The sequence below is a fragment of the Photobacterium sp. SP02 genome (genome assembly GCF_038519165.1).
In the GTDB taxonomy this organism is placed as follows: Bacteria; Pseudomonadota; Gammaproteobacteria; order Enterobacterales; family Vibrionaceae; genus Photobacterium; species Photobacterium halotolerans.
Genome location: NZ_JASJOJ010000021.1, coordinates 1 through 57,671, shown reverse-complemented (window position 1 = coordinate 57,671; position 57,671 = coordinate 1). Strand labels below are relative to the sequence as shown.

52 protein-coding genes and 1 pseudogene (1 of these 53 running past the window's edge) are annotated in these 57,671 nt (G+C 50.0%); 28 read left to right on the top strand and 25 right to left on the bottom strand.

Annotated features, from left to right (window positions below):
- The 7 genes from P0Y67_RS11245 to tssG form a co-directional block, all read left to right on the top strand.
- Positions 1 to 1,816, top strand: partial view of a serine/threonine protein kinase gene (locus P0Y67_RS11245; RefSeq protein WP_342391939.1) — the 3' portion only. The gene continues 143 nt to the left of window position 1, outside the view; 1,816 of the gene's 1,959 nt are visible here — the last part of the coding sequence; the start codon falls outside the window, past its left edge; its stop codon occupies positions 1,814 to 1,816.
- Positions 1,813 to 3,357, top strand: a complete 1,545-nt coding sequence (gene tssA, locus P0Y67_RS11240; protein WP_342391938.1) for a type VI secretion system protein TssA — start codon at positions 1,813 to 1,815, stop codon at positions 3,355 to 3,357. Before P0Y67_RS11245 ends, tssA begins: the two co-directional genes overlap by 4 nt.
- Positions 3,358 to 3,383: 26 nt before the next feature.
- Positions 3,384 to 3,881: a type VI secretion system contractile sheath small subunit gene (gene tssB, locus P0Y67_RS11235; RefSeq protein ID WP_237795868.1), complete on the top strand. Its 498-nt coding sequence runs from the start codon at positions 3,384 to 3,386 to the stop codon at positions 3,879 to 3,881.
- An 11-nt stretch (positions 3,882 to 3,892) separates the two neighbouring features.
- Positions 3,893 to 5,371, top strand: coding sequence for a type VI secretion system contractile sheath large subunit (tssC, locus tag P0Y67_RS11230; protein ID WP_237795867.1), 1,479 nt, complete (start codon positions 3,893 to 3,895; stop codon positions 5,369 to 5,371).
- A gap of 68 nt (positions 5,372 to 5,439) precedes the next feature.
- Entirely contained in the window at positions 5,440 to 5,850 is a 411-nt protein-coding gene (tssE, locus tag P0Y67_RS11225; protein WP_192014474.1) for a type VI secretion system baseplate subunit TssE, read from the top strand.
- A gap of 11 nt (positions 5,851 to 5,861) precedes the next feature.
- Positions 5,862 to 7,610, top strand: a complete 1,749-nt coding sequence (gene tssF / locus P0Y67_RS11220) for a type VI secretion system baseplate subunit TssF (RefSeq protein ID WP_342391937.1) — start codon at positions 5,862 to 5,864, stop codon at positions 7,608 to 7,610.
- Complete coding sequence (tssG, locus tag P0Y67_RS11215; RefSeq protein ID WP_237795863.1) at positions 7,607 to 8,605, top strand: type VI secretion system baseplate subunit TssG; 999 nt, start codon at positions 7,607 to 7,609, stop codon at positions 8,603 to 8,605. Before tssF ends, tssG begins: the two co-directional genes overlap by 4 nt.
- A 99-nt stretch (positions 8,606 to 8,704) precedes the next feature.
- Here tssG and P0Y67_RS11210 read toward each other — a convergent pair whose 3' ends face one another.
- From P0Y67_RS11210 to P0Y67_RS11200, 3 genes are all read right to left on the bottom strand, one after another.
- Entirely contained in the window at positions 8,705 to 9,157 is a 453-nt protein-coding gene (locus P0Y67_RS11210; protein WP_370630713.1) for an Lrp/AsnC family transcriptional regulator, read from the bottom strand.
- A gap of 36 nt (positions 9,158 to 9,193) precedes the next feature.
- Entirely contained in the window at positions 9,194 to 12,433 is a 3,240-nt protein-coding gene (tssM, locus tag P0Y67_RS11205) for a type VI secretion system membrane subunit TssM (protein ID WP_342391936.1), read from the bottom strand.
- 180 nt (positions 12,434 to 12,613) lie between these two features.
- Complete coding sequence (locus P0Y67_RS11200) at positions 12,614 to 13,894, bottom strand: type VI secretion system ImpA family N-terminal domain-containing protein (protein WP_342391935.1); 1,281 nt, start codon at positions 13,892 to 13,894, stop codon at positions 12,614 to 12,616.
- Between the two features lie 737 nt (positions 13,895 to 14,631).
- Here P0Y67_RS11200 and P0Y67_RS11195 point away from each other — a divergent pair.
- From P0Y67_RS11195 to icmH, 5 genes are read left to right on the top strand one after another with little or no spacing between them, the layout of a single operon-like run.
- Positions 14,632 to 15,228, top strand: a complete 597-nt coding sequence (locus P0Y67_RS11195; protein ID WP_342391934.1) for a hypothetical protein — start codon at positions 14,632 to 14,634, stop codon at positions 15,226 to 15,228.
- 8 nt (positions 15,229 to 15,236) lie between these two features.
- Positions 15,237 to 16,586 (top strand): type VI secretion system-associated FHA domain protein, encoded by a 1,350-nt coding sequence (locus P0Y67_RS11190; RefSeq protein ID WP_342391933.1) that lies wholly within the window; start codon positions 15,237 to 15,239, stop codon positions 16,584 to 16,586.
- Positions 16,579 to 17,082 carry a type VI secretion system lipoprotein TssJ gene (gene tssJ / locus P0Y67_RS11185; protein ID WP_237795856.1) on the top strand — a complete coding sequence of 168 codons (504 nt, stop codon included), beginning with the start codon at positions 16,579 to 16,581 and terminating at the stop codon, positions 17,080 to 17,082. Before P0Y67_RS11190 ends, tssJ begins: the two co-directional genes overlap by 8 nt.
- 9 nt (positions 17,083 to 17,091) lie before the next feature.
- On the top strand, positions 17,092 to 18,417 hold the full coding sequence (tssK, locus tag P0Y67_RS11180) for a type VI secretion system baseplate subunit TssK (RefSeq protein WP_192014458.1): 1,326 nt from the start codon (positions 17,092 to 17,094) through the stop codon (positions 18,415 to 18,417).
- Positions 18,414 to 19,196, top strand: coding sequence for a type IVB secretion system protein IcmH/DotU (gene icmH, locus P0Y67_RS11175; protein ID WP_342391932.1), 783 nt, complete (start codon positions 18,414 to 18,416; stop codon positions 19,194 to 19,196). The genes tssK and icmH overlap by 4 nt, the downstream gene beginning before the upstream one ends.
- A gap of 125 nt (positions 19,197 to 19,321) precedes the next feature.
- On the opposite strand, the gene P0Y67_RS11170 is transcribed toward icmH, so the two are convergent.
- The 3 genes from P0Y67_RS11170 to P0Y67_RS11160 all read right to left on the bottom strand — a co-directional run bounded on the left by P0Y67_RS11170 (position 19,322) and on the right by P0Y67_RS11160 (position 21,080).
- The gene (locus P0Y67_RS11170) at positions 19,322 to 19,846 is read right to left on the bottom strand and encodes a DUF2937 family protein (RefSeq protein WP_342391931.1); all 525 of its coding nucleotides are present in this window, start codon (positions 19,844 to 19,846) and stop codon (positions 19,322 to 19,324) included.
- Between the two features lie 135 nt (positions 19,847 to 19,981).
- Positions 19,982 to 20,443, bottom strand: a complete 462-nt coding sequence (locus P0Y67_RS11165; RefSeq protein ID WP_342391930.1) for a GNAT family N-acetyltransferase — start codon at positions 20,441 to 20,443, stop codon at positions 19,982 to 19,984.
- 52 nt (positions 20,444 to 20,495) lie between these two features.
- The gene (locus P0Y67_RS11160) at positions 20,496 to 21,080 is read right to left on the bottom strand and encodes a nucleoside deaminase (RefSeq protein WP_342391929.1); all 585 of its coding nucleotides are present in this window, start codon (positions 21,078 to 21,080) and stop codon (positions 20,496 to 20,498) included.
- 965 nt (positions 21,081 to 22,045) lie between these two features.
- Between P0Y67_RS11160 and P0Y67_RS11155 the strand changes: the two genes are divergently transcribed.
- Both P0Y67_RS11155 and P0Y67_RS11150 read left to right on the top strand, forming a co-directional pair.
- Complete coding sequence (locus tag P0Y67_RS11155) at positions 22,046 to 23,035, top strand: trypsin-like serine peptidase (protein ID WP_342391928.1); 990 nt, start codon at positions 22,046 to 22,048, stop codon at positions 23,033 to 23,035.
- 22 nt (positions 23,036 to 23,057) lie between these two features.
- Complete coding sequence (locus P0Y67_RS11150; RefSeq protein WP_342391927.1) at positions 23,058 to 23,360, top strand: hypothetical protein; 303 nt, start codon at positions 23,058 to 23,060, stop codon at positions 23,358 to 23,360.
- 57 nt (positions 23,361 to 23,417) lie between these two features.
- On the opposite strand, the gene P0Y67_RS11145 is transcribed toward P0Y67_RS11150, so the two are convergent.
- The 6 genes from P0Y67_RS11145 to P0Y67_RS11120 all read right to left on the bottom strand — a co-directional run bounded on the left by P0Y67_RS11145 (position 23,418) and on the right by P0Y67_RS11120 (position 27,100).
- Positions 23,418 to 23,825 (bottom strand): GFA family protein, encoded by a 408-nt coding sequence (locus P0Y67_RS11145; RefSeq protein ID WP_342391926.1) that lies wholly within the window; start codon positions 23,823 to 23,825, stop codon positions 23,418 to 23,420.
- 49 nt (positions 23,826 to 23,874) lie between these two features.
- Positions 23,875 to 24,210, bottom strand: coding sequence for a hypothetical protein (locus P0Y67_RS11140; RefSeq protein ID WP_342391925.1), 336 nt, complete (start codon positions 24,208 to 24,210; stop codon positions 23,875 to 23,877).
- Positions 24,211 to 24,386: 176 nt separating this feature from the next.
- Positions 24,387 to 25,343: a helix-turn-helix domain-containing protein gene (locus tag P0Y67_RS11135; protein ID WP_342391924.1), complete on the bottom strand. Its 957-nt coding sequence runs from the start codon at positions 25,341 to 25,343 to the stop codon at positions 24,387 to 24,389.
- Between the two features lie 86 nt (positions 25,344 to 25,429).
- A complete protein-coding gene (locus P0Y67_RS11130) occupies positions 25,430 to 26,206 on the bottom strand; it encodes an MBL fold metallo-hydrolase (protein ID WP_342391923.1) in 777 nt (258 codons plus the stop codon).
- Positions 26,207 to 26,341: 135 nt separating this feature from the next.
- Positions 26,342 to 26,683: a Fis family transcriptional regulator gene (locus P0Y67_RS11125; RefSeq protein WP_342391922.1), complete on the bottom strand. Its 342-nt coding sequence runs from the start codon at positions 26,681 to 26,683 to the stop codon at positions 26,342 to 26,344.
- 108 nt (positions 26,684 to 26,791) lie between these two features.
- Entirely contained in the window at positions 26,792 to 27,100 is a 309-nt protein-coding gene (locus P0Y67_RS11120; protein ID WP_342391921.1) for a DUF1330 domain-containing protein, read from the bottom strand.
- A 294-nt stretch (positions 27,101 to 27,394) separates the two neighbouring features.
- Here P0Y67_RS11120 and P0Y67_RS11115 point away from each other — a divergent pair, with 294 nt between their 5' ends.
- Together P0Y67_RS11115 and P0Y67_RS11110 are read left to right on the top strand one after the other, a co-directional pair.
- Positions 27,395 to 28,270, top strand: a complete 876-nt coding sequence (locus P0Y67_RS11115; RefSeq protein ID WP_342391920.1) for a patatin-like phospholipase family protein — start codon at positions 27,395 to 27,397, stop codon at positions 28,268 to 28,270.
- Positions 28,271 to 28,396: 126 nt separating this feature from the next.
- Positions 28,397 to 29,224: a sulfurtransferase gene (locus P0Y67_RS11110; protein WP_342391919.1), complete on the top strand. Its 828-nt coding sequence runs from the start codon at positions 28,397 to 28,399 to the stop codon at positions 29,222 to 29,224.
- 29 nt (positions 29,225 to 29,253) lie between these two features.
- Here the strand turns inward: P0Y67_RS11110 and arsJ are convergent, their stop codons facing one another.
- The 8 genes from arsJ to P0Y67_RS11070 form a co-directional block, all read right to left on the bottom strand.
- On the bottom strand, positions 29,254 to 30,489 hold the full coding sequence (gene arsJ / locus P0Y67_RS11105; protein WP_342391918.1) for an organoarsenical effux MFS transporter ArsJ: 1,236 nt from the start codon (positions 30,487 to 30,489) through the stop codon (positions 29,254 to 29,256).
- 96 nt (positions 30,490 to 30,585) lie between these two features.
- A complete protein-coding gene (locus tag P0Y67_RS11100) occupies positions 30,586 to 31,080 on the bottom strand; it encodes a cyclin-dependent kinase inhibitor 3 family protein (protein WP_342391917.1) in 495 nt (164 codons plus the stop codon).
- 13 nt (positions 31,081 to 31,093) lie between these two features.
- A complete protein-coding gene (locus P0Y67_RS11095) occupies positions 31,094 to 32,095 on the bottom strand; it encodes an ArsJ-associated glyceraldehyde-3-phosphate dehydrogenase (protein WP_342391916.1) in 1,002 nt (333 codons plus the stop codon).
- Positions 32,096 to 32,112: 17 nt separating this feature from the next.
- A complete protein-coding gene (locus P0Y67_RS11090; protein ID WP_342391915.1) occupies positions 32,113 to 32,454 on the bottom strand; it encodes an ArsR/SmtB family transcription factor in 342 nt (113 codons plus the stop codon).
- 241 nt (positions 32,455 to 32,695) lie between these two features.
- A complete protein-coding gene (locus P0Y67_RS11085) occupies positions 32,696 to 35,020 on the bottom strand; it encodes a beta strand repeat-containing protein (RefSeq protein WP_342391914.1) in 2,325 nt (774 codons plus the stop codon).
- Positions 35,017 to 36,057 (bottom strand): OmpA family protein, encoded by a 1,041-nt coding sequence (locus P0Y67_RS11080; protein ID WP_342391913.1) that lies wholly within the window; start codon positions 36,055 to 36,057, stop codon positions 35,017 to 35,019. Before P0Y67_RS11080 ends, P0Y67_RS11085 begins: the two co-directional genes overlap by 4 nt.
- Positions 36,058 to 36,366: 309 nt before the next feature.
- Entirely contained in the window at positions 36,367 to 36,915 is a 549-nt protein-coding gene (locus P0Y67_RS11075) for a copper chaperone PCu(A)C (RefSeq protein WP_342391912.1), read from the bottom strand.
- Between the two features lie 35 nt (positions 36,916 to 36,950).
- Positions 36,951 to 37,388, bottom strand: coding sequence for a hypothetical protein (locus P0Y67_RS11070; protein WP_342391911.1), 438 nt, complete (start codon positions 37,386 to 37,388; stop codon positions 36,951 to 36,953).
- A gap of 203 nt (positions 37,389 to 37,591) precedes the next feature.
- Here P0Y67_RS11070 and P0Y67_RS11065 point away from each other — a divergent pair.
- Positions 37,592 to 38,467, top strand: a pseudogene (locus P0Y67_RS11065) (D-2-hydroxyacid dehydrogenase family protein); the annotation flags it as partial.
- 141 nt (positions 38,468 to 38,608) lie between these two features.
- A complete protein-coding gene (locus P0Y67_RS11060; RefSeq protein ID WP_027251873.1) occupies positions 38,609 to 39,361 on the top strand; it encodes an SDR family oxidoreductase in 753 nt (250 codons plus the stop codon).
- A 55-nt stretch (positions 39,362 to 39,416) separates the two neighbouring features.
- Here P0Y67_RS11060 and P0Y67_RS11055 read toward each other — a convergent pair whose 3' ends face one another.
- Together P0Y67_RS11055 and P0Y67_RS11050 are read right to left on the bottom strand one after the other, a co-directional pair.
- A complete protein-coding gene (locus P0Y67_RS11055; protein ID WP_192014409.1) occupies positions 39,417 to 40,127 on the bottom strand; it encodes a response regulator in 711 nt (236 codons plus the stop codon).
- A complete protein-coding gene (locus tag P0Y67_RS11050; RefSeq protein ID WP_342391910.1) occupies positions 40,124 to 41,785 on the bottom strand; it encodes a sensor histidine kinase in 1,662 nt (553 codons plus the stop codon). Before P0Y67_RS11050 ends, P0Y67_RS11055 begins: the two co-directional genes overlap by 4 nt.
- A 268-nt stretch (positions 41,786 to 42,053) precedes the next feature.
- On the opposite strand from P0Y67_RS11050, the gene P0Y67_RS11045 reads away from it, so the two are divergent.
- The 3 genes from P0Y67_RS11045 to P0Y67_RS11035 all read left to right on the top strand — a co-directional run bounded on the left by P0Y67_RS11045 (position 42,054) and on the right by P0Y67_RS11035 (position 45,145).
- The gene (locus P0Y67_RS11045) at positions 42,054 to 43,034 is read left to right on the top strand and encodes a tripartite tricarboxylate transporter substrate binding protein (protein ID WP_342391909.1); all 981 of its coding nucleotides are present in this window, start codon (positions 42,054 to 42,056) and stop codon (positions 43,032 to 43,034) included.
- Positions 43,035 to 43,139: 105 nt separating this feature from the next.
- A complete protein-coding gene (locus P0Y67_RS11040; protein ID WP_342391908.1) occupies positions 43,140 to 43,613 on the top strand; it encodes a tripartite tricarboxylate transporter TctB family protein in 474 nt (157 codons plus the stop codon).
- A gap of 2 nt (positions 43,614 to 43,615) precedes the next feature.
- Positions 43,616 to 45,145 carry a tripartite tricarboxylate transporter permease gene (locus P0Y67_RS11035; RefSeq protein WP_342391907.1) on the top strand — a complete coding sequence of 510 codons (1,530 nt, stop codon included), beginning with the start codon at positions 43,616 to 43,618 and terminating at the stop codon, positions 45,143 to 45,145.
- A gap of 113 nt (positions 45,146 to 45,258) precedes the next feature.
- On the opposite strand, the gene P0Y67_RS11030 is transcribed toward P0Y67_RS11035, so the two are convergent.
- On the bottom strand, positions 45,259 to 46,275 hold the full coding sequence (locus P0Y67_RS11030) for an AraC family transcriptional regulator (RefSeq protein ID WP_342391906.1): 1,017 nt from the start codon (positions 46,273 to 46,275) through the stop codon (positions 45,259 to 45,261).
- A 122-nt stretch (positions 46,276 to 46,397) separates the two neighbouring features.
- Between P0Y67_RS11030 and P0Y67_RS11025 the strand changes: the two genes are divergently transcribed.
- Complete coding sequence (locus P0Y67_RS11025) at positions 46,398 to 47,684, top strand: serine hydrolase domain-containing protein (RefSeq protein ID WP_342391905.1); 1,287 nt, start codon at positions 46,398 to 46,400, stop codon at positions 47,682 to 47,684.
- 140 nt (positions 47,685 to 47,824) lie between these two features.
- Here P0Y67_RS11025 and P0Y67_RS11020 read toward each other — a convergent pair whose 3' ends face one another.
- Both P0Y67_RS11020 and P0Y67_RS11015 read right to left on the bottom strand, forming a co-directional pair.
- Entirely contained in the window at positions 47,825 to 49,963 is a 2,139-nt protein-coding gene (locus P0Y67_RS11020) for a TonB-dependent siderophore receptor (RefSeq protein WP_342391904.1), read from the bottom strand.
- A 116-nt stretch (positions 49,964 to 50,079) separates the two neighbouring features.
- Complete coding sequence (locus P0Y67_RS11015) at positions 50,080 to 50,997, bottom strand: AraC family transcriptional regulator (protein WP_342391903.1); 918 nt, start codon at positions 50,995 to 50,997, stop codon at positions 50,080 to 50,082.
- Between the two features lie 289 nt (positions 50,998 to 51,286).
- On the opposite strand from P0Y67_RS11015, the gene P0Y67_RS11010 reads away from it, so the two are divergent.
- The 6 genes from P0Y67_RS11010 to P0Y67_RS10985 all read left to right on the top strand — a co-directional run.
- Positions 51,287 to 53,299: an alkaline phosphatase D family protein gene (locus P0Y67_RS11010; RefSeq protein WP_342391902.1), complete on the top strand. Its 2,013-nt coding sequence runs from the start codon at positions 51,287 to 51,289 to the stop codon at positions 53,297 to 53,299.
- 153 nt (positions 53,300 to 53,452) lie between these two features.
- Entirely contained in the window at positions 53,453 to 55,006 is a 1,554-nt protein-coding gene (locus P0Y67_RS11005; protein WP_342391901.1) for a long-chain-fatty-acid--CoA ligase, read from the top strand.
- A gap of 153 nt (positions 55,007 to 55,159) precedes the next feature.
- A complete protein-coding gene (locus P0Y67_RS11000) occupies positions 55,160 to 55,540 on the top strand; it encodes an STAS/SEC14 domain-containing protein (protein ID WP_337111406.1) in 381 nt (126 codons plus the stop codon).
- A gap of 133 nt (positions 55,541 to 55,673) precedes the next feature.
- Positions 55,674 to 56,399, top strand: a complete 726-nt coding sequence (locus P0Y67_RS10995) for a hypothetical protein (RefSeq protein WP_342391900.1) — start codon at positions 55,674 to 55,676, stop codon at positions 56,397 to 56,399.
- A gap of 123 nt (positions 56,400 to 56,522) precedes the next feature.
- Positions 56,523 to 57,401: a 6-carboxytetrahydropterin synthase gene (locus P0Y67_RS10990; protein WP_342391899.1), complete on the top strand. Its 879-nt coding sequence runs from the start codon at positions 56,523 to 56,525 to the stop codon at positions 57,399 to 57,401.
- A gap of 84 nt (positions 57,402 to 57,485) precedes the next feature.
- Positions 57,486 to 57,671 (top strand): hypothetical protein (locus tag P0Y67_RS10985; RefSeq protein WP_342391898.1); only part of this gene is annotated, 186 nt, incomplete at its 3' end.

The following is a 57,671-nucleotide window of genomic DNA, read 5'->3' as shown; positions in this document are numbered from 1 at the left end:
TCGTGGCACTGTGCTGTATAAATTAGCCGATAAAGATGAACCCAATAAAATCATTTGCTGTAAGTCGGTATTAGAGCGAGGCAATGAAGCCACCGAAAATGCATTGCTGAGCGAGGCAACAAAACTCGAAGTTTGTCAGCACCCCAATGTTGTGAAGTACATCAAAGTCGGGCATGAGTTTTCCACGCCTTATTTCTTCATGGAATGGGTGAGTGGGGAGAATCTGGCACAGAAAGTCAGCCGCCATAATCACGGAGGTTTTCGTGCCGACCACATTGCCTGGCTGATTTACCAGCTGGCCGGTGCGCTGGACTATGCGCACACACAAGGCGTGTGCCACCTTGATGTCAAACCCTCAAATGTGCTGATAGGCGCTGATGATGCCGTTCGTCTGGTGGATTTTGGCGCCGCACAATATACAGGTGAAACCAACACCTATGCGGAAGCCAGCCTGAATTACGCGTCACCAGACTATATCCGCACCGGAATCGGGCAGCCTGAAGATGATGTGTACTCCCTTGCTGTCATGGCGTATTGCCTGTTTCTCGGCGTAGCGGCAAGCCCGGAGATCGGGGTGGTGATAACCGGTCAGAAACGGCCTGTGGTCATTCCGCCACATGCCTGGAAAGCCATTAAAACAGTGATCGGTAAACCGCGCAGTCATGGTTTCTCACCGATTCACTTTGCTCAGATCCTGGGTCAGATTGACACAGATACGCCGCTGTCTAATGCCCCTATTTTTAACAATATGCGTAATGCCGATCTGGTATTAAGCAGAAGAAAACACGATCTGATACATGCCATTGATGGTTGGCGTTCGTTGGAGATTACCCTGATTGGCGCCACGTTAGTGCTGGTGGCGTTTCTGGTGCTCCGCCATGCTTATTTTTTTGCACTGGACAGCTATCAAACCAGTCAGCCGGCCAGTTTTGCTTATGACGGCAAGGTTTTTCAGCCTGATGATACCTCTTGGTATAGCTACCAGTTTCTGAATGAATTCACCTCAGAAACCCCTGAATTATCAAAGACAGCGGTATCTGTGGTTGAAGAGTATGACCGCAGAAAATCAGCGCAGGAGAAGCAGATTTATCAGCAGATGAGTCCGGTGTTTGAGCAGGAAAGAACAACCAATGCAGAACGCCGCGATCAATTGCAGGCTATAAAGAATGAATTAATTGTTATGCGCCGGTTGATGCAGGGCGGAAAAGACAGCGACAAAGTTCACATTGAGAAACAGTTGTCGAGTGCCCAGGCGAGAATTAATGCCCTGTTGCAAAACGCAAGTTTATACAGTGAAAACGCAGTGACACCAGAAGAAGCCTTGAATTTACTGGAGTTGGGCGATGTGGTGTTTGCCCGTAAAGCGTTTGAAGCGTCATGGAAAAAAGCAACGGCAAACGCATATTACTATTCTCACGAAGTCCGCTACCAGACTGTCACCAAAATTCTTTCCCGGGTGTCGCAGCTCATGGATAAAGCGCAATTTAAAGATGCAGCCGGCCTGATCGAAAGTGCTCAGCAGGTGTTTCCTGAAAGTAAGGACATCCGAAGCATGGGGGCCTTACTTTATGCACGCCGCGGTGAGTACATACTCCGTCAGTCTCTGCAGTCCGATCTGGTGGTAGAAAAAAATATTATTCAGCAGGCCTATCAGGATGTGAAAACCTTCGCGCCTGACAGGGTGGACAGCATAAAAGCCCAGCTTAAACAGGATATTGAAGCAAGCCATGCAACCCGCTTTAAAGCCGGGGCACTCAGTATCAATGCCAATAATGTTACCTCTGTTGTTTTGCCTGACTGGGAGTGGGATACATGAGTGAACTCAATACCCGATTAGATGAACTGTTGTCACCGATAGGTGCCGGGCTGCCGGTCGGTGAAGATGCCCGTTATGAACTTTGCTATGAGCTGATGGAAGCGGAAGTCAAAAAGTTCGGTTCATTATTTGGTGAAACGGTGGACTGGCAAGTCGTTGAGCGTCAGGCTGAAACTGTACTGTTACAGCACAGCAAAGATCTGAAAGCCATGGCTTATATAGCACGGGCTTGGGCAGAGCATTACGGCAGCGACGGGCTGAAAGCCGGACTCACTTTGCTGAAATCGGCGCTGGAACAGTATGGCAGTTCATTGTACCCGGCAAGAGCGCGTGGCCGGGATGGCGCGATAGAATGGCTGGATAATCAAATTGAGCTGATTGCAGCCAAATTCAGTAATCCTGTTCAGTCTGATCTGCAAGCCTGTGCGGCCTTGTGTCAGGACATCAGTTTTGCGATGGGCGAAGTCTTTGAAGGCTCAGAGGCGTCCTTGATCAATGCGCGCAATGCGTTGACCACCAGCAGCAATTCTCTCGGGGAGCTGCCTGCATCGCCGCAATCCGCAGTGGAAACAGAAAATGGCCGGATGGCAGACGGGCCGTCATATGTGGCTGAGCCCAAAGCGGTTGCAACCCCTGAACCTGTGTCTGCCTCTGCGGCGACCACGCCAAAAGTAACCCCGCCAGCTCCCCTTGCAAAGACAAGTGTACTGAGTGGCGAGGCGGATAAAAAATCCCTGGAGCAGATGGCAGAACATTTACTGCATCAGAGTCCTGAGATGGCGCTTGCCTACCAGGTTGGCCGATTTGTGACCTGGGTGGACATTGATGAATTGCCTCCTCACGATGCCGAAGGAAAAACGCCGCTCAGACTGCCGGTGAACAAAGATACTTTGTCCGATTATGAGTCGGCACTGGTCAATCAGTCGGCTTCTGAACATTACCGCCGGCTTGAAAAAAGCCTGCGCAATACCCCGTTCTGGCTGACCGGTCAGCGCCTGATGCATGACATGCTCAAACAGCTGGGATTTAGCCAGGCTGCGGAGTCCGTGCGCGAAGAGACACGGCGTTTTACCAAACGGTTAGCCGGTATCGACACGCTGAAGTTTGACGATGACACCCCTTTTGCTGACGAGGCTACCCGCCAATGGCTGGCTGCACAGTCAGCCACTTCCGGCTCATCAGGCCATGAAGGGCTCGCTGAGCTGCTGGGTGACAGCGGGGATAACATTCTTGAAGGTGCTGAACTGGGACAGCTTTTGGTTTCAGCGTCTTCGTTACTGAATGACGCCCAATCAGGGCGTTCAAAATTTCTCTTGCATCTGCAATTGGCCAGGTTACTGCACCATAACGGGCTGCACAGTATTGCGCTGCCGCATCTGGAAGTGATCTGGCCAGAAAGAGAACGCATTAATTTGAGTTACTGGGAACCGACTCTGGATGCCGAACTGGAGCAGTTACTGTCTTTAACGCTGACTCAAATTTATTCACGGGAAGATGCGTTTCCCGCTAAGTACAGAGAATGGCTCGCGGCCGTTCATTAACATATAGCTGCTAAGAAGGACAAGTTATGTCTAAAGATGGTTCAGTCGCTCCTAAAGAGCGAATTAATATCCGATATGTTCCTGCGACAGGTGATGCTCAGGAAGAAGTCGAACTTCCCCTGAGCATGATGGTGATTGGTGATTTTACTGGTCGTGATGACGAGACCCCAATTGAAGACCGTGATCCGATCAACATTGATAAAGATAACTTTAATGACGTGCTGAGTGCCTATGCACCGAATGTCAAAGTCAACGTTGATAACCGTTTAAGCGGTGAAGAAGGCGCTCAGATGGGCGTTGATCTGACCTTTAAAAATATCAAAGACTTTTCACCGGAAGCCGTTGCCCGCCAGGTGCCTGAATTGAGCAGCCTGCTGGAGTTGCGTGAAGCTCTGGTCGCACTCAAAGGTCCTCTGGGTAACGTGCCGGCATTCCGCAAACGTATTGCGCAGGTGCTGCAGGATGATGAAGCGCGCAGCAAGCTGCTCAGCGAGCTGAGCATCAATTCTAATAACGAAGAATAAACAGGTGGCACATGACAACTGAAGCTATGACTCCGGAGCAGGATGCACAACTGGCTGAATCCGGTTCACTGTTAGACAGTATTTTGAACGAAACCCGGCTCAAGCCATCTGATGAAGGTTTTGATGTTGCAAAGCGTGGCGTTGAAGCATTTATTTCTGAACTGCTGAGCAAAAATGTATCTGATAAAGTTGATCAGTCGCTGGTCGATCTGATGATTTCTGAAATCGATCAGAAAATGTCGGCTCAAGTCGATGCCATTTTGCATGCGCCGGAAATTCAGGCCATTGAGTCTTCCTGGCGTGGACTGAAGTACCTGGTTGATCAGACTGATTTTCGCGAGAACATTCAGATCGAAGTCATTTCAGCGAAGAAGAATGAAGTGCTTGATGACTTTGATGATGCCCCGGAAGTGGTGAAATCTGGTCTGTACAAGCAAATCTATACCCGCGAATACGGTCAGTTTGGTGGTAAACCCGTGGGTGCGGTTATCTGTGACTTTAAGATGTCGTCAACCTCACCGGACATCAAACTGATGGAATATATGGCGAATGTGGGTGCGATGTCTCATGCTCCTTTCATTACCTCTGCGGGTCCACAGTTCTTTGGTGTCGACAGCTATGAAGAGCTGCCAAACCTGAAAGATTTGAAATCGGTGTTTGAAGGCCCTCAGTACACTAAATGGCGCGGTCTGCGTGAACATGAAGACTCCCGCTATCTGGGCCTGTGTACCACAGGTTTCATGCTGCGTGCGCCGTATTCTGTTGCAGATAACCCGATTAAGGCGTTTGACTACAACGAAACGGTATCAGGCAGCCATGATCATTATCTGTGGGGTAACTCTGCTTACGCTCTGGCTTCCCGTATTTCCGACTCTTTTGCCAATTTCCGCTGGTGTCCGAACATCATCGGTCCTCAAAGCGGCGGTACGGTGAACGATCTGCCGGTGCATAATTTTGAGTCGATGGGTCGCATTGAAACCAAAATTCCGACAGAAGTTCTGGTGTCTGACCGCCGTGAATTTGAACTGGCTGAAGAAGGTTTTATCGCACTGACGATGCGTAAAGGCTCAGACAACGCGGCATTCTTCTCAGCCAACTCTGTGCAGAAGCCAAAATTCTTTGGTAACTCGCCAGAAGGTAAAGCCGCTGAAACTAACTACAAGTTAGGGACTCAGCTGCCGTATATGTTCATTATCAACCGCCTGGCGCATTATCTGAAAGTGCTGCAGCGTGAGCAGATCGGATCGTGGAAAGAGCGTACTGATCTTGAAATTGAACTGAACAAGTGGATTCGTCAGTACGTCTCTGATCAGGAAAATCCGCCGGCAGAAGTACGTGGCCGTCGTCCGTTGCGTGCCGCAAGGGTTGAAGTATCAGATGTTGAAGGCGATCCGGGCTGGTACCGTGTGTCTCTTGCAGTGCGTCCGCACTTCAAGTACATGGGCGCCAGTTTTGAATTGTCTCTGGTCGGTAAACTGGATCAAAACTAAGTAAAGGCGAACGGCAGCTATTGTCAGGTCGAGTGACTCTGAGATGGTCTGCCGTTCGAAATCTGTCTATGGATAAAGGTTACCGATTACTCGAGCGCATTGAGATGGGCGAAGCAAAGAACAGCTATGATGCTGTGGAGTCGACACAGTTTCTGATTGAGTCGATTCATCATCATCTGGCAGATTTGCTCAATACCCATTCGGGCAATGCAATGATAGCCAAAGATTATGGCCTTCCTGATTTTAATGATGTTTTGGCCGATAAATCCAATATCGTCCGGGAAATCAGAAACAGTGTGAAAGCCACCATCGAAAAGTTTGAGCCAAGATTAGCCGGCGTCGTGGTGAGATATGTTCCCCACACCGATGATCCGCTCCAGCTCCGGTTTGCCGTTAATGGTGAAGTTTTTCATAACAATAAGAAAACCAGAATGAACATTGATCTGTCGGTTGGTGTAGACGGCAAGTTTTCAGTGTAGAGACGACGAACATGACTTATAGCAAGTATTTTCAGGATGAACTCTCGTTTCTTAAAGAAGCGGGTTCTGAGTTTTCGAAAAGCCACCCTCAGCTGACTAAGTTCCTGTCGGAAAGCAGCAATGATCCCGATGTGGAGCGCTTATTGGAAGGCTTTGCATTTCTGAACGGCAAATTACGTCAGAAGCTGGATGATGAGCTTCCTGAGCTGACCCAATCCCTGATATCTCTGTTGTGGCCGCATTATTTACGTTCTGTGCCTTCAATGTGCATTGCGCAGATGATCCCCTATGCCGGGAGTGTGTCGCAGAAAAGCACAGTGACGCGTGGCCATGAAATGGCCAGCGAAAAGGTCGATGAGACGCAGTGCCAGTTCCGCACCTGTTACGATGTCGATTTGTATCCACTGTCGATCAATTCCGTGACTCAGCAGAATACACGCTCGAACAGCCACCTGAATGTCACCTTATCAACCGACACGGGTGTAGAGTTATCACGTATTGGGTTAGATAAATTACGGTTTCATATTCACGGCGAATTGCATATTTCCCGCATTCTTTATCTGTGGCTGTTTCGCTATTTAGACAGTGTGGATGTCAAACTCGCGGGTGGAGGAAGCAAACGGTTACCTGCTTCTTGTATAAAGAAAGTGGGTTTTTCAGAAGATGAAGCTTTATTACCCTACGGGCCAAATTCCTTTTCCGGTTATCGATTAATCCAGGAATATTTTTCGATGCCGGACAAATTTATGTTCTTTGATGTCGATGGTCTGGAATGGCTCAAAGGTGTGCCCAGCCAGAGTACCATGAGCCTGGTGTTTAATTTTTCACGCTCTTTGCCGTCTGAAGTGACGATACGAGAAAAAAATTTGCGGCTGTTCTGCACACCAATCGCCAATGTGTTCGAACTGGATGCCGATCCGATCCGTTTGGATCATAAGCGCACTGAATACCGGGTTCGTCCGCAAACAACCCGGCAAAATAACTTCGAAGTGTATTCTGTTAATCAGGTCCGAGGCTGGAGTAATGAAAACCGCCGTCAGGTTGATTATTTGCCGTTTGAGTCGTTTGAGCATCAGTTAGGGATTGATAACAATCGCCATTACTACAATGTCAAAGTCTCGGAACATGTTTCAGGGAAGGGCTTGTCACACTATATTTCCTTTTTTGATCACAATGCCGGTGTCGCTAACCTTGAAACTGAAACCGTACTGATTAAGTTAACCTGCACGAACGGTAAACTGCCGCAACGGCTGGCTCCCGGCGACATTACATTTTCTACCCATAAGTCGCCTAACTATGCCAATTTCACCAATCTGACCAAGCCGACAGTTTCTGTCAGCCCGCAAATTGACAGCAGTCTGCACTGGCAGCTGATTGCCAATATGTCACTGAACTACTTGTCTTTAATTGATGCTGACGTTTTGAAAATGATGCTGAGTATTTACGACTTTCACTCTCGCAGTGACAGGCAGTCGCAGCGCGCGTCAGCAAACCGCTTAAACGGTATTAAAGCCATTCACATGAAGCCGATAGAACGTATCTTCCGTGGCTTACCGATCCGGGGTAACCAGATTGTACTGCAAATGGATTCATCCATGTTTGCCAATGAAGGAGATATGTACCTGCTGGTGTCTATCCTGAATGAGTTTTTCTCTTTGTATTCCAGCATTAACTCATTTTCTGAACTGGAAGTGATTGATGTGAAAACCGGCGAAGTGTACCGGTGGGATGGCAATCAGGGCAAACAGGCGGTGATATGATAGATAAGATCAATCAGTCCAGCCATGAGTATGCTTTTTTTCAGGCCGTTTATTTACTGGAGGCTGCTGAGAAAAAGAAAACATCCGTACAATTTGCCTCTGTAGGCCAGGCGAAAACACCGCAGCAGGAGTTTCTGCGGTTTCGCATTTCGCCTGAGTTGGGTTTTCCCCGCTCTGATATTTCGCAGTTTGAGTCTGTGCAATGGGATAACAGGGATGTTCCCAGCCTGACGGTGAATTTCGGTGGTCTGCACGGTACCGGTTCACCTTTACCCACGGCATATACAGAAAAGCTGGCCGGCCGGGAAGGCGAAGACAACCCGGTGAAAGATTTTTTCGATTTCTTTCATCACAGGTATCTCTCACACTTGTACCGGATATGGAAAAAATACCGATACCATGTCCGGTACGAATCCGGGGCGGTCGACCCGCTGTCCCGTAATCTGTTTAACCTGGTTGGTATTTCTTCTGACCTCAGCGAAGACAGTGATTTTAACTTCGACCGGGCAAAACTGCTGTCTTATATTGGTCAGTTATCTTCAAGAACGCGTTCTCCGAACCTGGTGTCAGGCATTGTGGCCCATTGCTTTAATCTGGCAAAAGTCAGTATTGAGCAGTGGGTACCCCGCCGGGTGAAAATTGCCCCTTCACAGCTGAACCGTTTAGGGCATGTGAACTGTGTGCTGGGCCAGGATTATCACTTGGGTGATCACCTCACCGATATTACAGGCAAATTTAATCTGGTCTTTCATGAATTGGATTATGAGCAATATTGTCACTTCCTGCCGGGTGAACAAGGTTACGGGTTACTCAAAGAGCTGATGCGTTTTGTATTGCGCGACCCTATGGCCTGGGATCTGAAACTGGAAGTGAAATCGGATGGATTACCAGCCAGCATTTTGGGCTCGAAGGAAGCGAACCGGCTGGGACAAGTCAGTTGGTTGGGTAACGTGCAAGGTGATAAACAGACAGTGGTGATCATCGGCGCTGTCTAGATGAGTACCTGGCACTCTGCTACCTGCAGTCTTGACTGCATGGCGGAGTGCCAGGAGGGCAAATGCCGAAATGAAGCGGCTAAGGGTGAAGCAGGCGCTTTAGCGGCAAATAGGGCTGTGGAATACGACTGTGGTATGCAGCTCCTTAATGCCGACAATGTTTTCTGCTTCATCACACAGTTCGTTCATCAGGTGTAATGAAGCTGCCTCCAGTAAAGTGATGATGTCAAATCCACCACCGACGACACTGATGGATTTAATCTCCGGAATTTCTCTCAGGCTGTCGCACACTTTTTTCTTCCAGCCATTTTCGCATTTGATCAGCAGGTAACAGCTGGTCATAGTTGCGCTTTTTTGGGTCCCGATTTTGGCCGTGTAACCTTCGATCACACCGGACTTCTCCATTCGCGTAATCCGCTCAGCGACGGCGGTTCTGGAAAGGCCCACATTGCGGGCCATATTTGCGATCGATTCACGTCCGTTAATCAGCAGGTTTGACAATATCTTCCTATCAATTCGGTCAATGCTGTTGCTGTGTAAAGTATTCATTATCATTATTCTCGACTTTGATTAACCTAAGCTACCAACTTATTGGATTTCTCTTGGAACAGAGAAGTTATACAGTTCTTGTAACAGGAACGGATTATTAGAGTTAGACGGTTTGATTTTTACCGTCATGTGTCGCCCTGAAACAAGAATGTCCGCGTTGAATCCACCATCCGATGTAGGTTCGAGTTGCGACTCATTTAACAGTCGGAAAATGGACCAAAAACCTTCCTTTGCTTTTCTGTGTTGCTCGCCGCTGGACGTGATGTCCTGAATGTTGACGTTCACGAAAAACTCGTTACTTTCCGGTGGCCACACAAACTGCTTACTCTTTGCCGGGCCATGGTAATAATCCAGGCTTTCACCACCGAAGTTCAGGCTGGCCCGTATGGCACTGGAATCCAGATCGATAAAGCGTGAACTGAAATCGATGTTGAACTTGTTCGATGTGGGATCGAAAAGCACATTCTTGATCATGGTGTAGTTCTTCATCTGGGTGATCATTTCTTGCGATAGCTGCAATGTTTCGCCATCAACACGTTTGGCCTGCCACAAATTCGTGTCATAGAAAGGCGAAAGCGTGTCATCAATGAAGCTGTCCAGGGTGCCTTGCGCAGCAAAAAACTCTTCGAAATCGGTCAGCGAAATCTCAGTTTCAGCATGCTTGGTGAACGGATATTTGTTCTGGCCAACCAGTTCAAACTTACTGTAAACATTACTGGTCCATAACTCCTGAATACCCAGTTGTGATTCAGCCAGCAAGACAGACCACGCCTGATGGGCGATTTCATTCAACCAGCTTTTTACAGGCTCGGGCGCTTTTTGAGCGACCTGCTTCAAGCGAACAATGGGATCAGCTGCGGTTTCACGCATTCTGGCTTTGGCGGCGATCAAGGCCGCTTGCTGTACATTTGGCGCATCGGTGATCTGCTTCAGATAGGCTCGCAGATTGCTGAGCGAACTGATCACCTGATCCCACGGAGCTTGTGAGTTTTCTGTTTCACTGGTTTGCAGGGTATTAATAACGGCAAAGGCTTTTTCGACCCTTTTCATCAACTCATAATCAGGCTCGATCACTTTCTCAGCCGAGTCTTTTAACAGATCTACCGCTTGATTGAGGCGCTCATCTTTCAGTGTCATCTGAGCCAGCGCACCAGCTTCTGGTGAATATTTGGTGTTGGTATACAACAGATTCAGTATGGTGCTTAACGGCGATGTCGGGCCTGACAGGGTGTCAATCGCATTGGTTATTTCAACTATGTTGTCATACTGCTTAAAGCGCAAATCGCTGATGGCTGTACGCCAGACATTGATATAGTCGTCAGTATATTTACGGCGCACTTTGGCCTGAAAGGCTTTAAGCTCTTCGTCCGATGGCAGAGTGTTATTGGATAAACCCAATACCCAGTTGTCGGCAATCAGATCGTGCGATAAAGACTCCGACAAAGGGCGATAGAAAGTGGTAAAGCCGGTGGCGGTATAAATTTTGTTGATGTTCAGTTCATTAAGATTGCTTTTTTCATTATCAAAAATTTCACCAAAATTGAAACCTATCGCTCTTGGAATACTGAGCTGGCCGAGATCGGCATCTCTGCCACTGTTGAGAATCTGGCTGTAGGCAATATCCACTTTGGATTGGGACAGCAGGTCCCGCCTTGTAGTACGAACCAGATCCCAGTTGATCTCAATGGGCGGGAAGTTGGTTTTGAAGTACACCGCCAGATATTGAGGTATGTTGGCGTATGCACCTTCTGAGCCAAAATCACCCGTGAGCAGACGCGAAATTGATTTCAGAAGGAAACTGTAATCGCGTTTGTCTGCTTCATTCAGCATCAGATACATTTTCAGCAAGTGGAGCTTGTCTTGATGCGACAGACTGCTGTTTGCCAGTTTCCGTTGGAGATGCTTTTCTACCAGCGGCAACAGCTGCAGGTGAATGCTGTCAAGTAAATGCCGGTAGGCAATCTGCGTCGTCTGATCCAGTTTATCGACATTTATATCGATCAGTTTTTCGTCCAGAAGATGACTGGCGTTGGTCCAGGCCTGATAAAGAGGCAAAATACCGTTCGATGTTACAGCAAACTGGTTTTTCAGGTCGGTGAATTCGTGATCATCGTTTTTATTATCAGCGACTTCCAGAAGCTGGTTGATAATGGAAATATTGCTCTGCGTGGTCGTAAAGAAATAGTAACCACTTACACTGAGTAAAGTGACACAAGCGGCCATTGTCATATGGCTTTTACGTATGAGTTGCCTCAGGTGGCGTTTGTTTTCCCCGGCAAAATTCGCTTCGGGCAGCACCTGCTCATCAATAATAAAGCGGGTGAACAGAGGTGACTCTGATAACTGGTCGTGTTCGGACGCAATCATTGGGACATTGAAATAATTACTGCATCCTTTGGCAAGCAGGTTGTATTTTCGGCCACCTTGATGACTGGATGTGAAGTAAAGACCGCGCAGGTCAACCAGGTGAAATCCGTCCTTTTCCAGCCGCACTTTGTTCAGGGTATCCCGGATGATTCTATGACAAAGCTCGAACTGTTTTGGAAAGGTCACCAGTGCACTGTTGTTGACCAGTGAGCGTTCCATCGCGGCACAGTCAAGCGTGCTTTGTTCCATCTTGCTCAGAATGGCGTAAAAGCCGCTGTCAAAGACGTCATTGAGTGTGCCTTTGGCATCTTTCAGTGATATTGAAAGGTGTTCAAGCTGCATTTTCAGCGGACTGAGAGACACAAATTCTTTGAAGCCTTTCAGTTTGTCGATTTTTGACAGGAACACATACACAGGCAAGGCTGTATGGGTCATCTCAGTGATGTCGCTGAGGCGGGTATTGATAATATCCAGGATATACTCGCGCTGAGACTCCTCCTGAGTGATCAAAAACTCAAGATCCACCACATACAGACACCCTGCAAACGGTTTGCGAGGCTTAACACTGACAATTTTTTCCAGGAACGCTTTCCAGAGCGTTTGGTCTGTATTCGACGTATCCTGATAAATCAGACGTGGAGCCGGTTTGATGTATATCGCCTTTTCTGACTCATGCCAGACAAAGTAATCAGTTTGCAGCGTATTTTTCTGATCGATAGGCTTGATGGCATGAGAACTGGTCAGAAGCGATGTCTTTCCTGATTTCTTGTTGCCCAATAACAGGTAAATAGGCTTATGGCTGGAACTCTTCAACAGAGAAGATAATAGCCCCTTTAAGGTTTCTTCTTCTGTTTCTATATCGCTGGTAGAGCGTGATTTGCGTTTTTTTACTTCGTAACCGATCAGAAGCAATATTGCTACACCACAGATGAAGAGCACTGGCCCCCATGTCAGATAATGACTGACTGGAAAAGCCATAATGAAATATGAGAATAAGCCATACAGCACCGAAAGCAGCACTGCTGAGAGTATGATAAATACTCTTGGCGTTTTGAGTTTACTAATCAAGATATAACCTGCCTGAATAATTTTTTATTGGTTTTTATTTTCGAAATTATGTGTGAGTTCCATAAGGCGATATTGATAGGCACTCAAGGTTTTTTGTGCTTTTAAAATATCGTCATGGTTTATGTGACCTTTCTCCAAATAATCAAGGCGACCAAGGAATGGAAAAAGGGTATTACTAAATCGGTAGGCCGCTGAAATATTTTCACTATCATCGACTAGTGCTGCGTTAGCAATGATAGTTCTGGCTCGTTTGAACTGGTCGTTGATGAGCAAATAATCCTGAGCCAGCGCCGCTTTACCTGCCCGATACTGACTCACTGACTCTTTGGCTGCTATGGAGTCCGGATAGAGCGTATTGACGTTATTTGCCAGCTCTTCCAATGTCTGGTGCTCATAGACACGACCAGGAAAAGCCGTCCAGTCCATCATCAGATCATGGGTTCTGGTCAGAACATCTTCTTTGAGCCTGTGTTTGAAATAGGGCTCCGCCTGGATAAGCCTTGATGTAATACTTTCCAGCTGCTCTGCAGTTGCGATCTTAATATCACGCTGGTACAGGTATTGCCGGACTGCGACAATAGAAAATACCAGGCAACCCAGGGTAAACACTGTGGCCAACCAGTAACACCAGGCTGGCAGAGTGCGTATTGCCGCCTGTTTTTTGACAGGTGGCTGCTCAGCAGCTGGCTGATTTACCACTTCTGGTGTTGGGGCCGGCGTTGGTAATTGACGTTGTTTTTGTTTGGCTAATTCTTTCTCGGCCTGTTCATCAAGCTGATCTTTCCATTCAGTAAACTGTCTGCGAACCGGACCCAGCGATGGGGCTTGTTTCCCCAATTGACGCTGAAGTTCCTGCTCAATATTCAGAGCAAGGTGGTGCCCGGCTTCCACTAAGGGCAGATCCTTCAGTGACACTTTAATTTTGCTCAGTGCCAACGGCATTTGCTCTGCCACCCAGTCAAAAGACTGGATGCGCGCATTGGGTTTATTGGCCGCTGGAAAAGCAGTGTGCCAGTAGACGATGGACAGATCATTGAGAACATTGAGTCCATTAACCGCTCCCATTAATCCGTCAATACGACAGGCAGAGACGCAGTAGTAACTGGCACAGCGAAAGTCCTTGCTGTGCTGGGTTAAAAGCAGTTCTGAAACAGTATAGATCTCTTTCCATGGCGCTGGAGAGACAAAGCTGCTTAATCGATTTACGTTTCTTTTTAAGTCAGAAAAGAGATCGAGCTCTTTCGGGTCATGACCAACAGGCAATTGTGCCGATATTGGTCTGAGTGCAATATCAGTGAATTTCATTGTTTTATAGCCAACTTCGAAACTTGTAATTATGAGTAAAGGTGTTCCTGCGGCAGGAAGTAAATTCCTGCTCGCTAACTTAATGTTTAATTTATTAGTAAATACTAAACAACAAGGCGGACTAATCTTAAATTTTATTAAAACCTTCTCTTCATCATGATGCAGTCAGGCACCAGGTAATATGTCATTTCTAGCAGTTACTTGTCACAAATTAGGTGTATTTAACACGGTTATGACATTCATGTGCACAGCATTGTAATGCAAGATTTTTACTAAACTAAATGAATGCCGACTTTGCTGGATAAAGATCACAGATAAAAATCCATTCAGGGTATTACGTTTATTTTTTATGGGTAAAGGTATGTTTTTTAGCATCTTTTATAATGATAAAAAGAGTTGTGAAGTCTTGTTAGCATGTATGGAATCAGGGTTTTTATCATCCATATTCTTTTTTTGTGACTTCCATCCAATATTTAAATGCCTTGTTTAATATGCTTCTGTTTGTGGTTTTTTAGAGGTGGCTTCCACTATTTTTCTTGATTTGTATAGTTTTCTTTGAATCATCCTTGGCAGGCCGTTTGCTTCATGTTTTGCTGTCAATCTGAAACCTCACACAGTCAAAATGACAGATTGAATAGGAAAAATAACTTATTTAAAGATAGCGAAAATCAAGCCTTGAATTCATATTTTTATGCGTTTATCTTTCAGGGGTTTTTAAATTAGAGAAAGCGAACATTATGCCTCGTCTTCTTACAGTTGCCTGTATTGTTTATTGTTTCACTCATGCATCCTTCGCCTCAGCCAAAGGTGAACGTTTTGGTGTCACTGGCGCATACTATGATTTTACGTCGACTGCCGAGGAAGGTGAGTCGGGTGAAAACCAGAGTCTTCGCTGGGGACTGGTACATACACGGCCGATCGATGATAACAGTGCCCGCTGGCGCTGGTGGTTTGGTCTGAATTATTTAGCGGACAGTATTCCTGCTCCGCAGAATGGTGTTTACCAGGAAGTCACTAATTATGAATTTCGTGTGCTGCCTCAGTATGCCGTCCCCTTGGCGAGTTGGCTGACGCCTTATGTTGGTGCGGGTGTATCACTGGCTTACAGCGAGTACAGCGAGCGCTGGCATGTCGATGCCGATGAGTTTAAGTACGGGACTCAGTTACCGGATAACAATGCGTTCGAAGCCAGTTTACTGCTGAATGCCGGAATGGTGATAAAAATGGGCAGTAATCCAGATGCGCATTTGCAGATTGCGCCTCAGGCGACGCTGATCGTGCCGGTCAATGATGGTCTTGGCGGCGTAGAATTTTCCTTATCGTTTCTATTCTAAGATCGTTTATGACGCACAAAACCCTCATTCTCAAAGTAAACAGTGCCCCGGAAGAATATGTCGGGGCAAAGCAAATGGAATTTGACAGTCAGGGCGGAACAATCGGCCGTAGTGCTCAGAGTGTCTTCCATCTTGATGATCATAATAAATATCTGTCGGCGACTCATGCCCTGATCACCTGTTATAACGGTGAATATTATCTCAACGATATCAGCACCAATGGCACCTTTATCAATGGTAAGCGTGCGCTGAAGAGTCAGCCGACAGTCCTGCAGGAAGGGGATTCTATTTCGATGGGGCGCTATGAATTCAGTGCCGGTTTTGAGAATGAGGTGCATCACATTAATCTGGCAGAAGATATTATGCCGGACATGAAAAGCAATGATCCCGTCGACAGTTTAAACCTGATCCTCCCACCTGAATCTGAAATGTTAGGAGAGGGAACGATAGAAGAGCTGTTCCTGCCGCAAGATGATAAAGCGGATTCTACTGAACCGCTTGCTTATCTTCAGGAAGTGAACGAAGAAGCTGAGTCTCTGATTGAAGATGAAGAACCTAATCAGTTTGTTGATTACAACGCAACACAACGACAAATCCTTGACGATAGTGAAAGCATTCATTCTGAAATGGATGTTCCCAGCCTGATTCCGGAAGACTGGAATGTTGAAGATGGCAGTTTTCCTGCTTCAGAAAAAGCGGGGACCTTTTCATCACCAGAGAATAAATTTACTCAACAAGCAGCGCCTGCCGGGCGTTTAACATCGTACACCCAGCCTTCAGTAGCGGAACAGCCCACTCAGCCCAAATCAGCAGGTATCATCGCAAAGCGATCTGAAACATCCGATCTGCAACCGGAAAAGGCGTTTTTGCAAGGTTTAGGTATCCCCTCTGAGCTGCAACACCTGTGCGATGAGAACTGGTTTCGTCAAATGGGTCTGAGTTTAAAAGGGTGCCTGGATTCACTGAACGCAGAGTTGCATCGCTCTTTGGTGATGGCTGGTGAATCCGAGGCAGCCAAACCGCATTTACTGGACAGTATGATGTCGCTTTACCAGCAGTCGATTCTTGAGCCTTATGAGTTTATAGAACATATCCAGGAAGAGCTGGATGCGCACCGCTCCCGCTTACTTCAGGCGCGTGAAGGTATTTTCCAGCAACAGTTGGAAGCTTTGTCACCGGCGGCATTTGAAGCCAGGCAAATGGCCGGCGGGGGATGGCTGAAGAGCCAACGGAACTGGAAAGCGTATCAGGCGTACTTTTCTGAACAACAGTCAAATTGGCGGACCGAGGAACAACACAGCTTTGATGCAAGCCTAGAATCAAAGTACAGAGAATTGTTACAGGAGCAAAATGCGTAATTATTTTTTTGCATTGGTTACCGCACTGTCACTGTCAGGGTGCGCAGTATGGGAGCAGTTTAAAGACACCACCGGACTTATCCCTGAAACCGCAGAAGTAGAAGTGCATATTATGACCGATAAGAGTCTGAACCTGCGTCCTAACGGGTCATCATCACCGGCCATTTTACGCATCTATGAGCTGTCTTCACCTGTGCTGTTTCGCAGCTTGGATTTCTTTTCATTATTTGAAAACGACAAAGCTGCGCTGGGTGATGAATATATTAAGCGGTATGAGTACCAGCTCGAGCCAGACCAGGAACTCACGGAATTCTTAAAACTTCAGCCTGAAACACGCGCAGTCGGATTTGCAGTAGCTTTTCGGGATATTAACGGGACAAGTTGGCGGACTATACACACCATTGAAGAGCGGGAGAGTTATTATCTGGACGTGAATCTGGTGAATAACGTGTTGTCTGTTGAGCGTACACAAGGCGTAGAACAGATTTATTTCTAAGGAAGCATTATGTCATTGCATAACCCGGTTGTCTGGCAAGACGGCATGTTCATGAAACCACAGCATTTCCAGCAGTTGGACCGTTTTCACTCTCAGCAAGTGAGTTTGTATACAGCTTTCAGCTCGCCATTAAATTGGGGGATCAGCCGATTAGAGATTAATGCTGAACTGCTGAAAATGGGCAAAATTGGCGTCACTGTTGCGGAAGGAATATTGCAGGACCGCACACCGTTTGCTTTTCCTTCTGAAGCCTTGGCGCCGGCAATGTTGGAAGTGGACACATCGACGGTAGATAAAGTGGTGTATTTATGCTGTCCTTTACCGTCTGAGCAGGGTGAGCTGTATACCAATGCGGGAGACGGTGCACGCTATCGTCTTCAGGAGCAGCAAGTAGTCGACTGTCTGTACGACAGTGAAGATACCACAACCATTCATGTCGGCAGCCTGAATTTCCGTTTGATGCTAGAGACGGAAGACCGTTCGGCTTTTACGTCTATCCCTATTCTGAAAATTTCGGAAGTCAAAAGTGATGGTACTGTATTACTTGATGACAAGTTCATTCCCACTTGCCTTGATATTAAAGCTTCCGCTGTACTGACAAAGTTTGTTACCGAATTTGCTTCTTTGCTAAAACATCGCGCCGAATCCATAGTCAGCCGGCTGGGTGTGGTTGACCAGCAAGGCGTATCCTCGGTGGCGGATTTTATGCTACTGCAGGTGGTGAACAAGTTGGAGCCGGTTTTCTGGCATTTAGCGGGTTTGGAAGGTGTTCACCCTGAAGCACTGTATCGTGTGTTGCTGCAGGCCGAAGGGGAACTGGCAACATTATGTACATCATCCCGTCGTCCTGAGACTTTCTCGCCCTATAATCATGGTGATCTGACCGACTGTATGTGGTCTTTGATCAGCCGGAACCGCAACAGCCTGACCGTAATGTCAGAGCAGCGGGCAATCCCGCTGGTGTTGAAAGAGCAAGGCTATGGCGTGCGTGTTGCCAATATTGCTGATCGTGAGATTATCCAGACCACGACCTTTATCCTTGCCGTGAAAGCTGATGTCACTCTGGATGTGCTTCATACTCGCTTTGTATCCCAGGTTAAAGTGGGCAGTCTGGAAAATATTCGTGATCTGGTGAACTTCCAGCTACCAGGTATCGCCATTAAAGCAATGCCTGTGGTGCCTCGTCAGCTACCTTACCATGCAGGCTTTACGTATTTTGAGTTGGATAAGGCGTCTGATGAATGGAAGGCATTGTCTTCTTCATCCGGTATTGCCATGCATGTGTCCGGCGACTTCCCGAATATTGAATTACAAATGTGGGCTGTCAGATTATGAGTCAGTTCGATGATGACATAACAGTCGTTCTGTTTCAGCCTGAGCCCGGCCAACCTATGGAGGTCATGCCGGCTCCGGAAGTACCACGCAATATTGCGGTAAAGCAGCTGGAAATCAAAAAACTGGGTATTAACCAGTTGGTTGATGAGTTTACCTGGGTACTGGCCTGTCTGACCTGTATTCCATCGATTCCCTGGTTAGATGATCCTACCTTGCTGCGTGAGAAAATCAGCAGGGAGATTCAAGAAGCCGAGAAGCGGCTGCTACTCGCAAACACAGACAGAGCCTCGCTGCTGGTGATGCGTTATTGTGTCTGTGCCGCTGTTGATGAAGCGGTTTACAGTCAGGAGTGGGGAGAGAAAAGTAACTGGAGTACTCACAGCCTGCTTGCTGAGTTTCATAATGAAACGTCAGGTGGTGATAAATTCTATACGATTCTGGACAGGCTCAGACAAGATCCCAAACGTTACAGGCAGCTTATCGAATTTTTATACTTTCTGTTGCAGGTCGGTTTTAAGGGGAAATTCGGTCGTGTCGAGCGTGGTAATGAAAAAATCGCGGATATTGCAGAAACCATTTATCAGCTGATAAAAGAAGACAGACTGCAGGATCAGGAGAAGTTACAGTTAGTGAATTTAAAGGCTGCTGTTATTAGCCGGCCTTTGAGGCGTGTGATTTCGCCAAAACTGATTATTGGCTTTACAGTTGCACTACTGGCAGCCATGTATTCAGCGACTTATTGGGTTATCGATTTTAAGTTTAATCAACTGATTGGTTGAGTCGTTAAATTCATTTTGTGGCCATTAAATGATTCAAGCGCGATGAACTCGCGCTTTTTTGATCTCTATCTGTCCACTTTGCCTATGCTGAGACAATCTAAACTGGCGTTTTCTGCCACATATCATCAGGATATCACTGGTCGTTTGGCGGCGATCATTGCCCGACGTTTACGCCTGAACAATAAGCTAAAAGGCAGAGTAAGCAGGATATTGGCGGCTAACCCCAGGATGGCACCGAACATCAGACCGTTGAGCGAGAGTGGAATGCCGGGTTTGAAGTGGGTGATGGTTTTTTCTAATGCGTCAAAGCGTGCAGGTGTGAACATATACACTGATTTCTCAATCAATGTCCCTTGCTCAAATACGGCTAGGCCGGCTTTCAGGTCTTGATAGTGGCTCAGGGTTACTTGTTTTTGTAAGGCGTCCGCTCTGACACTGGCTTCCTGATTGTTCAGATGTTGTTCAATCATCGCATTCACATCAGGATAACCGTATTGTCTGGCGGTGTTTTCGTAGCCGCGAACCTGCCATTGTGTGGCTTCAAATAATCCTGCCAGATATTGCTGATAGTGATCGGCCAGTAAAGGAACCTGAAGCGCCGCAATCAGCATGACGCCAAACAGCAATTTATCAACAATTCTTCCTACCAAGGGACTTTCCTTTTTCGGTTAAAGTGGCGCAAAGCAACATTCAGATAACGTAACCTGTTCCAGTCTCGTATGTTATAGCTGATAACCCGGCGGGATTGTTGAAAGCAAAGCGTGCGCTGTGCTCATCGTCACAAGTCAGCCCGGACCGACATTTATTGGTTTTTTAAGGACAAACCCGCGCTCAATGCCCGACTGAAATCCGACTTTCTCATAAAGGTGATGCGCCTCTGGCCGGTTTTCCCCCGATAGCAACATAACTTTATAGCATCCCATGTCCCAGGCGAGTGAGAGGGCTTTTTCAATGACTTTCTGGCTCAGTCCTTGCCGTCTGTATTGTGCCGAGGTAATGACATGCTCGATGATGGCAAAAGGCTGACCTCCGTTCGTCATGGTGGGCACCAGACCAAGCTGGCAGGTGGATGCCAGCACGCCATCAATATCAGCAACAATGATTTTTGTGTGCGGGTTGTTGAGTATGTCCTGCCAGCATTTCATGGCCTGGGGACCTGATAATACGGGGTCATGAGGGCGCAGTTCTGCGTAGAGTTCGCGCACACCAGCTAAATCGCTGGTCTGGCAGCACCGGATGATTTCCACTGGGGTTCTCCTATACCTGAAAGAGGATCGCTGAGGCTACCGTCAACTAGGGCTAAGAGGTGCAATGGGAATGAACCGCACACAGTCCTTTCCAGTCTTCAAGATCTTGCTCTGGTTTTTCTTTTCGGAACTGAGCGTAAAGTGCAATGCCTTGCTTATCTTCCAGAATATCAACCTGAATGCCTTTTTCCCGCAGCAGCTCTTCGTTTCCTGAGGCATTGGTAACATCGCCGACGACAACCCGCTTGAATCCGCGCATGTACAGGAGCGTCGCGCAGACATCGCAAGGACTCAGGCTGGTAAACAAGGTGGTCTGGCTGAAATCTATCCGGCCTGCATCGCGAATGGCGGAGGTCTCACCGTGGTTGTACGGGTGATCTTCCTGAACCAGCGTATTGTGGCCTTTGCCAACTATTTGTCCGGTCTGGTTATTGATGATCACCGCACCAATCGGACAACCGCCTTCGTGGTAACTTTTTTGCGCCAGCAGAACAGCAATGCGCATGTAATCAGCATCGGATAACTTGCTTGCGAAGTCATGGCCCATCAATACCGGCAAGCTGGTCGTTGGCATATGGGCGATAGCGCAAAGCGCGGCTTCATTGATTTCTGAATGCGTATCCAGCAGGGTCGTCATAAGGTTCTCTCTGTTCCAAGATTTAGTTTCGAAAGTATAACTCTGATTTTGCAGATTATTTCAGTTCATTCATTGCTCATTTGCTCGGGCTCACATTATTGGACAATGCGAAAGTTTTAATGGCGAACTTTTTGGATGAGCTGACTTTGTCACATGGAGCAATACGTGTAAAAAATTAGAAGGGTACGGTGAAAGCAGGCTAGCCGATGATGGTAAATTAAAACACACATCGGCTTTGAATATGCATAGTTCAAGAGTTGTTCGGGTATGGTTGTCATTGTAAACGTTAGGGTTATATTGACGAGGCTTGATTTGTCATTATTTCAGGATGCAACGCCAAAGGGGAAATGGGCAGTATTTATGGTTTTCTCAATATTGGTTATGAAAATGCACATATGACTTTGTGAGTAAACTGTAGCTAATAAAGAGAAGGTGGTTTTATTGGGTTGTCTTTATTTGCGGCAGTTAAAGAAGAAAAAGTAAAAAGCTTACATAAGCGATTAAATTTCATGTTTTTTTATTGTTCTATCTGATTTCAGTCAATGAAGAGTGATATCAGGTGTTAAATGCTAACTTTAATATAAGCTATTGTTTTTAATGGTGTTTGTTGTGGTTGGTGTTTTCGTTTCTCTGAAGGTTGTTTTATCTGTCAGTAAGTAAATGCATTATTTAAAGTGTTAAGAGTAAATAATGGTTTTAAGCTTGGTCTTTAGGTGTGATTTAGTGACTAATTTGATGTTTATAAAAATATTTCGATACATTAATCTGTGTTTTATAGTTTTCACCATTGTTTTATTTTGATTTGTTTGGTTGATGTTCTGTTTTTCATGTTTGATGGGCTTTTTTATTATTGTTTTTAGTGGGGTGTATATAGTGGCCTATAGTTATCAATGCGAGAACAGTTGGTTATTGAAATAATTTCGCATTACTGACCACTCTATGAATATTAACAAACAGGATACAGAATGATGAAAAGGAATCTGGTGTTTATTGCACTTGCGGGGCTTTTTATAAATAACGCACATGCAAACGAACTGAATAATTTTGTAAAAATGAATGAAGAAGCCACCTTTATTGAAGGTGACAATGTAGTTCATGTCCCGGAAGCTGATGAATATTCACTGCAACAAGAATACTCTCTGGCCGAAAGGGCGGCGGCGATGGGGGCTATTGCCGTTTCTGCCGATGGAACCCAATTTAAAGCTGATATATCGGAAGAAACCCTGGCTCTCTTGGAGCAAGCGGTCAAAATCATGCAAGAGCAAGGGTTTGACTCGAGTGTTTTCTCGACCGAGCCTCACGAGGCGACAGTGCCGGCACTTCCGAACGATGTGATATCGCCACTGAAAGTGATCGGTGCGGATAATCGCGTAAAAGTGACGAATACAACGTCGGCACCGCATTTCTATAATGGCCGGATTGCTGTGGGTTGTACGGGAACACTCATTACGAAAACACACGTGTTAACGGCTGGCCATTGTGTTTCCAATGGTTCTGGTACTTGGTATAAATCACTGAATTTTACTGCCGGGCAAAATGGTTCATATAAACCTTGGGGAACGACGACCTGGAAAAACGCCGTCACGACGACAGCCTGGCACAATAACGGTGATACAAATTATGACTATGCCATTATTGTTCTCAATAGCGCACCTCATGGTGGTCACTCAGGCTGGGGAACCTATTCCGGCGGCACACATAGCGTAACGGGGTATCCTGGTGATAAACCGACGGGCACAATGTGGACAGATTCCGGCTCGACATCGACCATATCGAGCTACAGGGTTTGCTATACGCTTGATACAGCTGGCGGCCAAAGTGGCAGCGGTATCAAAGACAGCAATAACTATGTCAGAGGTATTCATACGACAGGTTCTACAACGAGAAACTGTGGTACGCGTTTGACCAGTACTGTTTACAATACGCTCAAAAGCTGGATTGCAAATAACCCTTAAATCATCCGAATAGACACTTTTCATGAAGCTCAACATTGTTGGGCTTCACTATCGAGAAAATGACATGAAGAAAAACATTGCTACTGTACTTTTTATGATGATACAAGCCTGTTCTACAACAGATAACTGGAAGCGAGTGATGATTCGGGGGAGTGCTGAAGCAAACGATCCAGTACTTGCTCAAGTACAGTTACTTGAAAAAAATGGTGAGGTTAAAGATGTCACAGTACTCGAATCATTTCCTGTTCAAATATGGCTAACAGCTTCTGACGAAACGATAGATGCGCTGCAGAAAATGCCCCGAAAAACGGTTTCAGGCCAATGAATATTTTTTGATTCTTCTTATGCAATTTTCTTTATGGATGGGCATCGAAGAGTCCGGTTATTTTCTGCCTGGTTCGTGCGCTTCATACTGGGGCAGATTGATATCCAGACTATCCCAGCTGGCTTTCGACGTGACAAAGTTATGCGATATGGGTTTTTCGGCGATCTCTGAGTCGAGAATGCCAAGCCTGATTCGAATGCGGGCGGGATCTGCTGTATTGGAACTGTATACCGGCGACGCGCAGATACGGCAGAAATGGCGTTGTCTGCCAGACCGTAATGCGAAGTGATTCAGTAATTCCTGCCCCTGGGTAACAGTAAAATCTGATGTATTTACAAACCCGTTTGTGGCAAAAGCAGAGCCTGTCGATTTTCGGCATAAAGAGCAATGGCAGTGAATGATATCGCTGATTTTACCGGTAATGGCAAGCTGTACGCCGCCGCATAGGCAACTGCCTGTATACATGAAGCACTCCTGGTAGTAGTTATGGCACTTATACAGTATCCGCACGAATTTAGGTATTAACGTGTGCGAGGACCGCAATAATGTAAGCACCCAGTATGATGGCCCAGAACCTGACGAGTGCATGGCTTATCTTCCCTTTCGGGTTTGCTGCACACAGCCATAGTGAACGTACGGCAAATACGCCAAATGCTGAAAGAATAAAAGAAAAGAAGACTGTGTGGATGGCAACATGATTGAAATGCATCAGACCCGACTTAACCACAAAAAGCAGCGCCAAGCTTGCGCTGATACTGACCAGTAGCGTAAGGACAAGCCCGCCTAAACTGACCAAAACGACGGCCTTCCAGACAGCAATCTGACCGTTCCAGGCCCGTTTAATAAACATCTTGTTTTCCGTGCAATGGATGTCAACCCGAGTAAAGAACCAATAATTTGGCCGCATTATCCTGATTTATTACAACTTTTCATGTATTTCGCGCTGTATGACTTCATTTTTGTGCGCTTACGTAACATGTTGCCAATTAAGGGCGGCGTTCTGACCATTTAGCCGCAGCCCTGCTGTCAGCGATTTGAATAGTGAAACGACTTACGCCACTCGCTTGGCGTCACATTGCACTTTTTTTTGAAATGATCCCGAAACGAGGTTGCTGTGGTAAAACCGGCTTGTGCAGCGACAGTCTCGATTGGCAGTGATGTAGACTCGAGCAGCTCCTGTGAGCGTTGTAAGCGTTCCGATAGTAACCATTCACCAACAGAAACGCCTGTGGCTTTGTGAAAGTGGCGGGTGAATGTCCGGCGGGTCATCATCACCCGTTCGGCCAGACTGTCCAGTTCATGGTGTTCGCCGAGGGTGTTACGCAGGTATTCCAGCAGGCTGTTGATGCGTTCATCCTGAGTGGTGGCTGGAATCGGTCGTTCAATGAACTGGGCCTGTCCCCCGTCACGATGAGGGGGAATAACCATGCGACGCGCGACCTTATTGGCAATGGCGCTGCCATAGCGCTGTCGCAGCAGATACAGGCAGCAATCCAGACCCGCGGCAGTACCTGCCGATGTCACAATCGAGCCATCATCGACATAGAGTGCGTTGGTATCCAGGGCAGTCTCCGGAAACCGCTGGGAGAAATCCTGCTCGAACTCCCAGTGCGTTGAAACCCGGCGATTGTTTAGTAAACCGGCATAAGCCAGTACATAGGTGCCAAGACATAAGCCCACGATTTGCGCCCCCCGCTCATGGGCCTTGCGCAAGGCATCTAACAAGGCACTGTTCGGCTGCTCAGACGTTTTGCGCCAGTAAGGAACAATAATAATGTCGGCATTGTTTAATCCGTCCAGTCCTAGAGGGGCATCAATGATCAGGCCATGGCTGGAACGAATTGGTCCTGGCTCTCCTGCGCAAATTTGCAGATTAAAGAGCTTCATGTCGGGCAGGATGTCATCAAAAATGATGCAGGGAACAGAAAAGTGAAAGGTACTGAACCGGTTAAATGCGATAACAGCGACTGTGGGTAATGACATGACGTTTTATGTTCCTTACTGATTACATGCTGAAACGGAATGAAGTGCCCTGTAGATCGCTGAAGAAAAGGGCACTCGACTCTGGATCAATGCGTAAATAAATAGCACTCACCATCTTCCGGAATTAAGACGCGGTCCATCGCCTGATTTTCCGTCAGGTACTGGCGTAATGCATGTCGTGTTAATACCGCATGGTTGACCGCTTCCATGTGGCTGGCAATGATTGTGGCATTCGGGGCGGCCTCGTACACAGCGAGGACATCTTCTTTGTTCATGATGATCGGGCCGAGGCCAATCACTTGCGCATCGCCACTGTTCAGCACGATGATCTCCGGCTGAAAGTGTTCAATACTGCTTTGGACATCCTGGTTCCAGACGGTATCACCTGCAATATACAATGTCGGCTCATCAGGGTGATGAAGCACGACGCCAGAGACCTCACCCATGCGTTCGCCAATAACCGCCATGACATCATCACTGCCGTGCTGACCGCCGGTAATACTGAGGCTGATATCGTCATAGTCTGTGTTATCTGAAAGCACTCGAATGTTGGAGAAGCCAGACTGGTGAATCACATCAGCATCGGCCTGGTGTTGGGCAAAGATCAGCATATCTTTCGGGATGGTCTGTTTGGCGGCTTCATCCCAGTGATCCGGATGAGTATGGGTGACAATAACCGCATCTACATTCAGTAACTCTTCGATGGGGCAAGGTAAAGCGACCAATGGATTGTTCAGATGGCTGTTGGGTGTCCCTTCAAAACCTGGATAGGTGCCTTTTTCGGCGAGCATAGGGTCGATAAGTAATTTTTTCCCTGCAAATTCAATGAGCAGTGTTGCGTTGCGGATTTGAGTGAATTTCATGATTTGTGCTCTCTGATAATGACGTTGTGTATTGATCTTCATTATCAGAGTATTTTCAACATGGCGTGAGTGGCCCGCGGGACATAGTTCAACGAGATCGGGACAAGCCACCTAATTCGCAAAAGCCTGTTTCACTCACCCCAAACGGTGCGCCCATTTGCCCTTGTTCTCTCGTTCGCAATTCTCTTCGGTGTCATACGCTATGTGGGCAGATGGTCTGTTCAGGCGGATGCCAACCGTTGCCAGTTTTTTGACTATCAAGGCTTCAAGTACAAGGTTTCCCGCATCATCATAAAAGTGTGACAGATTCGCATTGGTATCGAACACACAAACCACTTTCAAACTGTCAGGAAAGTGCGAGTAATCAACCAGATGGGTCAGCCACTGAAAGCCGGGGTAAGCTTCCAGCGCATGGTCACACACTTCTGTCAGTACTATTCTGATTTGATTGTCCGTTTTTTTATCTGTCTTTCGCATGTTTGTCTCGCTGAGGGCGGTAAGCTTGATGTTTTGCTTACCGCACTGTTTGCCGGAAGGACGATACGGTAACGTTTTGGACAGCACAATAAAAGTGTCTGTGTGGTTTCAGCTGTCTGGTTTCTCGTAGCTGGCGATGAGGGTCGTGGCCCGAACCGACGGCGTAAAATAATGCTGTTTTACCGCCATATACTCTTTGTCGTTAAAGAATTGATTTTTCATGTCTTCGCTGGGAAAGCGAATAGAGAAAACACGGTTGATGGGTGCAGACACCTGTGAAATCAATACTTCAGAGATTTTGAAGTCATAGCCAAAGCTGCCGTTATAGCGGGATAAAATGGGGGTCATTTCGCGTCTGTATTGTGCGTATATTTCATCGTCCGCAACATCAAGCGCGACCAGCATTTCAAAAGACATAGTTACTTCCCTATTCTGTGTTTGTCTGAAACCCTAGGGTAATCCTTCGGGAAAACATAGCCAGTTGAGTGAAGATTCAGAGTTTGCTCAAGAAATGCGTTGATAATTATCTATAACGCTATCAGAAGCAGCACTTTATCGATAAGAAAAGTGCCTGTCCCGCTAAGATCTGTTGCTAAGCACCTGCTGTGCTTCCATAGCTTGCTCCTATCTGAACAATCCGTGATTTCAATTACCCAGCCAGACCGACTTTAGGTAATATTTATTTAATTTAAATCAGTTGGTTAGCAATTTATGAATAAGAAAGCAGCATTAGTGGTGGAAGGCGGTGCGATGCGCGGTATTTTTGCCAGCGGGGTACTGGATGCTTTTATGGACGATAGCTATAACCCTTTTGATCTGGCCATCGGCGTTTCAGCGGGCGCATCTAACTTGTTGGGATATCTGGCGAACCAGCCTAAACGGAGTTATCGCGTTATCACGCAGTTAGCGACGGATAAGCGATTTTACAATCCCGCCCGTTTCCTGAAAGGAGGCAACCTGGTTGATGTGAGGTGGCTGATTGATGAATCATTGCGGCTCTATCCGCTGGATCAGCACAAACTGTTCGGGAAAACCGCACTGATTGCCGCAGCCACCAATATCAACACGGGCACAGCTGATTATTACAACGTGAGTCCGTCAAATGTCAGCGATGTCATGGAAGCCACCAGTGCGCTGCCGATTGCTTATAAAGCGACACCCTGTTTTGCCGGCGGCTGTTATACCGATGGTGGCGTGGCAGATTCGATTCCGGTGCGGGAAGCCTACCGCCGCGGCGCAAGGGATATCACAGTGATTTTGTCACATCCGCTGAGCTATCAGATGAAACCGGCAAAATATCCCTGGATGATGAAAAAAGTCTTCGCCCGTCAGCCACAGATAGCCAGTGCCATGATCAAACGCTCTGATAACTATAACGCGTCGCTGGAGTTCATCCGCCAACCGCCACAAGACGCCACAATCCGGGTCATCGCCCCGCCAGAAAGCTTCAGCGTGAAGCGTTTAACGATGCGTAAATCTACTCTGGATGAAGGTTATAAGATGGGCCTGAAAGAAGGTATGCTGCATATACATCGCCGAAAGGCAATGAATGGCTCTCATGATGAAAACTGTCAGTTTTGTCTGTGAGAAACTCTTTCCTCACAATAATGGCTAAAAATCAGTGTAACTGTCATTTATCTATCGCCTTTTTCAGCATGATGATTTCAAATTGAGTGCAAATTACTCAATACCGGGTTTACCTGAGGGGGAATGATGAACGCGTTAGTGTCTACATCCTGGCTGGAACGCCGTAGTGGGTTGTCTAAAGTGGTTATCGTCGATGCCACCATGCAGAGTGTGGCTGGCGACAATACCGACTTTGACACACGTCAGTATATCCCCGGCGCTATGGTGTTTGATCTTGAGCGACAGTTTTCTGATGCTTCTTCTTCGTTGCCTCACACCGCACCAAAATATGAGGCATTTCAGCGAGAAGTATCCAAACTGGGCATTGAGACGGATTCTGTGATTGTCATTTACGATGCAAAAGGTATCTACTCAGCGCCGCGCGTCTGGTGGCTGTTTAAGCTGATGGGGCACGAGCAGGTCTTTGTGCTGGATGGCGGTTTGCCTAAATGGATCGCAGAAGGCAGGGCTGTCGTCGCTTCTCCCGTCATTCCTGAGAGCGGCAACGGGTGGCAGGGTGAGTATCGCACAGCGTGGATTGCTGACTGGCGAGAACTGGCAGAAAAAGCCGGTCTGCCGGGGCATTATGTTATAGATGTGCGCAGTGCCGGGCGGTTTTCTGGCCTGCAACCGGAGCCTCGACCAGAGCTGAGAAGCGGGCATATTCCCCATGCGATAAACCTTCCTTTCGCCTCTTTTATTGAAGACGGCCAGTATAAAAATTCAGACAAGCTGCAGGCGTTGTTCGCAGAGCAGCAGGTGTTCGGCGACGAAAAACTGTATTTCAGCTGCGGCTCCGGCGTGACCGCCTGCATCGGACTGCTGGTGGCTTATCAGTGCGGGTACAGAAACCTGTCGGTTTATGATGGTTCCTGGGCGGAGTGGGGGCAGCGAACCGATTTACCGGTTGTTTGAGGTCGTCGGTTCGCTGCTGATTATGGTGGTTAAGACACTATCTGATAAGCCTGAATCTTAGGCAGTTTCAGGGAGAACAGGGTGGTGAGGACCAAAAAGATGAAAGAGACCCACAGGCAGGCGGACAGGCCTGCGATTTGGAAGACCCAGCCTGACAGCACTGTGCCTATCAGTCTACCCATAGCATTGGCCATGTAGTAGAAGCCGACATCCAGTGATACACCATCGTCTTTGGCGTAGCTGACTATCAGGTAGGAGTGCAGCGACGAGTTAATCGCAAAGATGGCGCCAAAGAGCATCAGCCCACCGACGATCACCAGTTCCGGCTGCCATTGAATCTGCACCCCGTAAGCGATACCTGCGGTAATGATGGCCAGCAGCAGTGCCCAGCGTGTGGCGGCTTGCCCGTCCGGCACTTTGCCCTGCGCTTTCCCTGTCAGTTTGGGTGCAAAGCCCTGCACAAATCCATACGCCATTACCCAGGCTGCCATGAAGCCGCCAACGGCACTGTGATTCCAGCCAAACACTGAACCGAGATACACAGGCAGCGCAACCACAAACCAGACGTCTCGCGCCCCGAACAGGAACATGCGGGCAGCAGAAAGGATGTTGACACTTTCGGATTTGGAGAACATCTCGGCAAATTTGGGCTTATTTTTCGCCTTGCCCATGTCGGCTTTCAGCGTCAGGATACTGCTGATGAATACCAGCGTCAGCACACCCGCCATTGTCAGCACCGCATTCTGGAACCCGATTACGCTGAGTAGCAGACCGCCAAGGAAGAAGCCCGCGCCTTTAAGAGTGTTTTTTGACCCCGTCATCAGCGCAACCCACTGATACAGCGCACTTTGTTTGTTGTCCGGCACCAGGGTTTTGATAGCGCTCTTGGCACTCATTTTGTTGAGATCTTTGGCGATCCCCGACATCGCCTGTGCGGCCATTACCCAGGGAATCGTCAGCATAGGGTTGGGTACGGCCAGCATCAGCAGGGCAACAATTTGCATCCCAAGGCCAATGTTCATGGTCCGGTTCAGACCCAGCCTGGCGCCCAGCCAGCCGCCGACCAGGTTGGTGACCACGCCGAAAAATTCATAGAACAGAAAGAGGGAGGCGATGGCGAGGGTGGAGTAACCCAGCTCGTAAAAGTAGAGTACGACTAACATACGCAGCGCGCCGTCAGTCACAGTGAAATTCCAGTAATTGAAGGTCACCAGCATATACTGGCGAACCGGCTGGCTGAATTGCGCGAAATATTTAGCAAACATAGACACGACACTCGTATTGTTCGCCGTTTCGGCTGCTGGCTGCGATGCAAAACAAAAGCATGTGCAGACAGGCGCGAAACGGCGAAACACTGTTTATTATTGTGACGCTACCTGACGGATGTAATCGACCTGTACCGATTTGGTAAAGGCCCCGGGACGTAACGCCTGGACGTCTTCGATAATGCGTGACAACGGCCAGCCCATTTCCAGCAACAGGTGCGCGGCGAGTAAACCGGTGCGGCCTGAGCCCCCCATGCAATGCAGAGCGATGTTGCCGCCTTCTGCCATAATTTTATGCAATTGCGGGCTGGCTGCCTGCCATTGTGCCGCAAATTCGCTATCAGGTGCGGCATCGTCTTCGATGGGGGTGTGCGCCCACAACATGCCGGACTGTTCAACTAACTGGCCCAAGTCAGCGACCTCTTTGTCAGTCATTTCCTGCTGATTGATGGCGGTGACGACAGCGCGTACCCCTTGTGCTTTCAGCTGAGCCAGACTGTCTGACAGAGCCACGCCTTTGGTGCCGGGGCAGGGTGTCAGTACCAGTGAGCTGGTATCGGTTACGGGTAAAGTCCAGGTTGGATGTGTCATTGTCATTGCTCCCTTAAGCCTGTCCCACTTTACGCACCAGTTCAGCAGTGCGGGTGGCATAACCCATTTCGTTGTCATACCAGGCATAGATTTTCACCATCCGCTTGCCTACTACCATGGTTGATAATGCATCGACTATGGTGGAGCGCTGATCGCCTTTATAGTCGATAGAAACCAGCGGGCGATCCTCGTAACCCAAGATGCCCTGCAGTTCACCCTGCGAAGCGTCTTTCAGCAGTTGGTTGACTTCTTCTGCTGTGGTGTCGCGTTTGACGTCGAAAATGATGTCAGTTAAAGACGCGTTTGCCAGCGGGACACGCACGGCATGGCCGTTAATTTTGCCTTTCAGTTCCGGGAAGATCTCGACGATGGCCGAGGCCGATCCTGTGGTGGTCGGGATCAGGCTCATGCCGCACGCACGGGCGCGGCGCAAATCTTTATGCGGTGCATCCAGAATGGTTTGCGTATTGGTTAAATCGTGAATCGTGGTAAATGCAGACTGCTCAATACCCAGTTTTTCATGGATCACTTTGACCACAGGCGCAATACAGTTGGTGGTGCAGGACGCCGCCGTGACAATCCGGTGCTGGTCAGGATCAAAGATGTGATCATTCACGCCCACCACGATATTGGCAATGCCTGCTTCTTTCACCGGTGCTGACACGACAACACGCTGCACACCCTGCGCCAGATACTGATTAAGGAATTCGGTTTTGCGATGCTTACCTGTGGCTTCAATCACCACGTCACAGCCAGACCAGTCAACGGCATTAATATCTTTTTCCTGTGAGGCTGTGATGGCTTTGCCATTGATGACAATGTGGCTGCCTTCCGCTGTCACTTCATGGTGCCAGCGTCCCTGCACGGAATCGAATTCCAGGAGGTGGGCCAGCGTTGCGGCATCACCGGCAACATCGTTAATCTGCACAAACTCCAGTTCTGGCCAGTCAAACGCTGCGCGCAGTGCCAGGCGGCCAATGCGGCCAAAACCATTGATACCTACTTTGATTGTCATAGTTAACTCTTCCTGCATTATTGGCAACAAACGGGTCGTTGTTTCATTACCATGAGTCGTTCACTGTCCTGTTGGTATTCCTGCTCTAAACAGTTCGAATCCACCAGTCCGTAAATTTGTTTGCGCATCCAGCCGGGCAGATCTTCGGTTAACCGGTAGAACACCCATTGCCCTTGCCTGACATCAACCAACAGCCCGCTGGCGCGCATCACAGCCAGATGGCGTGACATTTTCGGCTGGCTGACCTGCAGTGCTTCGGTCAGCTCGGCCACACACAGGCATTGCTCTTTCACGATTAACCGTAAGCAACGCACACGGGTTTCATCTGCCAGCAGTTTAAAAAATTGATGTGGTAGCATGCTTATAACCATATTCGAATTTCCGTATATATTAGTCTGATGACGTGTTTGGTCAATCCCTGTGAAGCCGATGTCATCAAATCTTCATATTTGGATATTGGGCGGTGTGTAGCGGAGCAGGCAATGCTCAAGATGAAAGTGTCTTGAAAAAGAGAGCTATCTCTCTGAAGACTCGGTAGTTATGAGAAAGGAATAAAAAGGGTCCGCATTGTCGCGGACCCTTTTGCAGAATATAAAGCCATTACAGTTCAATGGCTATTTTCTCAATCGAATCAATAGTGCAAAGTGACAGCACGCCAGGGATGGCGACCAGACAGTTGATGGTGATAGCATTTTCACTGTTCAGGGACAGCGCGGAAGAAGAGATTTCTGCGCTGCCTGCAACAATGGCACTGACATTTACCAGGCCGGTTAATACATCCAATGTGATCAGGGATGCATTGGAGTTATGGTAAGTCACAATATTGTTATCTAAGACCTCATTGCTGCCATCAGAGTAATAGGCTCGGGTTGAGATGCTGAAGTTGAGTGGAGCTAGCAACCTGACTTCCAGTTCACCAGAATGATCAGACTCAATCCTAATCCGATCCAGAACGGCAGGACCGATCGTCAGGGTTGTGTCCGCTGAACTGCCCCCATAACTTGCAGTAATGGTTGCCGACCCAACGGATACGCCCTGCGCCAGACCGCCTGCTGTGATAGTCGCGATACTGGTATCACTACTGTGCCAGCTCACCAGATCAGTGACATCCTGAGTGGACGTATCCGTAAAGGTGGCAGTGGCTTCGAACTGCTGGGTCAGGCCGTTGGCGATAGTCGCATTGAGCGGAGTGATTGCCAGTGAGGTGACCGTTGCTGCGGTGACATCCAGGGTCACGCCCGGACTGGTTTGCATCTGATAGCTGGCAGTAATCTCTGTCGTCCCCATTGCCAGCGATTGCGCCAGACCAGAGGGATTGATGCTGGCGACACTGGTGTCCGAGCTGACCCAACTGACCAGATGGGTAACATCCTGATCCGGGCCGCTGGTAAAGCTTGCCGTGGCGGTGAATTGCTGCGTTGTACCATTGGCAATACTGGCTGCGCCCGGGCTCACAGTAATGGCGCTGACGGTCGCCGGCGTGACGGAGAGTGGGATGTCAGCGCTGTCGACGCCCTGATAATGGGCGGTCACGACGGTATTGCCTTCACCCAGGCCGTGGGCTAAACCTGTGGCAGACAAGGTGGCGACACTGGTATCACCGCTTTTCCAGTTCACCTGATCCGTCACATCCAGAGTGCTGCCGTCGGAGAACTTGGCGGTGGCGGTAAACTGCTGGGTGGTGCCGTTAGCAATACTGGCCGTTTCCGGTGCAATGGTGACAGAGAGCACGGTGGCTGCCGTCACAGTCAGGTTCGCGTTGTTGCTGATTGCCCCGCCAAAGCTGGCAGAGATAGCGGCAGATCCCGTCGCGAGAGCACTGACCATACCTGTAGCGGACACGGTCGCCACGGCGGTATCGCTGCTGCTCCATGTTGCTTGCGCACTGACATCCTGCGAGGTGCTGTTATCAAAATGCGCAATGGCCGTATAGGCATGGCTGGTGCCTTTGGCCAGACTCAGGTTAGCCGGTGTGACCTGCACGGTATCAACGGTAGCCGCCGTCACAGTGAGCGTGACGGGAGCACTGGGTGTGCCATTGAAATCGGCCGTGATGACAGCTGTCCCATCAGTAACAGCTTCAGCTAACCCGGATGCCGAAATGGTCGCAATTGCGGTATTGTCGCTGTTCCAGGTGACCTGAGAGGTTAAGTCTTGTGTCGAACCATCGGAGAACTGGCCAGTGGCAGTAAACTGCTGCTCTGTGCCTTCTACCAATGACGCCGTAGCGGGTGAGAGATGCAGCGAGTCCAGCGTGGCTGCCGTCACCGTCATCGCCGCCTGATTGCTGCTGATGCCTTCAAACTGGCCGGTGACAGTGGCGGTTCCTGACGCCTTGGCGGAAGCCATGCCGTTGGCGTCCAACTCAACAGTACTGGCATCTGTGGTATTCCAGATGGTCTGGCTGGTGACATCTTCACGGCTGCCATCGTGATAGTAAGCCAGCGCAGTAAATTGCACCTGTGTGCCTGCGGCGGCTGATACCTGCCCGGGAGTGATTTGCAGCTGGCTGACCGTGTGGCCCCCCGTCACCGTAATCACGATGCTGCCACCACTGACACCTGCATAGCTGCAGGAAATGGTGGTTTCACCGGCGGCAATGGCCTGGATCATTCCTTTGCCACTGATGGTAGCCACTGACTCATCGCTGCTGGTACATTGTGCGTCCTGAGTGACCTCTTTTTTATCGCCGTCAGCGTGAATGGCATTCACGGTAAAGTTCAGGGAACTGCCAGCTTCCGCTGTGTTCGCGCTGGGGATGATCTCCAGATTGCGGACGGTTTTACCGCCTTTATCTACGGCGCTGCTGTTGTTGTCTTTCTGGCTGGGCAGACCGCTACCTTCTCCGCCGCAACCTGCCAGAGTCAGCGTCATGAGAAAAATACCCAGCCAGAGTGTTAAATACCGGCAAATGTTGTTCTTCATTGGATTGCCTTCCTTGTGAACTGAGGTGAAGTCAGTACGACGCGTCGGTTCATAGCGCGGTTAGCCGGGGTGTCATTACTGACCAGCGGCTTGGTTTCGCCAAACGCTTCGTAGCTGATACGGTCAGGGGTAATACCCTGTTGTTCAAAATACTGCACAACACTTTGCGCCCTGCGTTCAGACAGCTTCATGTTGTAGTCTTCCGAGCCGACATCGTCGGTATGGGTTTCCACCCGCAGCATGGCTTCCGGATATTGACTCAGGTGATTCAGCATCGGCTGGAACGTGGAAGTCATATCAGGGCGAAGCTTGGCAGAATTGAACTCAAAGATGGCATTGGACTGGGTACCATCCACCCGGAGGGTAAAGGCTTCCTGAGTGACAGGTTGCGGCGCGGGTTCTGGTTCAGGTTCAACCACTGCGACAGGTTGCGGGTCATTGCCCGAGAACCGGTAGCTGATGCCCAGCATCAGGGTGTGGAGATCGGCGCCAGCCGTGCCATCGTCGCCGACATTATTGGCAAACTGATAGCTGAGCCCGGTTCGCCAGCGCGGTGTAAAGTCCCAGTCAACGCCGACACCGACAATGGGCGAGAAGCCATCTTCGTCGTTAGATACAGTGCCGGCAATTTCTTTACCATCGCTGGAAACATGCCAGGCCAGAACCCCGGCTTTGCCCACCAGAGACACCACATCCGTAACCGGATAGCGGTAGCCCAGAGAGGCTGACAGACCTAATACATCTCCTTCATAATCGGCGCCAACGGAAGGGTCATCCAGCGCCGGGTAAGTGGCATCGAACTGGCCGTAATAGTCATAGGCCACTTCCAGCTCCCAGCGCGGAGTCCAGGCGTAGTTATAGAAAATCCCCGCGCCTGGCGCATCATCATCACAGCTGATGTTATGGCTTTCACAGGCGCCATCAGCAAAAGTGTAACTGGCGCGGAGCCCGGCCCGGTGCTCAGAAGCATTGGCGAGAGAGAGACATAAAGTGCTTAGTACAAAACATGAAAGGGAAAACTTTGTGCTCTGATTCATTACCTATCCATCCTCAGTCCTTGAAAACGCTACGAAGAGCTACCCAGCTTTAGGAACTTCTTGTCTTCCAGGTATGCCTAAAGTCAAATTAGTACAAAGATCACAAAATGGCGAAATAAGTTGCACAGATATCATTACATGATGGGACTGGTTTTTAGTCTTGGTTGTTTACTCTGGGTGGGAGAGGTGACGCAGCGGGCTTCAGGAATGATTTATGCGTGTGTGCCGGAACGCATCCGGGCGCAGAAACAAAAACACCCCGCCAGGTGAACCCGCGGGGTGTTGGAGGTAGTGTTGCCTGATGGCGAATCAGTGCATGTTGTCGTGGTTCATACCGTCATGATCCATGCCGTCGTGATCCATGCCTTGATGGTCCATTTGGCTGTGGTCCATGTTTTGTCCGGTGTTCATCATGTAGTCGGCTTTTTCTACTTTTACTTTCACATCCACCTTACCGGCGTTCTGAAAATAAAGCGTCAGCGGAAAACTGTCACCCAGTTTAGGCACTGAGGTCAGGTTAAACATCATAATGTGGTAACCGCCAGGTTGCAGCAGCTGGGTGTCATGGGCAGGGATCTGAATGTCGTCCACTTTGCGCATTTTCATCATGCCGTTTTCATGTGCGTGTTCATGAAGTTCAACTTTTTCAGCAATGGGCGATTCTGCACGCAGCAGGACATCCGCCTGATCGCCGTGGTTATCCACTGAGAAAAAAGCCGCTGCGACTGAAGACATAGGCGGGACTTCTTTGGACCAGGGATGATCAATGTGTAGCTCGCCAGACTCAAATTCGTGGGCCGTTGCCAGGCCGGAGGTGAAGACGGAAGCGGCCAGCAGCAAAGCGTGTAATGATTTCATTGTGTTCTCCAATGGGTTTTAAGCAATCAAAAAGGTCAAAAGGGATGTGATGATGTGCTTATCGGCGGAGGAGAATGTTTTGGCCCAAACAGTTCATACAGTTTGTTGTTCGCACTGAGCCAGAACATACGGCGCAGGCCGGAAAAAATCGCCACGGATGCCAGAATCAGCGGTTGAATATAACTGGTGTCGTAATGGATGGGCTGTAATGGTGTGAGCAGCGGGCAGTGGTTTTGCCATTGTGCGTGCGGCGATCCGTCAGGCTGATTAACCTGATCGGCGACCGAGACCCATTGCAGGCCATGCACCGTACAGATCAGAATTTTATCCCCGGTCAAGCCGCTCGGAGTACCCTGATGGAAGGCCGGATTGATCACCACGACAGCCGACAGCACATTCAGCCATAGCAATGACGCCAGAATGATAGTGATCATTCCAGCGCGATTGCGGGTTGAAGTGAAAGTCGTGGTCATGGTGTTTTGTCTGTTTCTGAGAAGCTGAAATCATAGCAGATGAGAATAACATTCGGTAACAGATTACCGGTAAGTGCTTGAAAAAATCCGACTGAATACAGGTTTTCTGTGTGTTTACCCGGCCGCCGGCGTCTTGAGTATCAGGTTGTTTTTTCATGAGAAGAGTGCTTGAATATCGGCACTTACCCACCGGAGGCAAAGGAATGAAGGTTGCTATTCTGGACGATTATCAGGATGTTGTCCGTACCTTGCCCTGTTACTCTCTTCTGAATGAATACGATGTGACTGTGTACACATCGCCGCCTGCTGATCAGGCTCAGCTTATCGACAGACTGAAAGACAAAGACGTACTGGTGCTGATCCGTGAACGCACTGTCATTGACGACGCCTTACTTGCCCATCTTCCCCGCCTTAAACTGATCAGCCAGACCGGTAAGATCAGCAATCATTTGGATCTTGAAGCCTGTACCCGCCATCAGGTTGCTGTGGCGGAAGGTGTCGGCTCACCTGTCGCGCCTACGGAATTATGCTGGGCGCTGATCATGGCGGCCAGCCGGCAACTGCTGCCTTATTGCCAGCATCTGCAGGTGGGAGAGTGGCAGCAGTCCGGATTGCCACAGCTGGGCCGTAGCCTGAGTGGCAGAACATTGGGGATCTGGGGCTTTGGTAAAATCGGCCAGCGTATTGCCCGGATCGCAGACGTGTTTGATATGAAGGTGCTGGTCTGGGGCAGTGAACATTCTCGCGAGCTGGCAGTCGCTAAAGGGTATCAGGCAGCGCAGTCGAAAGCGGCGTTTTTCGCTCAGTCTGACATTGTGTCGCTGCATTTACGGCTCAACGTGCACACCCGCGGATGCGTAACGGCCGACGATCTGGCACTGATGAAAGCCGATGCACTGTTTGTGAATATCAGTCGTGCTGAACTGGTGGAATCCGGCGCGCTGGTGGCAGCCCTTGAGCGGGGGAAACCGGGTTATGCGGCAGTGGATGTTTACGAGACAGAGCCTGCTTTACCTGCTGACGAGCCACTGCTAGCCATGCCGAACGTGTTATGTTCGCCACACCTGGGGTTTGTCGAATAGGACAGTTACACACTGTATTTTGAAACGGCTCTGGCTAATGTGGTGAGTTACGGTAAAGGCCAGCCTGCCGGTCTTGCGAATGCCGCGGTATTGAGCACTGAACCTCATCAATAACTATGGAATGAAAAGGAATCGGAGATGCCTAAAGAGCGGGTAGTATTGATTACCGGATCCAGCCGGGGAATTGGCGCGGCTACAGCGATTCAGCTGGCCTCTCAGGGGGTGAGTGTCTGCGTGAATTATCGTTCTGAGCACGAAGCGGCAGAGCAGATTGTGCACCGGGCGCGTAAATATGGCGTGAATGCCATAGCGGTACAGGCGGATGTGTCTCAGGAACAGGAGGTGATGCGACTGTTTGCCACACTGGATAATGAACTGGGGCCGATAACCGGGCTGGTGAATAACGCCGGTATTCTGATGCAACAGATGCCGGTGTTACACATGACAGCAGAGCGGATCAATGCCGTGATGCACACCAATGTCACCAGTTGCTTTTTATGCTGCCGGGAAGCGATCCGGCGCATGGCCTATTCGCAAGGCGGTCAGGGCGGCTCGATTGTCAATGTCTCTTCGGCAGCGTCCCGTACCGGCGCGCCCTTTGAATATGTCGATTATGCGGCGTCGAAAGGGGCGATGGATACCATGACCCGCGGCCTGTCACTGGAAGTGGCCAGTGAAGGCATTCGTGTCAACGGCGTTCGTCCCGGATTTATTTACACCGATATGCACGCCTCAGGTGGTGAGCCGAATCGGATTGAACGGCTGAAATCAGCCATCCCGATGCAGCGCGGCGGCACTGCCGAAGAAGTATCAGAAGCAATCTGCTGGTTATTGTCGGATCAGGCCTCTTATTCAACCGGATCGTTTATCGATCTGGCTGGCGGCCGCTAAGCACAGTCATGACCTGCCGATACCTGTTATCAGCAGGGCTGGCCGCAGCCAGCAGCTATGGCTGACTGCGGTACTTACGCTCCGGCCGGCCGACGCTGCCATAAGAGACTTCGGCACTCAGCTCATCGGTACTGACCAGATACTCAAGGTATCGACGGGCAGTGGTTCTGCTGGCGCCGATTTCCTGACCGACCTGCTCAGCATTGAGATTAATGTTCGGATCGGTGAAGACACTGCGGATTTTATCCAGCGTCAGGCCGTCAATGCCTTTCGGCAACCGTGAGGCCGTGGCTGGCGGCGTTTGCGGCGCGGGCTGATCCGTGGCAGAGGTGGGCTGCAGCAAACCATCGACATCGCTTTGCACCAGTGAGTGCATGTCAGACAACTTGTCCAGATGAGCGCTGAAATTGAACAGCGCCGATTGCAGTCTTTCAAACACCACGGGTTTTAAAATGTAATCAAATATCCCGCTGCGCATCGCGGTGCGCAGGGTATCGACTTCAGTGGCCGCCGTGACCAGAATCACGTCGGTATGGCAGCTTTCAGCACGCAGTTCCCTGAGCAATTCCAGCCCGGTGCCGGTCGGGAACTGATTATCCAATAACAGTAACTGAGGCTGGAACACGTCGATCAAATCCCTGGCTTCATCCAGGCCATGGGCGATGCCTACAACCTGAAAGCCCGGTGTTTTTTCGACGAAGCGGCGCTGTATTTCCGCATTTTGCGGATCATCTTCTGCAATGACGACAGTAATGGGTGCTGTCATTGTTGTTCCTCTTGTCCATGTCTTGTTGCATTGTCTGAACGACGCAGTGATTTGGGAATGTACACAGTAAAACGACTGCCGGAAGGTTCAGCGGGTTCGACGGTAATGATGCCGCCGAGATGTTCTGTCAGCTGTTTAACTAAATGCAGTCCGATGCCGTGTCCTTCAACGTCCTTGGTGGTGTAACCACGGGTAAAAATTTTATCTTGTTCCCCTTCGGCAATGCCAGGCCCCTGATCATTGACCTCAAATATCAGCTCTTTGCCTAAGTCGCTCATACTGAGCAGCACCATACCGCCTGAGCCATGGTGCCTGAGCGTCGCTTCCAGTGCATTGTCTATCAAGTTGCCCAGTATGCTGACTAATTGCTCGCGGGGCAGAGAGGCCGGTATGTCCGACATCTGGCTGTCGTCGTCAATGGCCAGTTCCAGGTTCAGCTCTCTGGCCCGGTTGTATTTACCGAGCAGGCAACCGGCCAGAATACTGTCTGAGGTTGCTTTCATTATGGTCTGAATAAAACTCTGATGGCTGGATGTTTCCTGCCCGATCACCTTGAGCGCCTGCTCAATCGCACCAATCTGAATCAGGCCGGCTATGGTGTGCAGCTTATTGTTGTACTCATGGGACTGGCTGCGCAGGCTGTCGGCATATTGCTGAATACGGGTCAGTTTACGGCTGACCAGATCGACTTCATTTTTCAGCCGGAAACTCGATACTACCCCTGTAACTACCCCGTCCTGCACCATGGGAAAACGGTTGGCGATCAGGTTGCGGTCATGCAGCCAGATTTCCTGGTCAAAATGGTGCTCGCCGCTTTGCAGTACATCCAGCATCCCGTTGTCGGGTAACACGTCATGAATATGGCGGCCAATGTATGTTTCGTCAGCGGGTAATTGCAGCGTTTTGATGGCGGCATGGTTAAAGGTGGTGATGATACCGTGCTGATTAATGGCGACTATGCCTTCACGCACAGTTTCCAGCGTGGCATTGCGTTCATGAAACAGCCGGCCAATCTGCTCAGGCTCCAAATCAAAAATGGCTTTGCGGAAATGATTGGCAAACCAGAGTGCCATGATCACGCTGAACAGAAAGGCCAGCGTACTGGCAACAATCATGGAAAGCTGATGGCGGCTGACAATCGCATCGACTTCGGTCAGCAAATAGCCGACTGAAACTATGCCGATGATCTGAGCACCATCTGTGCTGAAAATAGGGGCTTTGCCACGCATCGACCAGCCGATACTGCCTTTATCCAGTGCGACGTATGCTTTGCCGTTCAGCAGCGCCTGGCTGTTATCGTCACTGTCATCATCTGACATAGATTTGCCGATACGCTGCGGGTTGAGGTGGGCGAGCCGAATGCCCTGGCTGTCGCCAATAACAACAAATCTTGCCTGGGCGGCCTGGGCCATTTTCAGGCTGAGTGGCTGCAAGAATGCGGTGTCTCTGTCTGATACGGCGCGAATCACATCGGGTGAGGTCGCAATGGTTTTCGCGACCCGTATCGCCTGCTGGCCAATCTGTTCATGTAACACACTGTCGAGATAGCGAATGGTAAAGTGGCCGAGCGCCCCCGCTTGCAGGATCGCGATAAAACCCAGTATTAATACCATCCGGGTTTTGAGTCGAAAATGACGCAAAGACAACAACTTAGTCATGTGGGAAGGTGTTCTGTCTACCTTTGTAACATCTGTGAAACAGTGTACCGTCAGTGGCGCCGAAATGCTGTGAACAATATGAACTTAATGCATTTTACGCCCGATATTCACATTATTTTTACAATCTTTTCATGTTTCTGAACGTGGCATACCTTGACTGAGTAGTTAAGCAATAACAGAACCTGAGGCCGCAGGCAGACATTACGTTTCAGCCATAGCGGTAAATCAGGTCGGGCGATGGACCCCAATCTAATAACGAGGAAAAGGTATGCTTACTCAGTTAATTACCCGCAAACGTGTCTCCGTACTTGCTGCGATCATGGCTTCTGCATTGAGTGTCAGCGCTCAGGCAAAAGTGGATTCCATTCACTTTCTGGTACCTGGCGGTGCCGGTGGCGGTTGGGACAGCACAGCACGCGGTACCGGTGAAGTATTGAAAAAGTCAGAGCTGGTTGACACCATCTCTTACGAGAACATGTCCGGTGGCGGCGGTGGTAAAGCCATTGCGTACCTGATTAAAACCGCCGAGCAATCCACAGACACTCTGATGGTTAACTCTACCCCTATTGTGATTCGCTCACTGTCTAAAGTGTTCCCTCAGTCGTTTCGTGATCTGACCCCGGTAGCCGCCACTGTGGGCGACTACGCCGCGTTTGTGGTGTCGGCCAAATCCAAATACACCAGCTTCACTGACATAGTGAACGATTACAAAAAAGATCCCAGCAGTATCACAGTGGCGGGCGGCTCTGCACGCGGCAGCATGGATCACCTGGTTGCCGCACTGGCGTTCAAAGCCGGTGGTGGCGAGCCGCGTCGTCTGAAATACCTGGCGTATGATGCCGGTGGTAAAGCCATGGCCGGTTTGCTGTCTGGCGAAACCACACTGCTGTCAACCGGCCTGAGTGAAGCCCTGACGCTGGCAGATGCCGGTGAGATCCGCATCCTGGCGATGACGGGTGATCAGCGTTCTCCTTCAGCGCCGGAAGTACCGACTCTGCAGGAGCTGGGCTATAACGCGACCTTCGTTAACTGGCGCGGATTCTTTGCCGCACCGGGTCTCAGCGATGAAAAAGCGGATGAGTTTGCCGAGGTACTGGGCGAGATGTACAACACAGATCAGTGGAAAACCGTGCGTGACCGTTACGGCTGGACTGAAATCTACAAGCCTCGCAAAGAGTTCGTTGCCTTCCTGTCGCAGCAGGAAAAAGAAATCGGCGATCTGATGCGTGAACTGGGCTTCCTGAAGTAATCCTGTCTGCATGACATGTTGCGCACCGCCTGCCTGGGTGGTGCGCGTAGTAACAAACCGGTCTGAGTCTGGGGCCGGGTCAAACCGATAGTGGTGAGGATGACCATGACAATTACAAAAGATCATATCGGTGGACTGGTGTTTCTGTGCTTTTCCATCGTTTACGGTTATTACGGCAGCGGAATTGAGATGTTCCCCGGCGATGAATATCAGCCCTTCAATGCGAAATCTTTGCCGCTGACCCTGGCCGGGCTTGGCATAGTGCTGGCGTTGTGCCAGCTGTTGACGGCCAGCCGCAGTCAGGATGACAAACTGGACTTACGGGGACTGGATTTTGTTCTGATCACCAAACTGCTGCTGCTGATGCTGATTTTCGCCGCTTCCCTCGAATGGATTGGCTTTATGTTGTCGACCGTGATCTTTCTGATGGGAGGCTACTGGTTGCTGGGTGAACGTCGTCCTAGGGTTCTGCTGGTGGCATCTGTGCCATTTGCCGTGTGCTTCTGGTTTTTGCTGACGCAGTTGCTTGACATCTATCTGGCCCCTGGCCGACTGATCACAAGTATTCTCGGGGGTTAATTATGTTCGATGGAATGATGACTGGATTGTCGACGGCAATTATGCCCTTCAATCTGATGATGGTGGTGGTTGGCTGCTTTGCCGGGACGTTCATTGGCATGTTGCCGGGTCTGGGCCCGATTTCTGCCATTGCACTGATGATCCCTATTACTTATGGTCTGGATCCGTCTTCAGGCATTATCCTGATGGCCGGTGTGTACTACGGTGCTGTTTTTGGCGGGTCAACCTCATCAATACTGATTAATGCGCCGGGCTGTTCAAGCACAGTGGTCACTGCCTTTGACGGTTTCCCGCTGGCGCAGAAAAATCAGGCGGGTAAAGCCCTGGCACTGGCTGCGTATTCCTCTTTCACGGGCGGAACCGTCGGTGCCATCATTTTGCTGTTTGCAGCGCCTGCTCTGGCCAAAGTCTCACTGAGTTTCCAGTCCAGCGACTACTTTGCGCTGATGATTCTGGGCCTGACGGCGGTGGCCGCTTTCTCCGGCAAAGGCCAGGTGCTTAAAGCCCTGATGATGACAGTTTTCGGTCTGATGATTTCGACCGTCGGCAACGACGTCATGACAGGCGTGCCGCGCTTTACCTTCGATAATGTCGATTTGATTGACGGTATCAGCTTCCTGCTGCTGGCCATGGCAACTTTCGCACTGACAGAAGTGGTGATGACGGTTCTGCGGGGTGAACACCGGCATGAAGATGCGCAGATGGACATGAATAATCTGGGCAGCATGAAACTCAGCAAGGAAGAAGTGAAGCATGTGGCACCGACGGTCGCGCGTTCTTCCGTCTTTGGCTTCCTGGTTGGTGTATTGCCAGGCGCCGGGGCCACCATTGCCTCTTTCCTGAGTTACGGCATGGAGCGTAATCTGGCGCCGAAAGAAGAGAAAGAAAAATTCGGCAAAGGCGCGTTACGGGGCCTGGCTGCGCCTGAATCTGCGAACAACGCGGCATCTACCGGCTCTTTCGTTCCTTTGCTGACACTGGGTATTCCCGGTTCGGGCACAACCGCCATTATGCTGGGGGCACTGATTGCGTATGGTATTCAGCCTGGTCCGCGTCTGTTCCTTGATAATCCGGATGTCTTCTGGTCGGTGATCATCTCGATGTACTTCGGTAACCTGGTGCTGCTGATTCTGAACCTGCCGCTGATCCCGTATATCTCCAGACTGCTGGTGATTCCGCGTCCGATCCTGATCCCGCTGATTCTGTTCTTCTCCATCACAGGGGTGTATCTGGTGAGCTTCAATGCCTTTGATATCCAGATGATGGTGTTGATCACAGTGATTGCGACCTTCCTGAAATTGCTCAACTTCCCGATGGCACCTATGCTGCTGGGATTCATTCTGGGCGACATACTGGAGAAAAACCTCAGCCGCTCGCTGACGCTGTCTGATGGTTCATTCGCTTTCCTGGTGGAACGTCCACTGACACTCACCATCATGGTGCTGGCAGTACTGGCGCTGTTGATGCCACTGTTCAGCACCTGGCGTGATAAGCGCAAGGCTGCTGCCAAAGCGCAGGCACAACAGGCGTGAATTGAAGCCGGATAGAAGCTGGTTAAATGAGAGCAAGCAACAAGGGCAGGGTTCACGTGAACACTGCCCTTTCTGATTGGCGGCAGCCGTCGCATCGTCCGGTATTCAAGGGATCATTTTGCTATTTGCTGCTTTCGCCATACCCGTGGGGACATCTTGTGCTCTCGCGTAAATGCCCGAGTGAAGGCACTGGCTTCGCTGTAGCCGAGTAATCGGGCGATTTGACTATGCGATAAGTTCTCCTGTAACAGCATACGTTTGGCGACGCTGTTCCGAACCTCTTTGACGAGTTGTTTAAATGTCAGGTGTTCTTTTGCCAGCCGGTTTTGCAGCGTGCGATGATGCACTTTCATCATTTTGCCAATACTTTCAATATTGCAATGCCGGGTTGTCAGCGCATTGAAAATCAGTTGCTTGACCGATTCAGAAAATAATTGATTGCGGGGAAAAGCAACGGGCAGGTCAAGCAGTTGCCGGTATGCCGCACTGTATTTTCCGGCATCAAAATGCACATTTTGTTTATAGCGCATCTGCTTTTTTAGCAGCAAACCATCGTAGTCCTGGTTAAACAACACCGGGCAATTGAAAAATCGCTCAATCTCATTAACGCTCTTGGCTGAAGCCTGCATCAGGGCAACATATTCAATGTTATTCGGCCCGATAATCTGATTCACGACTTTTCCGGTTTGCGCCAGCGTAAACAGGGAATGCTCACTATCGTTGAACGCTAAATCGGCATAACTGCACCGCTTGATGACCAAATAATCGCCCTCAATAAAGTGATCCCAGTAAGTGACCTCGCTGAAGTAAGAACGATATTGTGATGCGTTTTGTAAGGCGACTTCCAAGCACAGGGACGATGTCAGTAAATTCAGCACAGGAATATTGATGGTGCTGAAGTGCTGGTCGACTAAGGCCAGGGCGGGATGCTGCACATCAAGATACACAGCGAGCCGGGATAACATTCTGACAAAAAGATCGTAAGGGATAAGCCGGTCCATCTGATTCTCAATGCTGCTATCGAGCTGAAATTGTGCATAAAACGCGTCGCAGTCGAGGTTCTTCCTCTCCAGCAGCGCGCTTACACCAAACAATAACCGGGCTGACGTATGCGGGATCCCCTGGTTCATTATTGACCCGTTCAGATATATTTTTAGAACATTATCTTTACATCTTATGTTCAAGTGTCAAGTTTCTCCCGTGCAAACGCTCTATATTAAATGCTCCCATGGAATTTTGCGGAAGGAACCCGATGACACGAATCAAACCCACGAACTTATTGCGTTCATTTTCCCTGGTCGCACTGTGCTGTTTGAGCCAGACAGCAAGTGCTGCAATATCGTCACCAGCAATGGTTGGCTTTCCCCCGGCCGCCGACTCTCAAGTCACGTTCAAAAACTACCGACAAAAAGGCAAAAGCGATTGGGCCTATAACAATATCAGTGCTGTGTATAACACTGTGATTCTGCCTCGCGGGGAAGGCGTGTACCCGCTTCCGAGCGTTGAATTGTTGTCGGATGAAGATAAAGCGCAAATTCAACAGGTATTCGAAGGCAATCAGTCGGACAGCGTGATGATCATGAAAGACGGGAAAATCGCGCTTGAATCGTATTACGGCCAGGCGGGTCCATCCCGTCACCATATCTGGTTTTCCATGACCAAGTCATTGACCAGCACCGCCTTCGGCATTTTGGTTGAGCAGGGAAAGGTCTCCGTAGATGCCTCTCCTGCGGATTATATTCCTGAACTCAAAGGCACGGGCTTTGAGCGGGTCACGGTTCAACAGGTACTCAACCACTCAACCGGGATTGATCTGAAAGAAAACTATACCGATCTCAATAGTCCGTTCCTTAAGTATTATGCCCCCGCCTTAAATCTGGCCTACATACCCGGCGGCCGGGATGCCCAGCCAGAAAACACCAAAGTGTACGGTGTCTATGATTTCATCGCCCATTACATCCAACCGGATAACAAGGTGACGCCGGGGGAGGTGTTTGACTACAACTCGGCCAATGCCGACGTACTGGGCTGGATCATTGCGCGTGTCAGCGGCATGTCGCTCAATGAATTTATCGATCAGCATATCTGGCAAAAGCTGGGCACAGAGCACGACGCCTTAATGGCTGTTGATCGCGCTTATATGCCCGTCGCCACGGGGGGCATGATCACCACGCTGAGAGATATGGCCCGATTTGGGCAAATGATCATGCAGGGCGGAACTTTTAACGGTCAGCAGGTGATCAGCAAAGAGTGGATCAGTCAGATCACTCAGATCAGCGAGAAGCAAGAGCAAAAAATGGCGGCCAACCCGAAATACCAGGATGCAGGCTGGCAGGCTTATCACAATATGTGGTGGATTTTGGATGCGCAGAACGGCGAGTTCGCCGCGACGGGCATTCATGGCCAAACGCTGTATATCAACACAAGGAACAAAGTGGTGGCCGCTTTCTTCTCACATCATGAAACTGCCTCAAACCCTTTCAGCGAAAGATATAAGAACAAGCTCTCTGTGCTGAGGCAGATCGCCAGCAAACTTTAGCAAGGCTTTGATAACAGGCTAAGTGGGCGCAATAAAAAGCCGTGCGATCAGCTGACCGTGCGGCTTTCCTTTTTATGGCTTATGGCTTATGGCTTATGGCTTATGGCCTCTGGCGTCAGGCCAGCAGCAAAGGGTGACTATCAGAAACTGAATGCGACCTTGGCTTCAACCGATCGCTCGGTGCCCAGCCAGCAGTTGCTCTGATCGAAACAGGTGTAGTATGCCTTGTCGAACAGGTTTGAGGCACTGACGGTGGCACTCACATTGTTCAGGCTGGCGCTCAGCTCGCCTAAATCATAGCGGGCAGACAGATCAACCAAGGTGTAGTCCGGGACTTTGGCGCTGTTCTGTGTATCGATTTCAGACTCGCCGACATAACGCACACCAGCACCGAACACAGTACCGCTCAGCAGGCCGTTGTCGATGTAATAGTTTGTCCACAGCGACGCCATTTGCTCGGGGATCCACACCGGGGTTTTGCCTTCGATACCGGTATTGTCCTGCGTCACTTCCGCATCGGTATAGGTGTAGTTCAGCGCAATATCCAGATTGTCCGTCAGCAGCCAGAAGCTTTCAAACTCCAGCCCACGGGTGCGGACCTCGCCTGTCTGGATCTTGTCATAGGCACTACCATTGGGGTCTCGGGTCACTACATTTTGTTTGGTCAGCTGATAGGCCGCCAGACTGGCGGACCGGGTTTGATCGGCAGACTGGTATTTTATCCCGGCTTCCCATTGCTGGCCTTCAGAAGGGTCGAACACTTTGCCGAATCTGTCCTGCCCGGCGACCGGCTCAAAGCTTTCCGAATAGCTGACATAAGGTGAGAAACCGTAGGCCAGATTATAAAGCGCGCCGATGCGGCCGGAAAAACTGTCTTGCTCAATATCGCCGGATTTCACACCGTCGGTTTTCTGGTCAAGTTCGTAATGATCGAACCGCCCCCCGGCCAGCACAATCAGCTTGTTCCAGCGGATCTGATCCTGCAGATAGACTCCCAACTGTGAGGTATTGATGTTGTGCTTGGCCCGGTAGTGAAAGCCAAGGTTGTTCGGGTCAATCTGATCATTATCCGGATTGAACATATCAATGCCCGGCGCACTGTAATCCAGTGTGTCCTGATACACCACGGAAGCGTCCATGTGCTGATAGTCCAGACCCATCAGGACATGATGCTCGGCTGCGCCCCAGTAAAGCGTGCCGGAGAGCTGGTTGTCCAGGGTCAGGAAGCCTAACGCTTCATCGGTCTGGTAGGCGTTCCGGCTGAGTGTCCGGTTGTCTGCAGCGAGCGCACCATTGTAGGTGTTGGTCTGATACAGGCTGGCATCGCTGTATCTCAGGTTATGCAGTAAGCTCCAGTCGTCATTGAAATCATGCAGCACTTTATAGCCGAGCATCAGCACTTCACGTTCGAAATCATTCCAGTTTTTATCGCCCGTGAAAGTGTCAGGCGACAGCTGGCCTTCCGGATTCGGTAACACAGAACCCTTTGATGGCACCGTGGTATAGATGCCCGCGCTCGGATCGTTCTGGTAATACAGGTTGAGGTTGATCAGGGTGTCATCAGAGGCTTGCCAGTCGATGGAAGGGGCAATCATGTAACGCTCATCTTCGGCAGTATTGGCCTGATTGTCCCTTTGCCGTGCCAGGGCGATGAGGCGATAGCTGACATCGCTGTTCCCCAACTGGCCTGTGGTATCAAGATTGGCTTGCATCAGGTTATTGGTACCTGTGCTGATTTCAATCTCCGTTTGCCGGGTTTTCTGCGGGGTTTTCGCAATCAGGTTCACCATGCCGCCCGGTGGGATATTGCCGTACAGCACAGAGGTCGGGCCTTTAAACACCTCGACCTGCTCCACGGCATAGGCATCTACCTGGCCTTGCAGGTTCCAGCTACTGAGGTAGGGCAACTGCAGACCATCGTAGAAATTCTGATAGTTAATGAAACCCCGGATATTGAACAGATCCAGTCGGGTGACTGCCCCGCCACGCAGCTCGGTATTAACCCCGGACGCGTAGCGTAATGCTTCGCTGACTGAGCTGGCCCCGCGCAGGTCCAGCGTTTCACGGTCAATCACCGAGATAGCCTGCGGGGTTTCTTCGGGTGTCAGTGCGGTTTTGGTCGCTGTGTTGCGGTAGGTTTCCCCTAACACAGTGATGGTGTCCTCGATATGGGGTGTCTGGGTGTCTGCCTGGGCGATAGCCGATACGCTGAAGGTTGAGGCAATGGAGATAGCCAGCCATGAAGGCGCGAAACATAAAGGCGCGAAAGTGCGATACATCAAATGGAACCTCTGCTGCAATATGTGAATGCTAATTGTTATCAATTGCATTCTAAAGATCTTGCAGCGGGAAAATTAACAATTTGGTGCATCTTGAGATCTGAAGGCGCGATCTTTCAGACAGGCGTAACCGGCAGCCAGTACTCCATGCGGTGAGCAGGGTTGGTGACATCAAATTGCGGCGGGTAAATTTCAAGCTCATAGCCGTCAATGCCTTGATAACCGGACTCAGGCAGCCAGGCGGCAATGAACCAGTGCAGTACTTTATCCAGCTGGTGAATAGGCCCTGAATAGGGGATCACGGCGTAAAGCTGTTCCGGAACACGCAGGCGCTGGGCGTGCGCCGCGATCAGCAGGTCTGTATCCGCCGCCTGTTCAACCGGTATGCCTGCCCAGTAGCTCAAGGCGTCACCCGACTGGCTTTGGGTATCAATCACACCTATCTGGCTGAATGTGTCGGTCCCGGAAAACTGCTGATGAAACTGGTGCCAGATAGCGGGCACTGTCTCCGGGTAATCGGGGTTATCGGCAAACAGGCCATGAATTTGGCCACTCACGCCGCAGAGCTGAAAGGCAGGGCGGCGCTCAAGCCGGATTTGTAACAGGCGCTGTGCGATCTCAGGGGCTAAAGTCACCGGTCTGGTGGATTGCAAAGGCGTTCTGAGGCCGGTCAGCAGGCCGCGTTTTTTATAACTGCCGGGCGCGCAGCCGAACATCTGCCGGAAAGCGCGGATAAAACTGATTTCTGAGTTAAAACCGCAGGCGAGCGCGATGTCGAGAATCCGCTCATTGCCTGATAACAGCTGTTCAGCAGCACGGCTGAGTTTCAGCTCGCGGACATACTGCGCCAGTGTCAGCCCGGTTTCGCTGTTAAACACCCGCTGAAGCTGCCAGCGCGACCAGCAGCTTTGCTCCGCCAGCTCGACCACACTCAACGGCTGATCCAAATGGGTGTGGATGTAATCCAGTACCCGTTGAATACGCGTAAAATGATGCGGCTTGGGTGTCTGAGCTGGGCTGGCTGGTGTTTTCATGACGACGGTTCAGTGTCTTTGTGATTCCATAATGGCTACAGATAGTAACACTGAAGCAATTTGCCCGGTAGTTGAGTCGATCGTCTTTACCGCCCGAAAAGGGCGCAGCGTCACAGTGCTGACCGTCAGGGTATCAGTGCCGGCTGAGAATTGACCTTTGACATTCTATTGGCAAGCGCCGAAGGTGTACGAAGTAGAATGAATTCATCAATCTATCCGTTTGCCTGATACGGGATCAGGGACTTTGGATAGGCAGGGTGACATCACAGGTAACAGGTGACACGGATAAATGACAGTCAACAACACTGAAACGACCATGCACAATAGCGCTCCATCGCGTGCGTTGCCGTTATTTCTGACAGGACCGGTATTGCGCCGCTGTAATGCCAGTGTGATCACGCTGTGGATGGTCACATCTGCCCCGCTTGAAGGCCGGTTTCAGCTTTTTCAGGACAAAGAGCCATCGCCTTTCTTTGAGGCTGATTTCACCCGCGAACAGCAAATTCAGATTGGGCAGTCAGCCTGGGTAGTGATGGCCCAGTTTTCCGGCGATTTTCCACTGGATACTGAGCTGGCTTACGAGATTGAAACCCAGCAGGGGGCACTGACCACACTGCTGCCTGAGCTGCTCTATCCCGGTGAGGAGCGGCTGACGCTGACAATTAAATCCCGTGCCGACTACATTCAGCATGGCTCCTGTCGTAATCCGCATTTTCCCGGCAAAGACAGTCTGGCGGCGGCCGATGAAAAGGTGGCATCACTGTCGCCGGCTGAGCGTCCGGCATTACTGATGATGAGTGGCGATCAAATCTATGCCGATCACGTTGCCGGGCCGACCTTAGACGCCATCAGTCAGGTGATCGACTTGCTCGGATTACCCGACGAAACCTTCAGCGATGCCCCGTATGCCTCGTTATCGGCGTTACGCGCCAGTCATCACCAGCTGTATGGCCGGGATCAGGTTTTACCTGTGTACGAGCCGACCGGAAACTGGCTGTCAGACACCCGTATTCTGCGCTGGCTGCCAACCAGACAGCGCCCGGTTTTCACGGCCAATGAATGTGAAAACCACCTGATTGGCCTGAGCGAGTTTCTGGCAATGTATCTGCTGGTCTGGTCACCGACTGTCTGGCAACTGGTAGATATTGATCGTCTGGAGAAACAAGGCTTTCAGTGCGGCGAGCAGGTGCTGGCAGAGAAATGGCAGCAGTTGTGGCGACAGGAAAAATCGGACATTCAGGGGTTCATCAGCGGGCTGGCTCAGGTGCAGCGCCTGGTCGCACATATTCCCACTTATATGATTTTTGACGATCACGATGTCACCGATGACTGGAACCTGACTGTCGGCTGGGAGCAAGCGGCCTATCAGCATGCCTTTTCAAAGCGCATTATCGGTAACAGCTTGTTCGGCTACTGGCTCTGCCAGGGCTGGGGCAATGACCCGGAACAGTTTGACGAGGCTTTCATGACCAAGGCCCGTAGCTATTTTTCGGCGCCGGACAACGCTTCTCACGATGCCATGATCGATCACCTGTATGCGTTTGAGCACTGGCACTATCAGGTGGACACGCAGCCTAAGATGCTGGTGCTGGATACCCGGACCCGTCGCTGGCATTCAGAATCGAAAATGAACAAGCCTTCCGGTCTGATGGACTGGGAAGCACTCACAGACATGCAGCAGGCGCTGATTCATGAACCTGCGGTGATCATTGTGTCGCCCGCGCCGATTTTCGGTGTGAAGTTCATCGAAACCTTGCAGCGCATCATGACATTGCTCGGTAAACCGCTGGTGGTGGATGCAGAGAACTGGATGGCCCATCCAGGGGCCGCCAATACCTTGTTGAGTATATTTACCCATACCAAAACCCCGACTCATTTTGTGATTATTTCCGGCGATGTGCATTACTCGTTTGCCTACGATATTCAGCTGCGCTTTCGCCGTAACAGCCCGAACATTTATCAGATCACTGCCAGTGGGATTAAAAATAATTTCCCGGAAAAATTGCTGCGGGTTTGTGAGCGTATGGACAGGCTGTTGTACAGTCCGCATTCGCCGCTGAACTGGTTTACCAAACGTAAACGCATGAAAATTTACAAGCGGGATCCGGACATCCCGGGACACGGCCGCTTAGTGAACAGCAGTTGTATAGGCGAGCTGTGGCTGAAGGATGACGGCCAGCCCGAGCGCATTGCGATTCTGACTGCAGAAGGGCAGTCCATCGGGTTTCCCCCGACCCGGCAGGAACAGAAACGGCACTCAGAAGCGGGTGAAAAAGCAGCAGCAAGACCTGACAATAATTAGCCATAGTCGGGTGCTTCACATATTTTTAACACAGAGACGCAGCGCTGTTGACTTAGGTCAAACGTCCGTTTAATCCTATGGTTCAAATGAAAAGACAGGCGGGAAGCTTGTCTTTATAAAACGTTGTGTAGAACTCAACACAAGGAAAACACCATGTTGAACCTTGCCGCTGCCTTACAGCGTAATGCTGTGTCCAAGCCTGACAAAGTCGCTATTGTTTTTGGTGACACTCAGATCACTTATGCTCAGTTCAATGCCATTGCCAGCCAGATCGCCAATGGTTTGAAGGCCAATGGCATACAGCCGGGTGATCGGGTTGCACTGAGCTGTCCCAATCTGCCGTTCTTCCCGCTGGTGTATTACGGCATTCAAAAAGCAGGTGCAGTCACTGTGCCACTCAATGTTCTGTTGCGTGAGCGCGAAATTAAATTTCATCTCGAAGATTCAGCGGCAAAGTTTTATTTCTGTTTTGAGGGCGTGGAAGGATTACCTATGGCGCAGTCCGGGGTGGCTGCGTTTGAACAGGTTGAGAGCTGCGAGCACATGGTGGTGATGACGGCCGATCAGTCTGCGATGACATACCAGGGGTTACCGACCCTGACATCTTTTATGAAAGATCAGTCACCTGTGTGCGATTACACCCCCCGTGAAGCGGATGACACGGCGGTTGTCCTGTATACCTCGGGCACTACGGGCCAACCGAAAGGGGCGGAGCTGACGCACAGTAATCAGTACACCAATGCCCTGGTGGCGCAGAACCTGATGGAAATGCGCGGCGACGATGTTCATTTACTGACCCTGCCGCTGTTCCATACCTTCGGCCAGACCGTCAACATGAACGCGCCCGTCAGCCTGGGCTGCACCATGGTCATGGTGCCCCGTTTTGATCCGGCGCTGGTGAAAGGGCTGATTGAAAAACACAAAGTCACGCTATTTGCCGGTGTGCCGACTATGTATATCGGTATGAACCTGTGCCAGGCCGATCACGATGTATCTTCGCTGCGTATCGGCGTCAGCGGCGGCGCTTCATTGCCGGTCGAAGTGTTGCGCACTTTTGAAGAGAAATTTAAGGTGCCGATTCTGGAAGGTTATGGTCTGTCGGAAACCAGCCCGATTGCCAGTTTCAACCATCTGGACATGCCCCGGATTCCGGGCTCGGTCGGCCAGCCAATTCAAGGCGTCGAGGTGCGTGTGGTGGATGACAACGGTCAGCAACAGCCTCAGGGAGAACCGGGCGAAATCATTGTTCGCGGCCATAACATTATGAAAGGCTACCTGAACCGGCCGGAAGAGAATGAAAAAGCGCTGCGTAATGGCTGGTTCTACACCGGCGATGTCGGACGGTTTGATGAAAAGGGCAATCTGTTCATTGTCGATCGGGTGAAAGATCTGATTATCCGGGGTGGCTTTAACGTCTATCCGCGTGAAATTGAAGAAGTGTTCATGACTCACGCTGACGTGGCCATGATTGCGGTAGTCGGTGTGCCCTGTGATCAGTATGGCGAAGAAGTGAAAGCCTTTGTGGTCCTGAAAGAAGGCGCGCAGGTCACCGAAGAGGCGCTGAAAGCCTGGGGTAAAGAACAGCTTGCCGCTTATAAATACCCGCGCATGGTCGAGATTCGTCAGGCACTGCCAATGAATGCGACCGGGAAAATCCTCAAGAAAGATCTCCGGGCCGAAGTGCGACAGGCCGCAGAAACCGCTTAATCCGCATCACATCAAGCACCGGGTTATCTGCCCGGTGTTTGCATATCCTCTGTTCGTCATCATCTCCTGTTTTCCCTTGTTACAGCTACACTTATCCAGAATATCCTTAACTTTAAGCCAGTTGTTCATTCATGAACGGCAAACGGAGGCCCTATGTATACAACGCATGGATTATTGTTTGAAGTGGACAGAGATGGCGATAACTTTTTCATGGAACTGAAGGCTATCGGTAAGCTCACTCACCAGGATTATGAACAGATCACACCCCTGATCGACGATGCCCTTGAAGGCGTCGCGAACCCTAAGGTGAATGTCTATTTTGATGGCTCAGAGTTTGAAGGCTGGGAATTGCAGGCAGCGTGGGATGACCTCAAACTTGGCCTCAAACACGGTAAAAAGTTTCACCGGATTGCCATTTATGGCAACCAGCGATGGATGGACATCGTGGCTAAAATGGGGAGCTGGTTTATCTCAGGTGAAGTGAAATGTTTCGATACTCCCTTTGACGCATTAGCCTGGTTAAGGGAAGAGTAAAAGACACTGCTTAGTGTTTGTTGCTGTTTTTGCTGGGATTTCGCTCGTCTGTAAAGCAGGGAGTTGCTATGATGCAGCAGTATTCATGCTCAGGGGAAATCCCCTTTATGGCTGTTTAAACAGGGAGGCAGCTTTGCAGTTTCGAACCTTTTCCTTTTTACCTTTTTCTTCTGTGTTGTTATTGGGGTGTCTGACCAGCGTCGGTGCTATAGCAGCAACGTCGCAACCGACTGCCGCAAAGGCCGTGTCGGATCTGCCATCGGGTGAAGTGGCCAACCAGGAAGCCGAACAAGAAGCCAGCCGTTATTTCTTTGGTTTAAGGGGCGGTGTCAGCCTGATGGGCTTAACGGACACAGCAACGATAGCCAGCGTGACTGAATCTGCTAAGGACGCCGGTGCCAGTGGTTTCTGGGGCTTGGATCTTGGTTATTACACACCCGAAGGGCGCAGCCGCATCTACTACAGTTTTGAAAGGCATACAGAAGAAAGCCAGTTTCCGTCATCAGGGCTGAAATATGACAACATTGCGAACCTGAACTTACTCGGTACAGATTATTTTTTCCTGTATAACAAAGACTTTTCGCCGTATGTCGGCCTGCATTTCGGCTATGCCAGCGTCAGTTCCGATTCCAGTTATCAGGGCGACTATAAAGCCAGTGGCTTTGTGATTGGGATGCAAACCGGTCTGGCATGGCGCGTCTCAGCGGATGCGACAGTCGAAGCCGGTTTCCGACACACAGTGCTGCCAAGCAAGCTGAAAAACTGGCAGGGGCAGGACGATCAGGGCAATACAGTGAATTTTGAATCTCAGCAGCGCGGTGTCAGCTCGTTGTTTCTGGCGGCGAACTACCGTTACTGAGTGTTGTTTGTTCACCGCGGGCAGCGTGCATGATGAAGGCAACGGCTTTGGGTTTACACCTTGGGCTGTGCGCGTATAATGCCCAGCTCCGAAAACGACAATCATTTCTGTAAGGATGTCAGCGTGAAGCTATTTGTCAGAGATCTCACCGTTATTGATGTCTCCTATCTGTGCCCGGTCCGAGGGATGGTGGGAGAAAGCTGGATTCTGGACGTGGTGATGTCTGGCGAGCTGAATGAAATGAGCATGGTGCTGGATTTCAGCCGCGTTAAAAAGCAGATTAAACAACTGGTTGATCAGTATGTCGACCACCGTTTGCTGGTGCCTGCTGCCCATGCGTCGATCAGAATGGCCGCGACTCAGCCGGGCTATGCGACCCTGGATTTACTTCGGGGCGATCAAAGTATCCACCTGCATTGTCCGGATGAGGCCTACTGCCTGGTGGATGCCGACGCCATCACCATCGAAACCGTCACCCAGCATTTGCATCAAGTGCTGTCAGGTAAGCTGCCGGACAATGTGCAGGGCCTGGAACTGGTATTACGTCATGAAAACATTGACGGTGCTTATTACCACTACAGCCACGGCCTGAAAAAGCATGACGGCAACTGCCAGCGTATTGCACACGGTCACCGTTCACCGGTTGAACTGTATGTGGATGGCAAGCGTGATCCGAAGCTGGAAGCCGACTGGGCGAAGCGCTGGACGGATATTTATCTGGGTACTGAAGAAGATCAGGTGAGTGTCTCTGAGCTCAATCTGAGCGAGCACGCAGCCAGTGTGTCTGATGATACCCATTATGGTTTTCGCTATACCGCGCCGCAGGGCCTGTTTGAGCTTGCGATTGCTAAAAGCGAGACGGAAATGATCAACACAGATACCACGATTGAGCTGCTGGCGCATTATATCGCCGCCGCCGTGAAACCTGCCATTGGTGAACAGCAGACGCTGGACGTCGTTGCCTATGAAGGTGTGGGTAAAGGCGCGATGGCGAGTCTGTAAGCGCACCGGAAAACCGGACATTCTTTTCAACAAGCAGTTCTTAAACATCAGTGTGCCTGCTCGACTGTATATGGTTAGGTGAGTATGTCGCGCTTGAGTCTGGTGGCTCATTTGGCATTGTCTGATGCGCGCCAGGTACTCTTTGTTGGTGCAAAGAGTACCCAGAAAGCCCCTTTTTTTCCTTTGGTGTGGTCCGGGTCGGTTGTAGGCGCTCCCGGCGCCGACAACCTGAAAATTCGTCCTGAATTTTCCCCTGGGTTTGTTGATCAC

Bases quoted from the DNA above. Each gene is read 5' to 3' on its own strand.
- P0Y67_RS11090 (WP_342391915.1), bottom strand. From the start codon at position 32,454: ATGCTACCACATCAATTTTTTAAACTGCTGGCAGATGAAACCCGTGTG.
- P0Y67_RS11020 (WP_342391904.1), bottom strand. From the start codon at position 49,963: ATGTATCGCACTTTCGCGCCTTTATGTTTCGCGCCTTCATGGCTGGCT.
- P0Y67_RS11135 (WP_342391924.1), bottom strand. From the start codon at position 25,343: ATGTCATTACCCACAGTCGCTGTTATCGCATTTAACCGGTTCAGTACC.
- P0Y67_RS11000 (WP_337111406.1), top strand. From the start codon at position 55,160: ATGTATACAACGCATGGATTATTGTTTGAAGTGGACAGAGATGGCGAT.
- tssE (WP_192014474.1), top strand. From the start codon at position 5,440: ATGGATAAAGGTTACCGATTACTCGAGCGCATTGAGATGGGCGAAGCA.
- arsJ (WP_342391918.1), bottom strand. From the start codon at position 30,489: ATGTTTGCTAAATATTTCGCGCAATTCAGCCAGCCGGTTCGCCAGTAT.
- P0Y67_RS11010 (WP_342391902.1), top strand. From the start codon at position 51,287: ATGACAGTCAACAACACTGAAACGACCATGCACAATAGCGCTCCATCG.
- P0Y67_RS11030 (WP_342391906.1), bottom strand. From the start codon at position 46,275: ATGAACCAGGGGATCCCGCATACGTCAGCCCGGTTATTGTTTGGTGTA.
- P0Y67_RS11155 (WP_342391928.1), top strand. From the start codon at position 22,046: ATGATGAAAAGGAATCTGGTGTTTATTGCACTTGCGGGGCTTTTTATA.
- P0Y67_RS11100 (WP_342391917.1), bottom strand. From the start codon at position 31,080: ATGACACATCCAACCTGGACTTTACCCGTAACCGATACCAGCTCACTG.
- tssG (WP_237795863.1), top strand. From the start codon at position 7,607: ATGATAGATAAGATCAATCAGTCCAGCCATGAGTATGCTTTTTTTCAG.
- P0Y67_RS11095 (WP_342391916.1), bottom strand. From the start codon at position 32,095: ATGACAATCAAAGTAGGTATCAATGGTTTTGGCCGCATTGGCCGCCTG.
- tssC (WP_237795867.1), top strand. From the start codon at position 3,893: ATGACAACTGAAGCTATGACTCCGGAGCAGGATGCACAACTGGCTGAA.
- P0Y67_RS11070 (WP_342391911.1), bottom strand. From the start codon at position 37,388: ATGACCACGACTTTCACTTCAACCCGCAATCGCGCTGGAATGATCACT.
- P0Y67_RS11045 (WP_342391909.1), top strand. From the start codon at position 42,054: ATGCTTACTCAGTTAATTACCCGCAAACGTGTCTCCGTACTTGCTGCG.
- tssJ (WP_237795856.1), top strand. From the start codon at position 16,579: ATGCGTAATTATTTTTTTGCATTGGTTACCGCACTGTCACTGTCAGGG.
- P0Y67_RS11130 (WP_342391923.1), bottom strand. From the start codon at position 26,206: ATGAAATTCACTCAAATCCGCAACGCAACACTGCTCATTGAATTTGCA.
- P0Y67_RS11110 (WP_342391919.1), top strand. From the start codon at position 28,397: ATGAACGCGTTAGTGTCTACATCCTGGCTGGAACGCCGTAGTGGGTTG.
- P0Y67_RS11040 (WP_342391908.1), top strand. From the start codon at position 43,140: ATGACAATTACAAAAGATCATATCGGTGGACTGGTGTTTCTGTGCTTT.
- P0Y67_RS11190 (WP_342391933.1), top strand. From the start codon at position 15,237: ATGACGCACAAAACCCTCATTCTCAAAGTAAACAGTGCCCCGGAAGAA.
- P0Y67_RS11005 (WP_342391901.1), top strand. From the start codon at position 53,453: ATGTTGAACCTTGCCGCTGCCTTACAGCGTAATGCTGTGTCCAAGCCT.
- tssB (WP_237795868.1), top strand. From the start codon at position 3,384: ATGTCTAAAGATGGTTCAGTCGCTCCTAAAGAGCGAATTAATATCCGA.
- P0Y67_RS11080 (WP_342391913.1), bottom strand. From the start codon at position 36,057: ATGAATCAGAGCACAAAGTTTTCCCTTTCATGTTTTGTACTAAGCACT.
- P0Y67_RS11085 (WP_342391914.1), bottom strand. From the start codon at position 35,020: ATGAAGAACAACATTTGCCGGTATTTAACACTCTGGCTGGGTATTTTT.
- P0Y67_RS11055 (WP_192014409.1), bottom strand. From the start codon at position 40,127: ATGACAGCACCCATTACTGTCGTCATTGCAGAAGATGATCCGCAAAAT.
- P0Y67_RS11125 (WP_342391922.1), bottom strand. From the start codon at position 26,683: ATGCGAAAGACAGATAAAAAAACGGACAATCAAATCAGAATAGTACTG.
- P0Y67_RS11015 (WP_342391903.1), bottom strand. From the start codon at position 50,997: ATGAAAACACCAGCCAGCCCAGCTCAGACACCCAAGCCGCATCATTTT.
- P0Y67_RS11025 (WP_342391905.1), top strand. From the start codon at position 46,398: ATGACACGAATCAAACCCACGAACTTATTGCGTTCATTTTCCCTGGTC.
- P0Y67_RS11140 (WP_342391925.1), bottom strand. From the start codon at position 24,210: ATGTTTATTAAACGGGCCTGGAACGGTCAGATTGCTGTCTGGAAGGCC.
- P0Y67_RS11160 (WP_342391929.1), bottom strand. From the start codon at position 21,080: ATGACGACCCTGCTGGATACGCATTCAGAAATCAATGAAGCCGCGCTT.
- P0Y67_RS11060 (WP_027251873.1), top strand. From the start codon at position 38,609: ATGCCTAAAGAGCGGGTAGTATTGATTACCGGATCCAGCCGGGGAATT.
- tssA (WP_342391938.1), top strand. From the start codon at position 1,813: ATGAGTGAACTCAATACCCGATTAGATGAACTGTTGTCACCGATAGGT.
- P0Y67_RS11075 (WP_342391912.1), bottom strand. From the start codon at position 36,915: ATGAAATCATTACACGCTTTGCTGCTGGCCGCTTCCGTCTTCACCTCC.
- P0Y67_RS11120 (WP_342391921.1), bottom strand. From the start codon at position 27,100: ATGTCTTTTGAAATGCTGGTCGCGCTTGATGTTGCGGACGATGAAATA.
- P0Y67_RS11050 (WP_342391910.1), bottom strand. From the start codon at position 41,785: ATGACTAAGTTGTTGTCTTTGCGTCATTTTCGACTCAAAACCCGGATG.
- P0Y67_RS11150 (WP_342391927.1), top strand. From the start codon at position 23,058: ATGAAGCTCAACATTGTTGGGCTTCACTATCGAGAAAATGACATGAAG.
- icmH (WP_342391932.1), top strand. From the start codon at position 18,414: ATGAGTCAGTTCGATGATGACATAACAGTCGTTCTGTTTCAGCCTGAG.
- P0Y67_RS11115 (WP_342391920.1), top strand. From the start codon at position 27,395: ATGAATAAGAAAGCAGCATTAGTGGTGGAAGGCGGTGCGATGCGCGGT.
- P0Y67_RS11195 (WP_342391934.1), top strand. From the start codon at position 14,632: ATGCCTCGTCTTCTTACAGTTGCCTGTATTGTTTATTGTTTCACTCAT.
- P0Y67_RS11035 (WP_342391907.1), top strand. From the start codon at position 43,616: ATGTTCGATGGAATGATGACTGGATTGTCGACGGCAATTATGCCCTTC.
- P0Y67_RS11145 (WP_342391926.1), bottom strand. From the start codon at position 23,825: ATGTATACAGGCAGTTGCCTATGCGGCGGCGTACAGCTTGCCATTACC.
- P0Y67_RS11200 (WP_342391935.1), bottom strand. From the start codon at position 13,894: ATGAAATTCACTGATATTGCACTCAGACCAATATCGGCACAATTGCCT.
- tssK (WP_192014458.1), top strand. From the start codon at position 17,092: ATGTCATTGCATAACCCGGTTGTCTGGCAAGACGGCATGTTCATGAAA.
- tssF (WP_342391937.1), top strand. From the start codon at position 5,862: ATGACTTATAGCAAGTATTTTCAGGATGAACTCTCGTTTCTTAAAGAA.